Annotated in this window: 56 protein-coding genes, 1 tRNA gene and 2 pseudogenes (2 of these 59 only partly in view); 29 read left to right on the forward strand and 30 right to left on the reverse strand. The window is 64.0% G+C overall.

Annotated features, from left to right (window positions below; all coding sequences use genetic code 11):
• Together QFZ83_RS11170 and QFZ83_RS11175 are read left to right on the forward strand one after the other, a co-directional pair.
• Positions 1-299, forward strand: the end of a protein-coding gene (locus QFZ83_RS11170) for a branched-chain amino acid ABC transporter substrate-binding protein (RefSeq protein WP_307506140.1). Its footprint begins 910 nt before the window's first position; only the last 299 of its 1,209 coding nucleotides appear in the window; its start codon lies beyond the left edge, outside the window; its stop codon occupies positions 297-299.
• A gap of 132 nt (positions 300-431) precedes the next feature.
• Positions 432-1,657 (forward strand): IS3 family transposase gene (locus QFZ83_RS11175; RefSeq protein ID WP_373457494.1). Its coding sequence is split into 2 segments (ribosomal slippage): positions 432-774 and positions 774-1,657, totalling 1,227 coding nucleotides; the frame shifts between segments, so codons are not numbered across the junction.
• Positions 1,658-1,717: 60 nt separating this feature from the next.
• Here the strand turns inward: QFZ83_RS11175 and QFZ83_RS11180 are convergent.
• The 5 genes from QFZ83_RS11180 to QFZ83_RS11200 form a co-directional block, all read right to left on the reverse strand.
• The gene (locus QFZ83_RS11180) at positions 1,718-2,107 is read right to left on the reverse strand and encodes a response regulator (RefSeq protein ID WP_307506142.1); all 390 of its coding nucleotides are present in this window, start codon (positions 2,105-2,107) and stop codon (positions 1,718-1,720) included.
• 101 nt (positions 2,108-2,208) lie between these two features.
• Positions 2,209-2,565 (reverse strand): hypothetical protein, encoded by a 357-nt coding sequence (locus QFZ83_RS11185; RefSeq protein WP_307506143.1) that lies wholly within the window; start codon positions 2,563-2,565, stop codon positions 2,209-2,211.
• 203 nt (positions 2,566-2,768) lie between these two features.
• Positions 2,769-2,859 (reverse strand) — tRNA-Ser (locus QFZ83_RS11190).
• Between the two features lie 24 nt (positions 2,860-2,883).
• Positions 2,884-3,813: an SPFH domain-containing protein gene (locus tag QFZ83_RS11195; RefSeq protein WP_013541257.1), complete on the reverse strand. Its 930-nt coding sequence runs from the start codon at positions 3,811-3,813 to the stop codon at positions 2,884-2,886.
• 39 nt (positions 3,814-3,852) lie between these two features.
• Positions 3,853-4,278: an NfeD family protein gene (locus QFZ83_RS11200; RefSeq protein WP_306879250.1), complete on the reverse strand. Its 426-nt coding sequence runs from the start codon at positions 4,276-4,278 to the stop codon at positions 3,853-3,855.
• A 196-nt stretch (positions 4,279-4,474) separates the two neighbouring features.
• Between QFZ83_RS11200 and QFZ83_RS11205 the strand changes: the two genes are divergently transcribed.
• Positions 4,475-6,772, forward strand: coding sequence for an arginine/lysine/ornithine decarboxylase (locus QFZ83_RS11205; RefSeq protein WP_013541259.1), 2,298 nt, complete (start codon positions 4,475-4,477; stop codon positions 6,770-6,772).
• Between the two features lie 10 nt (positions 6,773-6,782).
• On the opposite strand, the gene QFZ83_RS11210 is transcribed toward QFZ83_RS11205, so the two are convergent.
• A complete protein-coding gene (locus QFZ83_RS11210; protein WP_307506147.1) occupies positions 6,783-7,637 on the reverse strand; it encodes a DNA ligase in 855 nt (284 codons plus the stop codon).
• Between the two features lie 71 nt (positions 7,638-7,708).
• On the reverse strand, positions 7,709-8,491 hold the full coding sequence (gene fabI, locus QFZ83_RS11215; RefSeq protein ID WP_013541261.1) for an enoyl-ACP reductase FabI: 783 nt from the start codon (positions 8,489-8,491) through the stop codon (positions 7,709-7,711).
• A 37-nt stretch (positions 8,492-8,528) separates the two neighbouring features.
• Here fabI and QFZ83_RS11220 point away from each other — a divergent pair, with 37 nt between their 5' ends.
• The 12 genes from QFZ83_RS11220 (at position 8,529) to QFZ83_RS11275 (ending at position 24,724) form a co-directional block, all read left to right on the forward strand.
• Entirely contained in the window at positions 8,529-10,328 is a 1,800-nt protein-coding gene (locus QFZ83_RS11220) for an extracellular solute-binding protein (protein ID WP_307512688.1), read from the forward strand.
• Between the two features lie 20 nt (positions 10,329-10,348).
• Positions 10,349-11,383, forward strand: a complete 1,035-nt coding sequence (locus tag QFZ83_RS11225) for a microcin C ABC transporter permease YejB (protein ID WP_307506149.1) — start codon at positions 10,349-10,351, stop codon at positions 11,381-11,383.
• Positions 11,384-11,390: 7 nt separating this feature from the next.
• Positions 11,391-12,416, forward strand: coding sequence for an ABC transporter permease (locus QFZ83_RS11230; RefSeq protein WP_307506152.1), 1,026 nt, complete (start codon positions 11,391-11,393; stop codon positions 12,414-12,416).
• 17 nt (positions 12,417-12,433) lie between these two features.
• Positions 12,434-14,053, forward strand: a complete 1,620-nt coding sequence (locus QFZ83_RS11235) for an ABC transporter ATP-binding protein (RefSeq protein WP_307506155.1) — start codon at positions 12,434-12,436, stop codon at positions 14,051-14,053.
• Positions 14,054-14,072: 19 nt separating this feature from the next.
• Entirely contained in the window at positions 14,073-15,269 is a 1,197-nt protein-coding gene (locus QFZ83_RS11240) for a YbfB/YjiJ family MFS transporter (RefSeq protein WP_307506158.1), read from the forward strand.
• Between the two features lie 198 nt (positions 15,270-15,467).
• Positions 15,468-16,115 (forward strand): ribosome maturation factor RimP, encoded by a 648-nt coding sequence (rimP, locus tag QFZ83_RS11245; RefSeq protein ID WP_013541267.1) that lies wholly within the window; start codon positions 15,468-15,470, stop codon positions 16,113-16,115.
• A 16-nt stretch (positions 16,116-16,131) separates the two neighbouring features.
• Positions 16,132-17,625, forward strand: a complete 1,494-nt coding sequence (gene nusA, locus QFZ83_RS11250; protein ID WP_042576810.1) for a transcription termination factor NusA — start codon at positions 16,132-16,134, stop codon at positions 17,623-17,625.
• A gap of 24 nt (positions 17,626-17,649) precedes the next feature.
• Positions 17,650-20,604, forward strand: coding sequence for a translation initiation factor IF-2 (gene infB, locus QFZ83_RS11255; RefSeq protein WP_013541269.1), 2,955 nt, complete (start codon positions 17,650-17,652; stop codon positions 20,602-20,604).
• Between the two features lie 21 nt (positions 20,605-20,625).
• Complete coding sequence (gene rbfA / locus QFZ83_RS11260) at positions 20,626-20,997, forward strand: 30S ribosome-binding factor RbfA (protein WP_013541270.1); 372 nt, start codon at positions 20,626-20,628, stop codon at positions 20,995-20,997.
• A 2-nt stretch (positions 20,998-20,999) separates the two neighbouring features.
• A complete protein-coding gene (truB, locus tag QFZ83_RS11265; RefSeq protein ID WP_307506161.1) occupies positions 21,000-21,968 on the forward strand; it encodes a tRNA pseudouridine(55) synthase TruB in 969 nt (322 codons plus the stop codon).
• Positions 21,965-23,803: a translational GTPase TypA gene (gene typA, locus QFZ83_RS11270; RefSeq protein WP_307506164.1), complete on the forward strand. Its 1,839-nt coding sequence runs from the start codon at positions 21,965-21,967 to the stop codon at positions 23,801-23,803. The genes truB and typA overlap by 4 nt, the downstream gene beginning before the upstream one ends.
• Before the next feature lie 36 nt (positions 23,804-23,839).
• Positions 23,840-24,724, forward strand: a complete 885-nt coding sequence (locus QFZ83_RS11275) for a DMT family transporter (protein WP_307506167.1) — start codon at positions 23,840-23,842, stop codon at positions 24,722-24,724.
• 20 nt (positions 24,725-24,744) lie between these two features.
• Here QFZ83_RS11275 and QFZ83_RS11280 read toward each other — a convergent pair whose 3' ends face one another.
• From QFZ83_RS11280 to smpB, 7 genes are all read right to left on the reverse strand, one after another.
• Positions 24,745-26,187, reverse strand: a complete 1,443-nt coding sequence (locus QFZ83_RS11280; RefSeq protein ID WP_307506170.1) for a hypothetical protein — start codon at positions 26,185-26,187, stop codon at positions 24,745-24,747.
• Positions 26,188-26,253: 66 nt separating this feature from the next.
• A protein-coding gene (locus QFZ83_RS11285) for an IS3 family transposase (protein WP_373457494.1) occupies positions 26,254-27,479 on the reverse strand; the annotation gives its coding sequence in 2 pieces (ribosomal slippage) (positions 26,254-27,137 and positions 27,137-27,479; 1,227 coding nt in all).
• 116 nt (positions 27,480-27,595) lie between these two features.
• Positions 27,596-27,988 carry an ATP-binding protein gene (locus QFZ83_RS11290; protein ID WP_306879270.1) on the reverse strand — a complete coding sequence of 131 codons (393 nt, stop codon included), beginning with the start codon at positions 27,986-27,988 and terminating at the stop codon, positions 27,596-27,598.
• Positions 27,989-28,069: 81 nt separating this feature from the next.
• On the reverse strand, positions 28,070-28,906 hold the full coding sequence (locus tag QFZ83_RS11295; protein ID WP_307506173.1) for an anti-sigma factor: 837 nt from the start codon (positions 28,904-28,906) through the stop codon (positions 28,070-28,072).
• Between the two features lie 10 nt (positions 28,907-28,916).
• Positions 28,917-29,432: a sigma-70 family RNA polymerase sigma factor gene (locus QFZ83_RS11300; RefSeq protein ID WP_307506175.1), complete on the reverse strand. Its 516-nt coding sequence runs from the start codon at positions 29,430-29,432 to the stop codon at positions 28,917-28,919.
• Positions 29,433-29,459: 27 nt separating this feature from the next.
• Complete coding sequence (locus QFZ83_RS11305) at positions 29,460-29,840, reverse strand: hypothetical protein (RefSeq protein WP_307506178.1); 381 nt, start codon at positions 29,838-29,840, stop codon at positions 29,460-29,462.
• A gap of 98 nt (positions 29,841-29,938) precedes the next feature.
• Positions 29,939-30,415 (reverse strand): SsrA-binding protein SmpB, encoded by a 477-nt coding sequence (smpB, locus tag QFZ83_RS11310; protein WP_013541279.1) that lies wholly within the window; start codon positions 30,413-30,415, stop codon positions 29,939-29,941.
• A gap of 62 nt (positions 30,416-30,477) precedes the next feature.
• Here smpB and QFZ83_RS11315 point away from each other — a divergent pair, with 62 nt between their 5' ends.
• Together QFZ83_RS11315 and QFZ83_RS11320 are read left to right on the forward strand one after the other, a co-directional pair.
• Positions 30,478-30,924, forward strand: coding sequence for a type II toxin-antitoxin system RatA family toxin (locus tag QFZ83_RS11315; protein WP_307506182.1), 447 nt, complete (start codon positions 30,478-30,480; stop codon positions 30,922-30,924).
• Positions 30,925-31,260: an RnfH family protein gene (locus QFZ83_RS11320; protein ID WP_307506185.1), complete on the forward strand. Its 336-nt coding sequence runs from the start codon at positions 30,925-30,927 to the stop codon at positions 31,258-31,260.
• Between the two features lie 22 nt (positions 31,261-31,282).
• Here the strand turns inward: QFZ83_RS11320 and QFZ83_RS11325 are convergent, their stop codons facing one another.
• On the reverse strand, positions 31,283-31,807 hold the full coding sequence (locus QFZ83_RS11325; protein ID WP_307506188.1) for a DUF4124 domain-containing protein: 525 nt from the start codon (positions 31,805-31,807) through the stop codon (positions 31,283-31,285).
• A gap of 129 nt (positions 31,808-31,936) precedes the next feature.
• On the opposite strand from QFZ83_RS11325, the gene guaB reads away from it, so the two are divergent.
• From guaB to QFZ83_RS11355, 6 genes are all read left to right on the forward strand, one after another.
• A complete protein-coding gene (guaB, locus tag QFZ83_RS11330) occupies positions 31,937-33,406 on the forward strand; it encodes an IMP dehydrogenase (protein WP_013541283.1) in 1,470 nt (489 codons plus the stop codon).
• Between the two features lie 77 nt (positions 33,407-33,483).
• The gene (locus QFZ83_RS11335) at positions 33,484-33,732 is read left to right on the forward strand and encodes a type II toxin-antitoxin system Phd/YefM family antitoxin (protein ID WP_307506190.1); all 249 of its coding nucleotides are present in this window, start codon (positions 33,484-33,486) and stop codon (positions 33,730-33,732) included.
• 11 nt (positions 33,733-33,743) lie between these two features.
• Positions 33,744-34,163 (forward strand): type II toxin-antitoxin system VapC family toxin, encoded by a 420-nt coding sequence (locus QFZ83_RS11340; RefSeq protein ID WP_307512690.1) that lies wholly within the window; start codon positions 33,744-33,746, stop codon positions 34,161-34,163.
• Positions 34,164-34,174: 11 nt separating this feature from the next.
• Complete coding sequence (gene guaA, locus QFZ83_RS11345) at positions 34,175-35,791, forward strand: glutamine-hydrolyzing GMP synthase (RefSeq protein WP_307506195.1); 1,617 nt, start codon at positions 34,175-34,177, stop codon at positions 35,789-35,791.
• Positions 35,792-36,014: 223 nt separating this feature from the next.
• Entirely contained in the window at positions 36,015-37,367 is a 1,353-nt protein-coding gene (locus QFZ83_RS11350) for a site-specific integrase (RefSeq protein WP_307506197.1), read from the forward strand.
• A gap of 219 nt (positions 37,368-37,586) precedes the next feature.
• Complete coding sequence (locus QFZ83_RS11355) at positions 37,587-37,913, forward strand: NIPSNAP family protein (protein ID WP_307506200.1); 327 nt, start codon at positions 37,587-37,589, stop codon at positions 37,911-37,913.
• A gap of 167 nt (positions 37,914-38,080) precedes the next feature.
• On the opposite strand, the gene QFZ83_RS11360 is transcribed toward QFZ83_RS11355, so the two are convergent.
• Positions 38,081-38,302 (reverse strand): hypothetical protein, encoded by a 222-nt coding sequence (locus QFZ83_RS11360; protein WP_307506203.1) that lies wholly within the window; start codon positions 38,300-38,302, stop codon positions 38,081-38,083.
• A gap of 294 nt (positions 38,303-38,596) precedes the next feature.
• On the opposite strand from QFZ83_RS11360, the gene QFZ83_RS11365 reads away from it, so the two are divergent.
• The 3 genes from QFZ83_RS11365 to QFZ83_RS11375 are packed head-to-tail and all read left to right on the forward strand — an operon-like array spanning position 38,597 to position 40,912.
• A complete protein-coding gene (locus QFZ83_RS11365) occupies positions 38,597-39,766 on the forward strand; it encodes a tripartite tricarboxylate transporter substrate binding protein (protein WP_307506206.1) in 1,170 nt (389 codons plus the stop codon).
• Between the two features lie 10 nt (positions 39,767-39,776).
• Positions 39,777-40,163, forward strand: coding sequence for a chorismate mutase family protein (locus QFZ83_RS11370; protein WP_307506208.1), 387 nt, complete (start codon positions 39,777-39,779; stop codon positions 40,161-40,163).
• Entirely contained in the window at positions 40,160-40,912 is a 753-nt protein-coding gene (locus tag QFZ83_RS11375; protein WP_307506211.1) for a hypothetical protein, read from the forward strand. The genes QFZ83_RS11370 and QFZ83_RS11375 overlap by 4 nt, the downstream gene beginning before the upstream one ends.
• A 195-nt stretch (positions 40,913-41,107) precedes the next feature.
• Here QFZ83_RS11375 and QFZ83_RS11380 read toward each other — a convergent pair whose 3' ends face one another.
• Positions 41,108-42,511 carry an MFS transporter gene (locus tag QFZ83_RS11380; protein WP_307506214.1) on the reverse strand — a complete coding sequence of 468 codons (1,404 nt, stop codon included), beginning with the start codon at positions 42,509-42,511 and terminating at the stop codon, positions 41,108-41,110.
• Positions 42,512-42,609: 98 nt separating this feature from the next.
• Here QFZ83_RS11380 and QFZ83_RS11385 point away from each other — a divergent pair, with 98 nt between their 5' ends.
• Positions 42,610-43,482, forward strand: a complete 873-nt coding sequence (locus tag QFZ83_RS11385) for a LysR family transcriptional regulator (RefSeq protein ID WP_307506217.1) — start codon at positions 42,610-42,612, stop codon at positions 43,480-43,482.
• 183 nt (positions 43,483-43,665) lie between these two features.
• Here the strand turns inward: QFZ83_RS11385 and QFZ83_RS11390 are convergent.
• Positions 43,666-43,791 (reverse strand): annotated as a pseudogene (locus QFZ83_RS11390) (alpha/beta hydrolase); the annotation flags it as partial.
• On the opposite strand from QFZ83_RS11390, the pseudogene QFZ83_RS11395 reads away from it, so the two are divergent.
• Positions 43,790-44,383: pseudogene (locus tag QFZ83_RS11395) on the forward strand (arsenic resistance protein); the annotation flags it as partial. The pseudogenes QFZ83_RS11390 and QFZ83_RS11395 sit on opposite strands and share 2 nt — an antisense overlap.
• Before the next feature lie 78 nt (positions 44,384-44,461).
• On the opposite strand, the gene QFZ83_RS11400 reads toward QFZ83_RS11395, so the two are convergent.
• The 5 genes from QFZ83_RS11400 to QFZ83_RS11420 all read right to left on the reverse strand — a co-directional run bounded on the left by QFZ83_RS11400 (position 44,462) and on the right by QFZ83_RS11420 (position 48,703).
• Positions 44,462-44,848: a YkvA family protein gene (locus tag QFZ83_RS11400; RefSeq protein ID WP_307506220.1), complete on the reverse strand. Its 387-nt coding sequence runs from the start codon at positions 44,846-44,848 to the stop codon at positions 44,462-44,464.
• A gap of 68 nt (positions 44,849-44,916) precedes the next feature.
• Entirely contained in the window at positions 44,917-45,318 is a 402-nt protein-coding gene (locus QFZ83_RS11405) for a hypothetical protein (protein WP_307506222.1), read from the reverse strand.
• Between the two features lie 1,088 nt (positions 45,319-46,406).
• Positions 46,407-47,006, reverse strand: coding sequence for a hypothetical protein (locus tag QFZ83_RS11410; RefSeq protein WP_307506224.1), 600 nt, complete (start codon positions 47,004-47,006; stop codon positions 46,407-46,409).
• A gap of 702 nt (positions 47,007-47,708) precedes the next feature.
• Positions 47,709-48,350 (reverse strand): AAA family ATPase, encoded by a 642-nt coding sequence (locus QFZ83_RS11415; protein ID WP_307506226.1) that lies wholly within the window; start codon positions 48,348-48,350, stop codon positions 47,709-47,711.
• Between the two features lie 5 nt (positions 48,351-48,355).
• Positions 48,356-48,703: a type II toxin-antitoxin system prevent-host-death family antitoxin gene (locus tag QFZ83_RS11420; protein WP_307506228.1), complete on the reverse strand. Its 348-nt coding sequence runs from the start codon at positions 48,701-48,703 to the stop codon at positions 48,356-48,358.
• Here QFZ83_RS11420 and QFZ83_RS11425 point away from each other — a divergent pair.
• Complete coding sequence (locus QFZ83_RS11425; protein WP_307506229.1) at positions 48,702-48,911, forward strand: hypothetical protein; 210 nt, start codon at positions 48,702-48,704, stop codon at positions 48,909-48,911. The two genes, QFZ83_RS11420 and QFZ83_RS11425, sit on opposite strands and share 2 nt — an antisense overlap.
• Positions 48,912-49,208: 297 nt before the next feature.
• Here the strand turns inward: QFZ83_RS11425 and QFZ83_RS11430 are convergent, their stop codons facing one another.
• From QFZ83_RS11430 to QFZ83_RS11460, 7 genes are all read right to left on the reverse strand, one after another.
• Positions 49,209-49,613: a helix-turn-helix domain-containing protein gene (locus QFZ83_RS11430; protein WP_307506232.1), complete on the reverse strand. Its 405-nt coding sequence runs from the start codon at positions 49,611-49,613 to the stop codon at positions 49,209-49,211.
• A 749-nt stretch (positions 49,614-50,362) separates the two neighbouring features.
• Positions 50,363-51,622, reverse strand: coding sequence for a sensor histidine kinase KdpD (locus tag QFZ83_RS11435; protein WP_307506234.1), 1,260 nt, complete (start codon positions 51,620-51,622; stop codon positions 50,363-50,365).
• The gene (locus QFZ83_RS11440) at positions 51,619-53,184 is read right to left on the reverse strand and encodes an ATPase domain-containing protein (RefSeq protein ID WP_307506237.1); all 1,566 of its coding nucleotides are present in this window, start codon (positions 53,182-53,184) and stop codon (positions 51,619-51,621) included. The genes QFZ83_RS11435 and QFZ83_RS11440 overlap by 4 nt, the downstream gene beginning before the upstream one ends.
• A gap of 113 nt (positions 53,185-53,297) precedes the next feature.
• Positions 53,298-53,543 (reverse strand): hypothetical protein, encoded by a 246-nt coding sequence (locus tag QFZ83_RS11445; RefSeq protein WP_307506238.1) that lies wholly within the window; start codon positions 53,541-53,543, stop codon positions 53,298-53,300.
• A gap of 106 nt (positions 53,544-53,649) precedes the next feature.
• Positions 53,650-54,027 carry a response regulator gene (locus QFZ83_RS11450; protein ID WP_307506239.1) on the reverse strand — a complete coding sequence of 126 codons (378 nt, stop codon included), beginning with the start codon at positions 54,025-54,027 and terminating at the stop codon, positions 53,650-53,652.
• A gap of 539 nt (positions 54,028-54,566) precedes the next feature.
• Entirely contained in the window at positions 54,567-54,839 is a 273-nt protein-coding gene (locus QFZ83_RS11455; RefSeq protein ID WP_307506242.1) for a hypothetical protein, read from the reverse strand.
• Positions 54,840-55,270: 431 nt separating this feature from the next.
• Positions 55,271-55,512, reverse strand: partial view of a PHB depolymerase family esterase gene (locus QFZ83_RS11460; protein ID WP_307506243.1) — the end only. 832 nt of this gene lie beyond the right edge of the window; 242 of the gene's 1,074 nt are visible here — the last part of the coding sequence; its start codon lies off the right edge, out of view; its stop codon occupies positions 55,271-55,273.

The following is a 55,512-nucleotide window of genomic DNA, read 5'->3' on the forward strand; positions in this document are numbered from 1 at the left end:
TCGATGGCGACTTCAAGCAGCCGCTGGAGGACTTCAAGGCCAAGTTCAAGGCCAAGAACGGCGTCGAAGTGCAGATCTATGCACCGTACGTCTATGACGCGGTCAACGTGCTGGCCGAAGCCATGGTCAAGGCCGGTTCGTCGGATCCGGAAAAGTACCTGCCTGAAGTCGGCAAGCTGCAATACAAGGGCGTGACCGGCCCGATCGCCTTCGACGAAAAGGGCGACATCAAGAACGGCGCGCTGACCTTGTTCACGTACAAGGGTGGCGTGCGCACGCAGATCGCCGTGGTGCGCTGAGGCGCATTGGCAGCCGCGCAATTCGCGCGGCTTGTCTGCTGAAAAAGAAAAGGGCCTTCGGGCCCTTTTTTCATGTGCCTGACCCGTCCTGCCCAGCGTTGACACCTTTCATCAGTGAAAGGAAAAAGCGCAATGGGCACAGGCGTCAAGAGAACTCAGCGTGACTACACGATGGCCTTCAAATTGGCTGTCGTCGAGCAAGTGGAAAAAGGGGAGCTGACCTGGGGCCAAGCGCAGAGTCGCTATGGGATCCAGGGCAACTCGACAGTGTTGAACTGGCTGCGCAAGCACGGTCGCCAGGGGTGGGGTCGTGCGGCATCATCGGCGGCTATGCCGATCGACAAGACAGCCATTGCACGGACGCCAGAACAGCGGATCAAGGAATTGGAAACGCAACTGGCCATGGCGCAGGAGAAGGCCCGGTTGTTCGAAGCGGTGCTGGAGGTCCTGAAGAAGGATCACGGCGTGCGTGTCGTAAAAAAGCCTTCGGGCAAGTCCTCGCGCAAGGCCTCGTCCAAGGGCTGAGCGTGACGCGGGCCTGCCACCACATGGGCATCAGCCGTCAGGCGTACTACCAGGGCCAGCACAGGGCCACCCGGCGCCACGAACGCGCCGAAGCGGTGGTGCAGTTGGTCAAGGAACAGCGCATGCGCCAGCCGAGACTGGGTACGCGCAAGCTGCACTACCTGCTGCGTGAGCCGTTGCAGCGCCAAGGCATCGAATTGGGGCGTGATGCGATGTTCGACGTGCTGCGCAACGCGCGCCTGCTTGTGGCGAACCGCCGGGCGTACCACAAGACGACGGACAGCCATCATCGCTTTCGCCGCCACCCGAACCTGGTCAAAGCGGGGCCTACGCAGATTCGCGTCACGCGCAGCGAGCAGCTGTGGGTGGCCGACATCACGTACCTGCCCACGGTCGACAAGGTGGTCTACCTCAGCTTGGTCACCGACGCGCATTCCCGCAAGATCGTGGGCTGGCACGTCCATGCCAGCCTGCAGACGGAGGAGGTGGCGCGGGCCCTGAAGATGGCGCTGCGCGAGCGAAAGACGCGCGAGCAACTCGTGCATCACTCTGATCGCGGCATCCAATACTGCTCGAACTACTATCAGGCGCTGCATCGCCGCCATGGCCTGAAGTGCTCGATGACCGACGGCTACGACTGCTACCAGAACGCACTGGCCGAGCGCATCAATGGCATCCTCAAGACCGAATTCCTGCTGAGCCAGCCAGCTGACCTGGCTCAGGCCAGACGACTGGTGGCCGAGTCCGTGCATATCTACAACCACGAGCGGCCCCATCTGTCGCTCAAAATGCAAACGCCCGATGCTGTGCATCGGGCGTCCGTGGTCGGCTGAGGCCGGCTATTTGGGTGTCAACGCAATTCAGGACGGGTCAGACGGGCGATCGCGGCAGCGTCAGAGTTCGGCGAGGCCCGAGGGGCGGTCGGTGTTGCAGTACTCGATGAAGGCATCGAGATCCCGGGACTTGTCGAACACGGCGTCGGCACCCAGCGCCTCGCATCGGGCCCGGATGTCCGCAGTCACGTAGTTGCTCAGCACCACGACCCGTTGGGCCTCCGAACGGGTCTTGCAGCCGGCCAGGACGCCCAGGCCGGAGCCTTCTTTCAGGAACAGGTCGACGATCAGGAGTTGCCAGTCATCGGGATGGGCCGCAAGCCAGGCCAGCGCATCCGACTCGGTCTCGGCAAAGCCGACGACCCGGCCATTCACCAGGTCTTCCAGTGCCGGCACCAGGTTGTCTCTGATGGTCTTGTTGTCCTCGACGAGGAACGTGATGAGGGACATGCCTTGGTTTCGCTTTGAGAACCAATAGCGTAGCGTGGCGCACGTGGTCGCAGCGTAGGAGAAGGGAGACGACGGACCGAGGGGCGCAGTTCCTGGCTGATTCAGTCCGAGTCGTTGGTCCGGATCTTTGCCTTGAGCTTTTCGGCCAGTGCCAGGCTCTCGTCGCGCTCGGCGGTCGCCTCGAGGCGCTTCTCGATCTCTTCGCTCAGCGCGGCATTCACCTCGGCCAGTTTCTCTGCGGACTTGGCCAGCTTTTCTTCGAGCTGGTTTGTGTGCTCGATGGCCTGCGCCACCTCGCCGACCTGGATCTCGTCAGGCAGTTCCTGCTCGAGCACCGTGCTCACCACGGCCAGGTTGTCCGATGCCCGCTGCACGTCGGCAGCGACTTCTTCGCTCTTTTGAAGCGTCCTGTCGAGGGAGGTCTTGTCACGCGGCGTCGTTGAGGTCTGTCCGGCCATCGAGGCTCCTTGCGAAAATTTTCGCGCTTGAAAGTAAAACCTTTGGATCGTACCGCTGGACGGGAGCGTCGGTGGCTTGACCCTGGTAGTTATGAAGCAACGTGTCATATGACACTCTGGAACACAAAAAAGCCCAAGTGCTTGTGGCGACTTGGGCTTCTTGCTATCTGCATGTTCGCGAACGGTTACGAACAATCAATCTCTGGCGGAGCAGGCGGGATTCGAACCCGCGGAGGGCTATTAACCCTCACACGCTTTCCAGGCGTGCGACTTAAACCGCTCATCCACCGCTCCTGAGCCCACGATTGTAGCAGTCGCTCAGGCCGGATTCGATGGCTTGCCGGCCTGGACCATGCGCATGGCCGAAGCGATGAGTGCTGCCGTCTCGCTCATGTTGCTCGGCACGATCAGCGTGGTCTTGGAATCGGCCGCGACCTTGCCATAGGCATCGACCGCACGCTCCGCCACCTTGAGCTGCACGGCCTGCTCGCCGCCCGGCTTCTGGATGGCCGCTGCCACGCGTTCGATGGCATCCGCAGTCGCCGTGGCCACCGCAGTGATCGCGGCTGCCTCGCCCTGTGCGTTGTTGATCTGGGCCTGCTTCTCACCCTCGGAGCGGGCAATGAAGGCCTCGCGCTCGCCGGTGGCGATGTTGATCTGCTCCTGGCGACGGCCTTCCGAAGCTGCGATCAGCGCGCGCTTGCCGCGCTCGGCGGTGATCTGCGCTTGCATGGCCAAGAGGATTTCCTTCGGCGGCGTCAGGTCCTTGATTTCGTAGCGCAGCACCTTCACGCCCCAGTTGAGCGCAGCCTCGTCGATGGCGGCTACCACCTGGGCGTTGATGACGTCGCGCTCCTCGAAGGTCTTGTCGAGCTCGAGCTTGCCGATCACGCTGCGCAGCGACGTTTGCGCAAGTTGCGTCACAGCCACGATGTAGTTCGACGAGCCGTAGCTCGCGCGCATCGGGTCGGTCACCTGGAAGTACAGGATGCCGTCGACCTGCAGCTGTGTGTTGTCGCGCGTGATGCAGATCTGGCTCGGCACGTCGAGCGGAATTTCCTTCAGGCTGTGCTTGTAGGCCACCCGGTCGATGAACGGGATCAGGAAATTGGGGCCGGGCGTCATGGTGCCGTGGTACTTGCCCAGACGCTCGCGCACCCAGGCGTTCTGCTGCGGCACGAACTTGACCGACTGGCTGATGAAGATGATCGCGATGACCAGGATGATGAGGGGGACCGAAAATTCCATGGTGCTCTTCCTTGTTCCGAGTTCTTGAGTTCTGACTGACTAGATCTTGTCGACGACGAGGCGGCTGCCGACCACCTCGACCACGCGGTGCTCGCCCGTCGAAGGCGCATGCCCTGCGCGCTGCACTACCGTCCATTGAGCGCCGCGGTAGCGCACGGTGGCGGTGCCGTCGGAGTTCCATGCATCGACCTGCACGCTCTCGCCAATGTCGAGATTCACGTCGCGGTTGGTGCCGGCGCCCGCTGCCCGCGGGCGCTTGCGCTGGATCGAGTACCAGACCAGTACGGCCCCCACGCCGATCACAGCCGCGACGATCAATTGGGTGATGGTGCCGAAGCCCAGGTGCGCCGCGATGGCGGCTGCCGCGAAGCCGGCCGCCAGCAGAAGCAGGTAGACCGTGCCCGAGAGCAGCTCGACCACGATGGCGGCGCCCGCGATCAGCCACCAAATGGTGGAATTCGCCATGACAACTCCTCTTTTTGCTTGTTCGATGCGCGCCATTCTGAGGCATACGGCGCCATGCGCTTGCCTCACGTAGGGGTACTGGCCCCAGGGGAGTGCCTCATGCCGTCATCGCTCGAATGTCTTGCATCAGGCTGACCGAATTCTTCATCTGAATTCCGTACACTTCGCGCCTCATTGCCTGTCCGGAGCCCCGCTCATGAAATTTCGCTTTCCCATTGTCATCATCGACGAGGACTTCCGCTCCGAAAACACTTCGGGCCTCGGCATTCGCGCGCTCGCGCAGGCCTTCGAAAGCGAGGGCTTCGAAGTGCTGGGCGTCACGAGCTACGGCGACCTGAGCCAATTCGCGCAGCAGCAAAGCCGAGCCAGTGCCTTCATCCTGTCGATCGACGACGAGGAATTCACGGTCGGCCCCGACCTCGATCCTGCCGTGCTGAACCTGCGCACCTTCATCGGCGAGGTGCGGCGCAAGAACGCGGACGTGCCCATCTACATCTACGGCGAGACGAAAACCGCGCGCCACATTCCGAACGACATCCTGCGGGAGCTGCACGGCTTCATCCACATGTTCGAGGACACGCCGGAGTTCGTGGCGCGCCACATCATCCGCGAGGCCAAGAGCTACCTGGAAGGGGTGCAGCCGCCGTTCTTCAGGGCGCTGATCGACTATGCGGAAGACGGCTCGTACTCCTGGCACTGCCCGGGCCACTCGGGCGGCGTGGCGTTCTTGAAGAGCCCGGTGGGCCGCATGTTCCATCAGTTCTTCGGCGAGAACATGCTGCGCGCCGACGTCTGCAACGCGGTAGAAGAACTGGGCCAACTGCTCGACCACACCGGCCCGGTGGCGGCCAGCGAGCGCAATGCGGCGCGGATCTTCAACGCCGACCACTGCTTCTTCGTGACCAACGGCACCAGCACCAGCAACAAGATGGTGTGGCACCACACGGTGGCGCCCGACGACGTCGTGGTGGTCGACCGCAACTGCCACAAGTCGATCCTGCATGCGATCATCATGACCGGCGCGATTCCGGTGTTCATGAAGCCCACGCGCAACCATTTCGGCATCATCGGCCCGATTCCCAAGAGCGAGTTCGAGCAAAGCGCCATCAAGGCCAAGATCAAGGCAAACCCGCTGCTGGCCGACGTGGACCACGAGAAGGTCAAGCCGCGCGTGATGACGCTCACCCAGTCGACCTACGACGGCGTGATTTACAACACCGAGACCATCAAGAATATGCTCGACGGCTACGTCGACACGCTGCACTTCGACGAGGCCTGGCTGCCGCACGCCGCTTTCCACCCGTTCTACGGCGCCTATCACGCGATGGGCAAGCGCCGCGTGCGTCCGAAGGAATCGTTGGTGTTCGCCACGCAGTCCACACACAAGCTGCTGGCCGGCATCAGCCAGGCGAGCCACGTGCTCGTGCAGGACTCGCAGAACCGCGCGCTCGACCGTGACCTCTTCAACGAGGCCTATCTGATGCACTCGTCCACCAGCCCGCAGTACGCGATCATCGCGAGCTGCGACGTGGCGGCCGCGATGATGGAGCCGCCCGGCGGCACCGCGCTGGTGGAGGAGAGCATTCTCGAAGCGCTCGACTTCCGCCGCGCCATGCGCAAGGTCGAGGAAGAGTTCGGCAAGGACGAGTGGTGGTTCAAGGTCTGGGGCCCCGAAAAGCTCGTCGACGAAGGCATCGGCCGCGCCGACGACTGGATCATGAAGGGCGAGAAGGACGGAAAGCCCAAGAACAAGAAGAGCCCGCGCAACTGGCACGGCTTCGGCGACCTGGCCGATGGCTTCAACATGCTCGACCCGATCAAGTCGACCATCGTGACGCCCGGCCTCGACCTCGAAGGCAACTTCGCCGAGACCGGCATTCCCGCGAGCGTGGTGACCAAGTTCCTCGCCGAGCACGGCGTGATTGTCGAGAAGACGGGCCTGTACAGCTTCTTCATCATGTTCACCATCGGCATCACCAAGGGTCGCTGGAACACGCTGCTCACGGCGCTGCAGCAGTTCAAGGACGACTACGCGCGCAACCAGCCGATGTGGCGCATCCTTCCCGAGTTCTGCCAGCAGCACCCGGGCTACGAGCGCCTGGGCCTGCGCGACCTGTGCCAGCACATCCATCAACTCTATGCACGCTACGACGTGGCGCGCCTGACGACCGAGATGTACCTGAGCGACCTCACGCCGGCCATGAAGCCGAGCGACGCCTTCGCCCACATCGCGCACAGGAAGACCGAGCGCGTGGAAATCGACGAGCTCGAAGGCCGCATCACGACCAGCCTGATCACGCCGTACCCGCCGGGCATTCCGCTCCTGATTCCGGGCGAAGTGTTCAACAAGAAGATCGTCGACTACCTGAAGTTCTCGCGCGAATTCAACCTGCAGTGCCCGGGTTTCGAGACCGACATCCACGGCCTCGTGGCGCGCATCGACGAGACGGGCAAGAAGCGCTATTACGCCGACTGCGTGCGCAAGGCCGGCTGATCAATCAGGGTCAGGAGTGCGGGGCGTCGTCGCGCACCCGCATGAAGCGCGCAAACCGCGGCAGGCCGCTGGCATTCGTGCCATTGAAGCGGTAGGTGACCCAGGCGCCGATGGCGGGCGGGTTCTCGCGCTCGGCATCGGTCAAGCCGCTGCCGAGCTTGAAGCGCTTGCCCTCGGGCGTCTCGACGACCAGGGCGCCGAGCCGGTGGCTGTTGCGGCCCTTGCCGGTCACGTGGCCCACCACCCGGGCCTCGGCATCGTCGTAGGGCTTGACCTTGAGCAGGTCGTTGTTGCGCTCGCCACGGTAGAGGGAGCTGCCACGGTGCAGCATCAAGCCTTCGCCGCCCATCTTCACCGTCTTGTCGAGCAGGGCCTGCAGCTCGGCGTGCGTGGTGGCGCGTTCCTGCGGCACGAGGACGACCCACGGCGCGTCGGTGATCGGGAGCAGCTTGCGCAGTGCCGCCAAACGGGCGGTGAAGTCGCCGGGCTGCGCCGGCATGTCGAACACCATGAAGCGCATCTCGCGCCAGGCGACGTCGTTGGGCGTCTGGCTGCGCGCGGTGGAGACCGCATGCGAGAACCGACCGCGACCCGCCCACAACTCACCGTCGAGCGGTTGCTTGGGCAGCGACGCGATGAACCACGCGGGCGCCGCAACGGGCTCGCCACCGCGTGTCCAGAGCTGCTTGCCGTCCCAATAGCCGCGCACGCCGTCGTATTTCTCGCTGACCCAGTAATCTGCCAGCGACATGCCGGGGCGGTAGACGTCGGCCAGCATCAGCGAGGGCGCGGCGTTGCGCGCAAGCGCCGGTTGGACCAGGGCCAGGCCCAGGGTCGCGAGCAAAAGGGAGCGTCGGTTCAGCACGATGCTATGGAATGAATAGCGGGATAGCGAAGAACGGCCGCAGGGCGGCCGCTTGCCGGGTCCAACAGACCTTATTCGGCCATGCCCCCGACGACGTTGCTGAAGCCGCCGTCCACGTAGGTGATCTCGGCCGTCACGCCGCTCGCCAGGTCGCTCAGCAGGAAAGCGGCGACGTTGCCCACTTCCTCGATGGTCACGTTGCGGCGGATCGGCGATGCGTCGGCCACGGCAGCCAGCATTTTGCCGAAGCCCTTGATGCCGCTCGCGGCCAGCGTCTTGATCGGGCCCGCGCTGATGCCGTTCACGCGCATGCCCTTCGGGCCGAGCGACGAGGCGGTGTAGCGCACCGAGGCTTCGAGCGAGGCCTTGGCCAGGCCCATGGTGTTGTAGTTCGGCAGCGCCCGCTCGGCGCCCAGGTAGGTCAGCGTGAGCAGCGCCGACTTGTCGTTGAGGTAGGGCAGGGCCGCCTTGGCCATGGCCGGGAAGCTGTACGCGCTGATGTCGTGCGCGATCTTGAAGCCTTCGCGCGAGAGGCCGTCGAGGAAGTCGCCGGCGATGGACTCGCGGGGGGCGAAGCCGATGCTGTGCACGAAGCCGTCGAACTTCGGCCAGGTCTGGGCGAGGTCGGCGAAGAGCTTGTCGATCTGCGCGTCGTCGCTCACGTCGCAGTCGAAAATCAATTTCGAATCGAAGTCTGCGGCATATTCGGTGATACGGTCCTTGAATCGCTCGCCGACATAACTGAAGGCGAGTTCCGCGCCTTGTTCGTGGCACGCCTTGGCGATGCCGTAAGCGATCGAGCGATTGCTCAACACACCGGTGATCAACAGTTTTTTGCCGGAAAGAAAGCCCATGAAATTGCCTTGTGAAAATCTTGGGCAGAATTCTCGCATGCGAGGTTGGCTGCTTTGGATGACGTTGGCACTCTCGGCGGCTCCCTCGTGGGCTGCCCATGCCTATGCGCAGTTCGGGGACATCAAGTACCCCCCGGGGTTTACGCATTTCGACTATGTGAATCCTGATGCGCCCAAAGGAGGCGAGATCCGGATGGTGCCGCCCACCCGGCCCACCAACTTCGACAAGTTCAATCCGTTCACGCTCAAGGGAACGGCACCCTCGGATATCGGTCCGTTGATGTTCGAGAGCCTGCTCATGGGAAATCTCGAAGAGCCGACCACGGCGTATGGCCTGCTGGCCGAAGATGTGGACGTGGCCCCCGATCGCCTGTCGGCGACCTTTCGCCTCAATCCCAAGGCGAAGTTCAACAACGGCTCGCCGGTGCTGGCGGCCGATGTGGTGTATTCATTCAATACGCTCACCGGCAAGCTGGCTGCGCCGCAGTACCGCACGATCTACGCCGAGGTCAAGAAGGTCGTGGCGGTTGACGAGCGCACCGTACGTTTCGATTTCTCGAGCCCGAACCGCGAGCTGCCGCTGGTCGTGGGTGGCATGCCGGTCTTCAGCCGTGCATGGGGCGGCGGCAAGCCTTTTGACCAGATCACAACCGAGCTGCCCATCGCGTCGGGACTCTACAGGCCCGCCAGCGACCGCCTGGGTCGCGACATCACCTACGTGCGCGACCTGAAATACTGGGGCGCCGACTTGCCCGTTCGCAAGGGCCAGTTCAACTTCGATCGCATCACCTTCAAGGTCTATCTTGACGAGACCTCGCGATTCGAAGGGCTCAAGGCCGGCGAATTCGACTTCATGCGCGAATTCAGTTCGCGCAATTGGGCGCGTCAGTACACGGGAAAGCAGTTCGATACAGGTGAAATCGCCAAACGGGCCTTCGAGAACCACAACCCCGGCGACTTCCAGGGTTACGTGCTGAACATGCGCAAGGAGAAGTTCAAGGACATCCGGGTGCGCCAAGCCATCGGACTTGCCATGGACTTCGAGTGGCTCAATCGCCAACTGTTTTACGGGCTCTATACCCGGGTTCAGGGGTACTTTCCGAACAGTGAGTTCCATGCCGAAGGCTTGCCGAAGCCTGATGAGTTGGCATTGCTGGAGCCGCTGCGCTCGAAGCTGCGGCCCGAAGTCTTCGGCCCCGCCGTGATTTCGCCGAGCACGGCCCCGCCGGGGAGCCTGCGCGAGAACCTGCGCAAGGCGAGAGCATTGTTGGCCGAAGCGGGCTGGACTTATCGCGACGGCGCGCTGCGCAATGCAAAGGGTGAGGCGCTTACCGTCGAGTTCCTCAACGATCAGCCTTCATTGATTCGCGTAGCGACACCGATGCAGTCGGCATTGAGAAAGCTCGGCATCGAGATGACATTCCGTACGGTCGATTTTTCTCTCGCGCAGCAGCGCATGGACAACTTCGATTTCGAGATGACCTCGCGACGGATTCCCGGCAGCACGGCCCCGGGTGGCGAGCTGTTCGAATTGTTCGGTTCGAAGGCGGCGGCAACCCCGGGGTCGTCCAATGCCTGGGGCATTTCGGACCCGGCCGTCGATGCAATCCTGGGCAAGGTGGTGGCCGCCACCACACGACCGGAACTGGCGACGGCCATGCGCGCATTGGACCGGGTGCTTTCGCACGGCTACTACTCGATCCCGCACTACTACGGCAGTGCCTTCCTGATCGGCTACCGCCCGGCCCGCTTCGTGCTGCCATCGACAATTCCACGGTATTACCAGGCCGACGACTGGGCGTTGTCGACCTGGTCGGCTTCGCCCTCGAACAAATAAAGACGACTGGGCACATATCCATGGCGAGCTACATCCTCAAGCGCCTGCTGCTGATGATTCCCACGCTGCTTGGCGTGCTGATCGTCACTTTTGCAGTGATTCAGTTCGTTCCCGGCGGACCGGTGGAGCAATTGGTGTCCCAATTGCAAGGGCGTGATTCGGGCGGTGAGCGCGCTTCTACCGGCGGCGCCGGCTACCGCGGCCGCCAGGGTCTGGATCCGCAGCGTATCGAGGAAATCAAGCAGTTCTACGGCTTCGACAAACCAGCTCACGAGCGCCTCTGGATCATGCTCAAGTCGTATGCGCGTTTCGACCTGGGCACGAGCTTCTACCAGCGCAAGGCCGTGTGGGAACTGGTCAAGGAAAAGCTCCCGGTATCGATCAGCCTGGGCTTGTGGACCTTCTTCATCAGCTATCTCATCGCCGTTCCACTGGGAGTTGCCAAGGCTGTGCGCGCAGGGTCGCGCTTCGACTTCGGCACCACGCTGATCGTGCTGATCGGCTATGCGATCCCCAGTTTCGTGCTGGGCGTGGCACTGCTCGTGATCTTCGGCGGCAAGCTGCAGTGGTTTCCGCTGCGCGGGCTGACATCTCCCAATTGGGAGTCCATGGCTTGGGGCGCGCGCATCATCGACTACCTGTGGCACATTGCGCTGCCGGTGACTTCCATGGTGCTCGGTAGCTTCGCGGTCACCGCCATGCTGACCAAGAACTCCTTCCTTGAAGAAATTCGCAAACAGTACGTGACGACGGCGCGTGCCAAGGGGCTGGGCGAGCGCCAGGTGCTGTGGAAGCACGTCTTCCGCAACGCGCTGATCCCGATCATCACCGGCTTTCCCGCGGCCTTCATCGGTGCCTTTTTCACCGGTGCGCTCTTGATCGAAACGTTGTTCACGCTCGACGGGCTGGGCCTGCTGAGCTACGAGAGCGTGATCCGCCGCGACTACCCGGTGGTACTGGGCACGCTGTATCTCTTCACGTTGATCGGACTGGTGACCAAGCTCATCTCCGATCTTTGTTATGTCTGGGTCGATCCGAGGGTGAAGTTTGACTAGCGCACCTGTGTCCATCAGCCCCGGGCGCCGCGCATGGCGCCGCTTCCGCCGCAACCCGCTGGGTTTCTGGAGCTTGCTCATCTTCTCGGTGCTCGTGGTGCTGAGTCTTTTTGCCGAGTTCCTCTCCACCGACAAGCCGCTTGTTGTGCGCTACGAGGGGACGACGTATTTCCCCGTGTTGCGCGACTATTCCGAGAAAACCTTCGGCGGCGATTTTGAGACGCCGGCGGACTATCTCGACCCGTTCATCGAGGAGCGCATCACCAAGGGCGACAACTGGGCGATTTACGCGCCCAATCGCTACGGCCCTCGCACGCTCAACTATTTCGCGAAGCAGCCAAATCCCGCGGCCCCGTCCGGCGAGAACATCTTCGGAACCGACGACCGCGGCCGCGACCTGCTGGCGCAGTTGATCTACGGGTTTCGCGTGAGCGTGCTGTTCGGACTGGCGTTGACGGCAATCGGCGTTGTGCTCGGCATCGTCACCGGTGCCATCCAGGGCTTCTTCGGCGGCAAGACCGACCTCGCGTTCCAACGCTTCATCGAAATCTGGGGCTCGATGCCGGAGCTTTATCTGTTGATCATCTTCAGCGCCATCTTTGCGCCGAGCGTGACCCTGCTCCTGGTGCTCCTGAGCCTGTTCGGCTGGATGGGCCTTGCCGACTACGTACGCGCCGAGTTCCTGCGCAACCGCCAGATGGATTACGTGCGCGCCGCGCGTGCGCTCGGCGTGAGCAACCTGCAGATCATGTGGCGCCACATCCTGCCGAACAGCATGGTGCCTGTCGTCACTTTCCTGCCGTTTCGCATGAGCGCGGCGATTCTGGCGCTGACCTCGCTCGATTTCCTGGGCCTGGGCGTGCCGCCGGGGACCCCATCTCTCGGCGAGTTGCTGAGCCAGGGCAAGGCCAATATCGATGCTTGGTGGATCTCGCTGTCGACCTTCGGCGTGCTGGTCATCACGCTCATGCTGCTGACCTTCATGGGTGACGCGCTGCGCGATGCGCTCGATCCGCGGAAGGCCGACAAGTGAGCGACATGAATCTAACCATGAAGAAGCCCTTGCTTGACGCGAAGGGCCTGCAGGTCTCCTTCAGCGGCAAGGAGGTCGTGCACGGCATCGACTTCCAGATTGCCGCGGGCGAAAAACTCGCGCTGGTGGGTGAATCGGGCTCGGGCAAGACCGTCACAGCGCTGTCGCTGCTGCGGCTGGTGCAGAACGCTGACCTCGCGGGCGTCGCGCAACTCTTCGCTCCCGAACCCTCGCAGGGTGCACGCGACCTGCTGGCGATTCCCGAGCGCGAGCTGCGAGGCATCCGCGGCAAGGAGATCGCGATGATCTTCCAGGAGCCGATGACTGCGCTCAACGCGCTCTACAGCGTGGGCGACCAGATCGCCGAGGTGCTGGAGCTGCACGAAGGGCTGTCCGCCCGCGCGGCACAAGCGGCGGCAGTCCAGTTGCTGGCCGACACCGGCATTCCGGAGCCCGCGCGGCGGGCGAGGTCGTTGCCTCACCAGCTCTCAGGCGGCCAGCGCCAGCGCGCCATGATCGCGATGGCACTCGCCTGCAAGCCGCGCCTCCTGCTAGCCGACGAACCGACCACCGCGCTCGACGTCACGGTGCGCGCGCAGATCCTCGAGTTGCTCGCCGAGTTGCAGCGCAAGTACGGCATGGCCGTGCTGCTGATCACCCACGACCTGAACCTCGTGCGCCGTTTTGCCGACCGCGTGGCGGTGATGGAGAACGGCCACATCGTCGAGCACGGCACCGTGGCCACGGTCTTCGACGCCCCGCAGCACGCCTACACCCGCAAGCTGATCGACAGCCATCCGGAGCGCGACGTGGCGGCGGTGGCGGCGCGGGCAGACGCAGCCCCTCTGCTCGAAGCCAAGGCCCTGCGCGTGAGCTATCCGGTGCCGAGGCCCGGCTTCGCCGGGTGGTTCCGCAAGGGCGAATTCATTGCGGTGCAGGGCGCCGATTTCCGCATCGTGCCGGGCGAGACGCTGGGTGTGGTCGGCGAGTCGGGCTCGGGCAAGTCGACGCTGGCGCTCGCGGCGTTGGGGCTGCTGAAGCATCGGGGAGAGCTGAAAGTGGATGGCAAGGGGTGGGCTGTCGATCGCGCATCGGACCTGGCGCTTCGCCGCACGATGCAGGTGGTGTTCCAGGACCCGTTCTCTTCGCTCTCGCCGCGCATGACGGTCGAGCAGATCGTGGGGGAGGGCCTGCGCGTCCACGCACCGGAACTCGATACGAAGGCGCGCAGGGCTCGCTCGCTCACTGCGCTGGCGGACGTGGGGCTGACCGAGGCGCAGTTTCCCGCGCTGCTCGACCGCTATCCGCACGAGTTCTCGGGTGGGCAAAGACAACGCCTCGCGATTGCGCGTGCCTTGATCGTCGATCCGCAACTGCTGGTGCTCGACGAGCCGACCAGCGCGCTCGATGTGACGATCCAGAAGCAGGTGCTGGGCCTGTTGCAGCGCCTGCAGCGCGAGCGGGGACTGAGCTATTTGCTGATCACCCATGACGTCGAGGTCATCCGCGCCATGGCGCACCAGGTCATCGTGATGAAGGACGGGGCGATTCTCGAGACCGGGACTGTCGAGCGCGTGCTGGATGCGCCGGAGCATCCCTATACGCAAAAGCTGGTGGCCGCCGCGCTGCTGGAATAAAAAGAAAAGAGAAGAAGAAATGTCGGTAAACGGACAGGACCGCCGCGGCGCCTGGCGCGCAGCGCTGGCCTGCATGGTCACGCTGGCGGTGGCGATGGGTCTCGGGCGATTCGCCTTCACGCCGATGCTGCCCATCATGCTGGGCGAGGGGAAACTGGAACTGGCCGGGGGCGGGGTGCTGGCGTCGCTCAACTACCTGGGCTATTTCCTCGGGGCGGTGAGCTGCGCGGGCATCGGGATCAAGGCGTCGAGCATGGTCCGGGGCGGGCTGGCCGCGACGGCGGCCTTGCTGATCGGCATGGGCCTGCTCCACAGCTTCACGGGCTGGGGCATCCTGCGGGCGGCGGCGGGTGTGATGAGCGCCTGGGTCTTCGTGTTCGCCTCGGGCTGGGGCCTGCGGCGGCTGGCCGAAACGAATTCGCCGATGCTGGCCGGCGTGATCTATACGGGGCCGGGCATCGGGATCGCCATGACCGGTCTGCTCGGCGGCGCGCTGGGGCGCTGGGGTTCGGAGGTGGGCTGGATCGGGCTGGGCTTGCTGGCCGTGGTGCTCATCGCGATCATCTGGCGGGTGTTCGATGACGGTGAAGCCGCGCAGGGCAGCGGCACGAAGGCGCCTGTGGCCGCAAGCAGCGCCACGGCGTCAGGCGCGGATCGCAGCGACGCGATCTGGCTGGTGGCGCTCTATGGGCTGGCAGGCTTCGGCTACATCATCACGGCCACCTTCCTGCCCCTGATCGCGCGCCAGGCGCTGCCCGAATCGTCCTGGCCCGACTTCTTCTGGCCGCTGTTCGGCGCGGCCATCATTCCCGGCGCGTTGATCGGTGCCCGCGCGCCCACCCATTGGGACAACCGGCTGCTGCTGGCGGCCGCCTATGCGCTGCAGGCGCTCGGCGTGGTGCTCTCCGTGGCTTGGCCCACGATCGGCGGGTTCGCGCTGGGCAGCCTGCTGCTCGGGATGCCGTTCACCGCGATCACGCTTTTTGCCATGCGAGAGGCGCGCCGGCTGCGCGGCAATTCAGCGGCGGGGCTGATCGGCTACGCCACGGCGTCCTATGGAGTGGGGCAGATCATCGGGCCGCTGTTCGCGGCGCCGCTGGCCCAGCGCACGGGCTCCTTCGAGCAGCCATTACTGGTTGCGGCGGCTGCACTGGCGCTCGGCGCGGTGCTGTTTGCGGTGGTCTGGTCGAAATCTCGCCGTTTGAATGCTGGCTGAGCACCAAAGCCCCTTCATTTATCACACGAATAGCATATAATTCGAGGCTCACGACCAAACGGGCGGGTACCAACCGCCCGTTTTTTTTGGTCTATGCATTCTTGATCATTCGTTACGTTCGCTGAGAACGCGGCATTCGTGCATTGGCGGATATCGCGAATTCGGCGAATTGAGTATTTAAAAGGCACTTTCGAACACGTGGCATTGCAGCAAATAGTGGAACAAACCGTGGCCGGTCTTGGCTACGACCTGGTCGAGATCGAGCGCTCGGCCGGGGGATTGCTGCGCGTGACGATTGATTTGCCTTGGACGGCCCCCACCTCCGAGGCTGTGGCGGCCGGTGTGCCAGAGCCCTTCGTGACGGTCGAAGACTGCGAGAAGGTCACGCGGCAACTGCAGTTCGCGCTCGAGGTCGATGGTGTCGACTACAAGCGGCTCGAGGTGTCCTCGCCCGGTATCGACAGGCCGTTGCGCAACGAGCAGGATTTCGAGCGTTTCGTGGGTTCGGTGATCGACCTCACGCTCAAGGCGCCCATGGGCGCAGCGGCGGCGGGCCAGGTGTCCGCCACCCGCAAGAAATTTCGCGGCACGCTGGAGCGTGCTGAAAAGGCAGAAGGGGCTGACGCAGCCCCGGGCTGGCAAATCGTCTGGAGCGATGCGCCCAAGCCCAAGCCGGGTCAAAAAGTGAGCAAGAAGCGCGCGCCTGCACCGTTGCATGCGCTGGGCTTCGTATTGGACGAGCTGCGCGATGCGCGGCTCGCGCCGATTGTGGATTTCAAGGGCCGCAAGGCCAAAACCCAACCGGGTTTTTCGGACATTGACGACGGAACGAACGTTCCTGACTGACAAGAGGAGTGGTGGCATGAATCGCGAAATGTTGATGTTGGTGGATGCGATCTCGCGCGAGAAGAACGTCGAGCGTGACGTCGTCTTCGGCGCGGTCGAATCCGCACTGGCGCAAGCCACCAAGAAGCTCCATCAGGGCGATGTGGACATCCGCGTCGCCGTCGATCGCGACAGCGGCGACTACGAAACCTTCCGTCGCTGGCACGTCGTTCCCGACGAAGCCGGCCTGCAGCTGCCCGACCAGGAAATCCTCCTGTTCGAAGCCAAGGAAGAAATGTCGGACATCGAAGTCGGCGAGTACATCGAAGAAGCGGTGGACTCGGTGCCGATCGGCCGCATCGGCGCCATGGCCGCCAAGCAGGTCATCCTGCAGAAGATCCGCGACGCCGAGCGCGAGATGCTGCTCAACGACTTCATGTCGCGCGGCGACAAGATCTTCGTGGGCACTGTCAAGCGCCTGGACAAGGGCGACATCATCGTGGAGGCCGGCCGCGTCGAAGGGCGCCTGCGCCGCAGCGAGATGATCGCTAAGGAAAACCTGCGTAATGGCGACCGCGTGCGGGCCATGATCATGGAAGTCGACCTGACGCTGCGCGGCGCGCCGATCATCCTGTCGCGCTCGGCGCCCGAATTCATGATCGAGCTATTCCGTCAGGAAGTGCCCGAAATCGAACAGGGCCTGCTCGAAATCAAGAGCTGTGCCCGTGACCCGGGTTCGCGCGCCAAGATCGCCGTGCTTTCGCACGACAAGCGTGTCGACCCGATCGGCACCTGCGTCGGCGTGCGCGGCACCCGCGTCAACGCCGTGACCAACGAGCTCGCCGGCGAGCGCGTCGACATCGTGCTGTGGAGCGAAGATCCGGCCCAATTCGTGATCGGTGCCCTGGCCCCGGCCAATGTGTCCTCGATCGTGGTGGACGAAGAAAAGCACGCCATGGACGTGGTGGTCGACGAGGAAAACCTCGCCATCGCCATCGGCCGCGGCGGCCAGAACGTGCGCCTGGCTTCCGACCTCACCGGTTGGAAGATCAACATCATGGACGCCAACGAGTCGGCCCAGAAGCAGGCGACCGAAACGGATGCCAGCCGCAAGCTCTTCATGGAAAAGCTCGATGTCGATGAAGAAATCGCCGACATCCTGATCTCCGAAGGCTTCAACAGCCTGGAAGAAGTCGCCTATGTGCCGATTTCCGAAATGCTCGAGATCGAAGCGTTCGACGAAGACACCATCAATGAGCTGCGCTCGCGTGCCAAGGATGCGCTGCTGACCATGGAAATCGCCAAGGAAGAGGGCGTCGAGACCCAGTCGTCGGTATCGCAGAACCTGCGCGACCTCGAAGGCCTGGACCCCGAGCTGATTCCCAAGTTGGCCGAAGCGGGTGTGAACACCCGTGACGACCTCGCCGACCTCGCGGTCGATGAACTCACCGAGATCACCGGCCACAGCGCCGATGACGCCAAAGCCCTCATCTTGAAAGCCCGCGAACATTGGTTCGCCGGCCAAGAGTGATGGTCATGGAGGCACGAAACCAATATGTCCAGTACCACTGTCGCCGAGTTCGCGAACGAGCTCAAGAAGACTCCCGAAACCTTGCTTGACCAGCTCAAGAGCGCAGGCGTGCCCAAAGCGGCACCCACCGATGCACTCACCGAGGCTGACAAGCAGCGCCTGCTCGGCTTTCTCAAAGCCAGCCATGGCACCGCCGAGCCCGAGCGCAAGAAGATCACGCTGACCAAGAAGTCGACCAGCGAGATCAAGCAGGCCGATGCCACCGGCCGCGCCCGCACCATCCAGGTGGAAGTGCGCAAGAAGCGCACCTTCATCCAGCGCGACGAAGGCCACCCGGCCGAGCCCGTGCAGCAAACCGCCGAGGCGCCTGCCGCCGCGCCGGCCGCGCCCCACGTGGACGAGGCCGAACTGGCCCGCCGTGAGGAAGAAGCGCGCCGCCAGGCCGAGCTGATTCGCCGCCAGGAAGAAGAACTGGTCGAGAAGCGGCGCCTGCGCGAAGAAGCCGAAGCCCGCGAACGCGAGCAGGCCGAAAAGGCCGAGCGCGCTGAACAGGCCGAGCAGGAAGCTGCCCGCATCGCCGCCGAAAAGAAGGCTGCCGCCGAAGCCGCTGCTGCGCCCGCGAAGGAAGCCGCCAAGCCGGTCGAAGCGCCTGCTGCAGTTGCCGCGGCCGCCGCCGCGGAACAGCAAGCCGCGGACACCAAGCTGGCCGCCCAGACCGCCGCCACGCAAGCCAAGGAAGACGCGAAGGCCAAGGCCGCCGCCGAATCGAAGGCCCGTGCCGACGAGGAAGCCGCCCGCGCCAAGGACCTGGACGAGCGTCGCCGCAAGGCCCTCGCCGAGGCCGAAGCCATCCGCGCCATGATGAATGCACCGGCCCGCGTGCTGGTGCCGCACAAGGCACCCGAGAAGCCGCAGCCCGAAAAGGCCGCGGTCAAGGGCACGCTGCACAAGCCGGCCACGCCCGCAGCGCGTCCCGGCGCACCAGCCGCACCGGGTGCTGCTGCAGCCCCTGGCGCCGCAGCCGGCGCTGGCAAGGAAGTCAAGTCGGCCAAGCTCTCCTCGAGCTGGGCGGGCGATCCTGCCAAGAAGAAGGAAATCAAGACCCGCGGCGATGCCAGCGGTGGTGTCGGTCGCGGCAACTGGCGCGGAGGCCCACGCGGCCGTCGCGGCAACGACCGCGGCGGTCATGAAGAGCACACGCCGGCCGCACCGGTCGAGGCGCGCATCCTGGAAGTGCATGTGCCCGAAACCATCACGGTGGCCGAGCTCGCGCACAAGATGGCCGTGAAGGCCGGCGAAGTCATCAAGCAATTGATGAAGCTGGGCCAGATGGCGACCATCAACCAGTCGCTCGACCAAGATACCGCCATGATCCTGGTGGAGGAAATGGGCCACAACGCGGTGGTTGCCGCGCTGGACGATCCGGAAGCCTTCACCGACGAGGACGTGTCGGCGCAAACGGCGGAAGCCCTGCCGCGCGCACCGGTCGTGACCGTCATGGGTCACGTCGACCACGGCAAGACCTCGCTGCTGGACTACATCCGCCGCGCCAAGGTCGCAGCGGGCGAAGCCGGCGGCATCACGCAGCACATTGGCGCCTACCACGTCGAAACCGAACGCGGCATGGTGTCGTTCCTCGACACCCCGGGTCACGAGGCGTTCACCGCCATGCGTGCCCGCGGTGCGCAGGCCACCGACATTGTGATCCTGGTGGTGGCGGCCGACGACGGCGTCATGCCCCAGACCAAGGAAGCCATCAAGCACGCGAAAGCGGCTGGTGTGCCGATCGTGGTTGCCATCAACAAGGTGGACAAGCCCGATGCCAACCTGGACCGCGTGAAGCAGGAACTGGTGGCCGAAGAGGTCGTTCCCGAAGAGTACGGCGGCGACGTGCCGTTCGTGCCGGTGTCGGCCAAGACCGGCCAGGGCATCGACGACCTGCTCGAGCAGGTGCTGCTGCAGGCCGAAGTGCTGGAACTCAAGGCGCCGGTCGATGCCGCCGCCAAGGGCCTGGTCATCGAAGCGCAGCTCGACAAGGGCCGCGGTCCGGTTGCGACCGTGCTGATCCAGTCGGGCACGCTGAAGGCGGGTGACGTGGTGCTGGCCGGTTCGACCTATGGCCGCGTACGCGCCATGCTGGACGAGAACGGCAAGACCATCAAGACCGCGGGTCCGTCGATCCCGGTCGAGATCCAGGGCCTGACCGAAGTGCCGCAGGCGGGTGACGAGTTCATGGTGATGGCCGACGAGCGCCGTGCGCGCGAAATCGCCACCTACCGTGCCGGCAAGTTCCGCAACACGAAGCTGGCGAAGGCTCAGGCCGCGAACCTGCAGAACATGTTCACCGACCTGTCGGCGGGCGAAGTGCAGACGCTGCGGATCATCATCAAGGCCGACGTGCAGGGCTCGCAGGAAGCACTGGCCCAGTCGCTGCTCAAGCTGGCGACCGAGGAAGTCAAGGTGCAAATGGTGTACGCCGGCGTCGGCGGCATCAGCGAAAGCGACATCAACCTCGCCATCGCCTCCAAGGCCATCGTGATCGGCTTCAACGTGCGTGCCGATGCCGGTGCGCGCAAGCTGGCCGAGAGCAACGGCGTGCAACTGAACTACTACAGCATCATTTACGACGCCGTGGACGAGATCAAGGTTGCGATGTCGGGCATGCTGGCACCGGAGCGCCGCGAAGAGATCATCGGTTCGGCCGAAATCCGCACGGTGTTCGTCGCCTCGAAGATCGGTACGGTCGCGGGTTCCTACATCACCTCGGGCTCGGTCAACCGCAGTGCGCATTTCCGCCTGCTGCGCGACAACGTGGTGATCTACACCGGCGAAGTCGACTCGATCAAGCGCATGAAGGACGATGTCCGCGAAGTCCGCGAAGGTTTTGAGTGCGGTATCAAGCTCAAGAACTACAACGACATCAAAGAGGGCGATCAACTCGAATTCTTCGAGATCAAGGAAATCGCCCGGACGCTGTAAGCGTTCGAAGCGAGAGCGTTCATGCCCAAAAGAAAAGCCGCCGCCCCGAACCGCGCCTTCAAGGTCGCCGACCAGATCCAGCGCGATCTGACGGAACTGATCGCGCGCGAGTTGAAGGATCCGCGCGTGGGCATGGTCACGATCCAGGCGGTCGAGGTCACGCCCGACTATGCGCACGCGAAGGTCTACTTCAGCCTGCTCACGGGCGACGTGGCCGAGACCACCGAAGCGCTTAACCAGGCCGCGGGGTTCCTCCGCAATGGCCTGTTCAAGCGCCTCCATATCCACACTGTGCCCACGCTGCACTTCCTGTTCGACCGCACCACCGAGCGCGCGGCCGACATGAACGCGCTGATCGCGCAGGCTGTCGCTTCGCGCTCGAAAGACGAATAGCGATGAATGCGCCACGCACACGGGTGCAGCGGCGCCCTGTGCATGGGGTGTTGTTGCTCGACAAACCGCTGGGACTTTCCAGCAACCAGGCCTTGCAAAAGGCCAAGTGGTTGCTGCGTGCCGAAAAAGCGGGCCATACCGGCACGCTCGATCCATTGGCCACCGGCGTCCTGCCGCTGTGCTTTGGCGCGGCCACCAAGTTCAGCCAGCTGCACCTCGATGCCGACAAGACCTACGAAGCCACGGCGCGCCTTGGCATCAAGACCTCGACCGGCGACGCCGAGGGCGAGGTGATTGCCAAGCGCCCGGTGCACGTCACCGCCGAAGACCTGGCCCGCGCCGAGGCGCAGTTCACCGGCCCGATCCGCCAGGTTCCGCCGATGCACAGCGCCCTCAAGAAGGACGGCAAGGCGCTCTACGAATACGCCCGCGAAGGCATCGAGATCGAACGCGCCCCGCGCGACGTCGTGATCCATGCATTGAAGATCACGCAGGCCGCCTCGGAATCCGCGGGCAACGCGATCCGCATCGTGGCCTCCGTGAGCAAGGGCACCTACATCCGCACGTTGGGCGAAGACATCGGCGAAGCCTTGGGCTGCGGCGCGCATCTCACGTCGCTGCGCCGTACGGCCACCGGCGGTTTCGGCGTGGCGCAGTGCATCACGCTCGAAGCGCTCGAAGCCATGGACGAGGAAGAGCGGCTGGCCCAGTTGTTGCCTGCTGAATCCCTGGTCGAGGGCCACATGATCGTCACGCTCGGCAGCGAAGATGCGGGGCGTTTTTTGTCCGGTCTGCGCCGCCGTGGCGCCTGGGCTGATGCAGACCACGTGGCGGTATTTGGCGACACGCCTCCCGCCTTCCTGGGTACGGCGCATATCGCCGCCAACGAACTGATCCCGGGGCGCTTGCTGAACCCCATCGAAATTCAGCAAATTCTTTTGAACGCACAACAGACAGAAGCGACACCATGAGTACCAAGCAAATCCGCAATATCGCCATCATTGCCCACGTGGACCATGGCAAGACCACCATGGTCGACCAGCTGCTGCGCCAGTCCGGCACCTTCGCCGAGCACGAAAAAGTCGTCGACACGGTGATGGACAACAACGCCATCGAAAAGGAACGTGGCATCACGATCCTGGCCAAGAACTGCGCCGTGACCTGGGAAGGCACGCACATCAACATCGTCGACACCCCGGGCCACGCGGACTTCGGCGGTGAAGTGGAACGCGCGCTGTCGATGGTCGACGGCGTTGTGCTCCTGATCGACGCGCAGGAAGGCCCGATGCCGCAGACGCGCTTCGTGACCAAGAAGGCACTGGCCCTCGGCTTGAAGCCCATCCTGGTCGTGAACAAGGTCGACAAGCCTGGTGCGAACCCCGACAAGGTGGTCAACGCCGCCTTCGACCTGTTCGACAAGCTCGGCGCGACCGACGAGCAACTCGATTTCCCCGTGGTGTACGCCTCGGGCATCAACGGCTGGTCGTCGCTCGAAGAAGGCGCTGCCGGCGAGCAGTGGGGCCCCGACATGTCGGCCCTCTTCAACACCATCCTGAAACACGTGCCGTCGCAAAAGGGTGACCCGAATGCGCCGCTGCAACTGCAGATTTCCGCGCTCGACTTCTCGACCTTCGTCGGCCGCATTGGCGTGGGCCGCATCAGCCAAGGCACGCTGCGCCCGATGACCGACGTGCTGGTCATGGAAGGCCCGGACGGCAAGGCTATCAAGGGCCGCATCAACCAGGTGCTGACCTTCCAGGGCCTGGACCGCGTGCAGTCGACTGAAGCCGGCCCCGGCGAAATCGTGCTGATCAACGGCATTGCCGACATCGGCATCGGCGTCACCGTGACCGACAAGGACAAGCCCGCACCGCTGCCCATGCTCAAGGTCGACGAACCGACCCTGACCATGAACTTCTGCGTGAACACCAGCCCGCTGGCCGGCCGCGAAGGCAAGTTCGTGACCAGCCGCCAGATCTGGGACCGTCTGCAAAAGGAACTGCAGCACAACGTGGCCCTGCGCGTGAGCGAGACCGACGAAGAAGGCATCTTCGAAGTCATGGGCCGCGGCGAACTGCACCTGACCATCCTCTTGGAAAACATGCGCCGCGAAGGCTTCGAAATGGCCGTGTCCAAGCCGCGCGTGGTGTTCCGCACCGTGAACGGCGAGAAGCACGAGCCCATCGAAATGGTCACGGCCGACATCGAAGAAGGCCATCAGGGCGGCGTCATGCAGGCCCTCGGCGAGCGCAAGGGCGAGCTGGTCAACATGGAACCGGACGGCCGCGGCCGCGTGCGCCTGGAGTACCGCATTCCGGCGCGTGGCCTCATCGGCTTCACCAACGAATTCCTGAATCTGACGCGTGGCTCGGGCCTCATCAGCAACATCTTCGACAGCTACGAAGCGCACAAGGGCGACATCGGTGGCCGCAAGAACGGCGTGCTGATCTCGATGGACGACGGTGAAATCTTCACCTATGCCCTCGGCAAGCTGGACGACCGCGGCCGCATGTTCGTGAAGGCGAACGATCCGGTGTACGAAGGCATGATCGTGGGCATCCACAGCCGCGACAACGACCTGGTCGTGAACGCCACGCGCACCAAGCAGCTGACCAACTTCCGCGTGAGCGGCAAGGAAGACGCGATCAAGATCACGCCGCCGATCGACCTCACGCTGGAATACGGCGTCGAGTTCATCGAGGACGACGAGCTGGTCGAAATCACGCCAAAGAGCGTGCGCCTGCGCAAGCGTTTCCTGAAGGAAAGCGACCGCAAGCGCGCTGGCCGCGACACGTCGATGGGCTGATCGCCTCCTCGCGTACAACAGCTCTTTCGCAATCCCATGCGCCTGACGCACGGCGGGGCTGTGTGGCTGATGGTCGTCGTGACCCTGATGTGGGGCACGGCGGGCGTCGTCACACGGCACCTCACGCAGGCGCACAGCTTCGAGATCACCTTCTGGCGCAGCCTCTTCACGATGCTGGCGCTGCTGGTGATCTTGCCGCTTTGGCGGGGACGCGCCGTGTTCTCGCAGCTGCGCAGCGGCGGGCGCGAACTCTGGATCTCGGGCGTCTGCTGGGCCGTGATGTTCACGGCCTTCATGGTGGCGCTCACGATGGCTTCGACGGCGAGCGTGCTGGTCACGATGTCGCTCGGGCCGCTGCTCACCGCGCTCGCCGCGCGCATCTTCATCGGTCACCGCTTGCCCGCGCGCACCTGGGTGGCCATCGTGGTGGCCGGGCTGGGCATCGGCTGGATGTACGGCACGCAGCTGATGCAGGGCGGGGCGGGCGGTGCTTCGCTGCTCGGCACGCTGGTCGCGCTGTGCGTGCCGCTGGCCGGCGCCACCAACTGGACCGTGGTCCAGCACGCGCATGCCAAAGGGCATGACATCGACCTGGTGCCCGCCGTGCTGATCGGCGCCGTGCTCACCGCCTTGTTCACCTTGCCTTTCGCCTTGCCGCTCCAGGCGAGTGCGCACGACCTCGGCTTGCTGGCATTCCTGGGCGTGTTCCAGCTGGCGATTCCCTGTGTGCTGTCGGTTCTGTGCGCGCAAGTGCTGAAGGCGCCCGAGGTGGCTCTGCTGGCGCTGCTCGAAGTGATCTTCGGCATTGCGCTGGCTTGGCTCGGCGCGCTGGTCATCGGCGCACTGGTGTTCAACGAGTTCCTGGCGCTGCGCGGGCGCCGCACGACGGCGGCCGACACCGCCTTGCCGGGCGCGCACTAGGCGCACTAGGCGCGCAAGACTTACTCGGGCGCCGCAGCGGCGTCTGTCACGCCCATGCCGACCAGCCGGGCTTCCAGAACCGCCCGGGTGAAGCGCTTTGCGAAGTCGTCACTCATGCGCCAGTTGCCGTTGTCCTGCACGAAGGTGAAGTCGCCGGTCAGCGGTAGCGACTGCGCGCGGCCGATGGTGGCCAGCAGGCTGTCGTTGTATTCGACAACCAGCGGACAGACCCGGCTCACCCCGTCTTCGTGCGCGCGGCAGGGTCCGGTGGGCTCGAAGTCGGCGATCTCGCGTTCGCGGTCCGCGTCGGTGACCACGAGGCCGGTGGTGGAGCGCTGCCGCGCGCGCTGGCGTTCGAGCTGGCGCTGGAGCATTGCCGCGGCGGGCGAGCTCGCCTGAAGGGCGGTCACGCCGTCACGGAAGGCCTTCTCCGCCGCCACGCGCCCGATGGGCTCGGCGTTGTAGAGCGGCTTGCCTTTGGCATCCAGATTGCCGAACCGAGCCTCCACGATGACCGGGTCGGCGCCGCGCACCGTCATCTTGTCGTCGTCGGCAGAGGCCGGGCCGATCGTGTACGCGATGGCCTTGGTGTCGTCGCCCCGTGTCATCGTCGCCATGCAGCCGCGGATGCGTTCGTCCTTGCGATAGCCGATTTCGCGCAGGCCGCTCAGGCTCGGGATGCCGACTTCGCGCAGGCCCTGCGTTCGTGCGTCGATCGATACGCGGAGCATCAGGCCCTGCAGTGTCTTGCGCGTGGCCTCGGCGTTGCAGGCCGGCACGCCTGCCGGCGCGAAGAGGTACCAGCCCAGTCCGCCTGCGATCGCCAGCGTGACCAGCCCGGAGGTCCAGGCACTCCGGCGGCGCTTGCCTTGCGCGGTGGCGCGCCACGCGCCGACTGCCTTTTCGTCGGCCGCGATCTCGTCTTGCGCCTCGGCCACGATGCGGGCCCGGTCCGCCGCCATGGCAAAGGCCGGCTCGGCCGCGACCTCGGCACGCGTGGCCTCGAACAATTCCCTCTCGAGCGGGCCGTCGATCACCATCCAGGCCAGCGTCGCGGCCGGTGCGGCGGGCACGCTGCCGACCAGCGGCGTTTCCTCCAGTGCCATGTCGCGTGTCTCGGCATCGATGAGGCCGTCATTGAAGAGCGCGTTCACTGCCTCATGGGTGATGCCGCGGTCGCCGAGTTCCCCGAATTCCTCGACGTCGTAGGCGATATAGGACGCATCGTCGGCGGTGGCGATGGGCGGCGAGGCCTCTTCGAGCCGCTCGACGGCGTCGTCGATTTCTTCTTGGGTGACGATGCCCTTCAGGCACATCCAGGCCAGTGCGTGCGCGGGGCCGGGGATCGGCGGGAGCGCGGCGGTCTCGGGATGAGCGAGCACGGCGTCGTGCTGCGCATCGGTGATCAGGCCATGGGAGAGAAGGGCGAGGAACGCATCCGGATTCGCAGCTGCAGGATTCATGCGGCGATTCTGCCGTGGCGCACGCGTGACCCGTCCTGAATTGCGTTGACACCCAAATAGCCGGCCTCAGCCGACCACGGACGCCCGATGCACAGCATCGGGCGTTTGCATTTTGAGCGACAGATGGGGCCGCTCGTGGTTGTAGATATGCACGGACTCGGCCACCAGTCGTCTGGCCTGAGCCAGGTCAGCTGGCTGGCTCAGCAGGAATTCGGTCTTGAGGATGCCATTGATGCGCTCGGCCAGTGCGTTCTGGTAGCAGTCGTAGCCGTCGGTCATCGAGCACTTCAGGCCATGGCGGCGATGCAGCGCCTGATAGTAGTTCGAGCAGTATTGGATGCCGCGATCAGAGTGATGCACGAGTTGCTCGCGCGTCTTTCGCTCGCGCAGCGCCATCTTCAGGGCCCGCGCCACCTCCTCCGTCTGCAGGCTGGCATGGACGTGCCAGCCCACGATCTTGCGGGAATGCGCGTCGGTGACCAAGCTGAGGTAGACCACCTTGTCGACCGTGGGCAGGTACGTGATGTCGGCCACCCACAGCTGCTCGCTGCGCGTGACGCGAATCTGCGTAGGCCCCGCTTTGACCAGGTTCGGGTGGCGGCGAAAGCGATGATGGCTGTCCGTCGTCTTGTGGTACGCCCGGCGGTTCGCCACAAGCAGGCGCGCGTTGCGCAGCACGTCGAACATCGCATCACGCCCCAATTCGATGCCTTGGCGCTGCAACGGCTCACGCAGCAGGTAGTGCAGCTTGCGCGTACCCAGTCTCGGCTGGCGCATGCGCTGTTCCTTGACCAACTGCACCACCGCTTCGGCGCGTTCGTGGCGCCGGGTGGCCCTGTGCTGGCCCTGGTAGTACGCCTGACGGCTGATGCCCATGTGGTGGCAGGCCCGCGTCACGCTCAGCCCTTGGACGAGGCCTTGCGCGAGGACTTGCCCGAAGGCTTTTTTACGACACGCACGCCGTGATCCTTCTTCAGGACCTCCAGCACCGCTTCGAACAACCGGGCCTTCTCCTGCGCCATGGCCAGTTGCGTTTCCAATTCCTTGATCCGCTGTTCTGGCGTCCGTGCAATGGCTGTCTTGTCGATCGGCATAGCCGCCGATGATGCCGCACGACCCCACCCCTGGCGACCGTGCTTGCGCAGCCAGTTCAACACTGTCGAGTTGCCCTGGATCCCATAGCGACTCTGCGCTTGGCCCCAGGTCAGCTCCCCTTTTTCCACTTGCTCGACGACAGCCAATTTGAAGGCCATCGTGTAGTCACGCTGAGTTCTCTTGACGCCTGTGCCCATTGCGCTTTTTCCTTTCACTGATGAAAGGTGTCAACGCTGGGCAGGACGGGTCAGCGCCAACAAAAAAGGCCCCGGTGTGGGCCGGAGCCTTTGCGATCAGGTGACCACCGTGCCGCTCAGGGGCGCGCGATCTTCCAGTTGCCGCCCACGCCGTCGCCGGTCTTGTCGCCCGGCTTGGCGTCCTTGGCCCAGTAGTACAGCGGCCAGCCCTTGTAGGCCCATTGGCGCTTGCCGTCTTCGCGAATGATGATGGTGTAGCCGCCCATCGGCTTGGCAGCCTCGGCGACGGGGAGCGGCGGCCAGTTGGCGGCGCACTGGGCGTTGCAGGCGGAGGTGCCGGCGCCGGCCGTGTCCTTGGTGAAGGTGTAGAGCGACATGCCGTTCGGTCCGACCAGCACGCCGTCGGCGGTGCGGGTGGGGGTGTCGGGGGCGCTGGCGGTCTTGTTGGACATGCCGCCGCAGCCGGCGAGCAGGGCCGCCGCGAGGATCGAGGCGCTGAGCAATTTCATGCAGTTTCTCCTTCGGTTGAAAAATCGCGAAAACAAACAAGGCAAGCGGGTTGTTGCGCGAGCCGGCAGTTTATGCCGGGCTCACGACAAATCGCGGTAGGCGAGGGTCGCGAGTTTGAGCAAAACCTCGCGCGGTAGCTTGCCGGCAACGGCATAGCCGAAGCCCTGGTCGACCCAGTAGAAGCTCGGCACGGGGCCTTCGGAGGCGAAGCGGAAGGCGGTTTCCTTCAGCGCGTCCGGCGACGAGCCCGCGGCCCGGGCATCGAGGGTGCCGATGTAGAGCGTGACGCGCTCGCCCGCCGCGTCCTCGAACATGAACTGGGCGCGCGCGCCGGTTTCGCCGGGCAGCAGGCGGCCGCCGACGAGGGTGTAGCCCAGGGTGCTGAGGTCGGGCACCTTGAGCGGGCGGTCGAGCCGCTTGGAGAGCCACTGCACGAGGTGCTGCTGCTCGGAGGCGGCCACTTCGACCGGGTGCCTTTTTTCAGGTGCGTAGACGACGTGGGCAATCGACGCGTCGTGCACGAATTCGCGCATTGCGGGCGCTTTGGCCAGTTGCCTCGATGGGGCGTGCGATGCCGACCATTGCGCGTTCCCGAGCCAGCCCGCGGCAAACGCGACGAGCACGCCGGCGGCCATGCCGCCCCAGCGCATCCAGCTGCTGCGCCGGGCCTGCCGGGGCAGGTGGCGGTCGAGGGCGCTCATCAGCGGCGCGGGAATGGGGTCGTCCAGCAGCTCGCCGTGCAGGCGGCGCAGGGCATCGCGCTGCGTGTGCCAAGCCGCGACCTTCGCGATCATGGCGGGGTCGCGCGCCAGGGCTTCTTCGACCGTGGAGCGGCGATCCGGGGCGAGCTGGCCATCGACCAGTGCGTGCAGGTCGTCGTCGGTGATGTCGGTGGGAGGGGAGCCGGGGCGGGTCATGGGGCGGGCTTCATTTGAGGCGGCGCAAGCCGGGGCGATGCGGCGCGGCGGCGCCGTCCAGCAGCTCCTGCAGCCGCACGCGGGCGCGCGAGAGGCGCGACATCACGGTGCCGGCAGGAATGCCCAGCACCTTCGCCACCTCGGCATAGGACATGTCTTCGAGCGTCACCAGCAGCAGCACCGCGCGCTGCTCCTCGGGCAATTGCAGCAGGCAGCGTTGCAGGTCGAGGCCCGTGCCCTGGTCGCGGCCCGGGTCGATGCCGCCGTGCAGCTCATGCGTGGCGTCGTCCAGCGGCACCACGCTGTGCGGCGGTGGCGTGCGCCGCACCTGGCTTGCGAAGATGTTGTGCATGACGGTGAAGAGCCATGCGCGCAGGTCGCTCCCCACCACCCAGAGCCGCCACTTGCTGCAGGCCCGCTCCAGGGTGTCCTGCACAAGGTCGTCGGCCGCCCACGTGTTGCCCGTGAGCGCGCGCGCATAGCGGCGCAGGCTCGGGATGTGATCGACCAGCAGGCGGGCGTCCATGGGTGGGCCGGGAGCGCGAGTTCCGGATCAGGGCTTGGCGGTTTTCCAGTTGCCGCCCACGCCGTCGCCGGTCTTGTCGCCCGGCTTGGTGTCCTTCACCCAGTAGTAGAGCGGCCAACCCTTGGCGGCCCATTGCTTCTTGCCGTCGTCGCGCGTGACGATGGTGAAGTCGCCGCTCGGCTTGTCGCTGTCGGCGGCCATGAAGGGCGGCCAGTTGGTGGCGCAGCCGCCGTTGCAGACCGACTTGCCGTTGCCGGCCGTGTCCTTCTCGAAGGTGTAGAGCGTCATGCCGTTCGGCCCGACCAGGGCGCCGTCGGCCGCCTTGGGTTGAGCGAATGCGGGAAGGGCGAGCAGGCTGCCGAGCAGAGCGGCAGCGGCGCCGAGGGAAGAAGCGCGAAGTGGCGACATGGAATCTCCTGGTTGGGTGGCATCGGCAATCCGATGACACTGCACAAACGCCCGCAGAGCGCGTTTTATTCCATGCCGCGCAAAAAAAAGAATGGCTGCTAGCGGCTGCGGCTCTTCATTGCGCGCTCGACCTCGCGCTTGCCTTCGCGGTCCTTGATGGTGTCGCGCTTGTCGTGCTCGGCCTTGCCCTTGGCCAGCGCGATGTCGCATTTGACCTTGCCCGCCTTCCAGTGCAGGTTGAGCGGCACCAGCGTGTAGCCCTTCTGCTCGACCTTGCCGACGAGGCGGCGGATCTCTTCCTTGTGCAGCAGCAACTTCTTGGTGCGGATCGAATCAGGGTTGACGTGCGTCGAAGCGCTCTTGAGTGGGTTGATCTGCAGGCCCACGACGAACAGTTCGCCGTCGCGGATCACCACGTAGCCGTCGGTGAGTTGCACCTTGCCTTCGCGCAGCGACTTGACTTCCCAGCCCTCGAGCACGATGCCGGCCTCGAAGCGTTCTTCGAAGAAATAGTTGTACGCGGCCTTCTTGTTGTCGGCAATGCGGGAGGAGGTATCTTGTTTCTTTGTGGCCATGGCTCGGGAAGATGGGGACGCATGGCTTCAATACAATCCGTCGCGCACGCTGCACCGATTCTATGAAAACAGTCAACAAGTCCGTCCTCATCTGGTACAGCGCCGAAGAGATGTACGCGCTCGTCACCGATGTGGCGAAGTATCCGCAGTTCCTCCCATGGTGCGACAAGGCCCGGATCCTCGAAGAGGACGAGGCCGGCATGACCGCCGAAGTCGGCCTCGCTTTCGCCGGCCTGCGCCAGAGCTTCACCACCCGCAACACCCACATTCCCGGCCGGGAAGTGCAACTCAAACTGGTCGACGGCCCCTTCTCCAACCTCGACGGCAACTGGAAGTTCGTGCCGGTGGGCGAAGCGGGCGAACGCGCCTGCCGTGTCGAGCTGCACATGAGCTACGGCTTCAGCAACTTCGCCCTGCAAGCGCTCGTGGGGCCGGTGTTCGACACCGTTGCATCCAGCTTGGTCGAAGCGTTCGTCAAGCGCGCCGAGCAGGTCTACGGCAGCGCCTGAATGATCGAGGTCACGCTGACCTGCTCACCCGCGGCACGCGAGGTGTTCGAGCAGGTCCTGCAGCTTGAAGAAGGCATCGTCCTGAGCGACGCGGTGCAGGCGAGCGGGTTGTCGCAGCGCTTTCCCGATCTCGATTGGCGGCATGCCATGACACCGGGTGTCTGGGGCAGGGCGGTCGATTGGAGCCAGGTGCTGAAGGACGGCGATCGCATCGAACTGTGCCGGCCGCTCACGGTCGATCCGAAGGTGGCGCGCCGCGAGCGCTTCAAGCGCCAGGGTGCGCGGGGCACCGGCCTCTTCGCGAGCCAGCGCAAGGGCGGCAAGACCGGCTACTGAGCAGCCGGTTCCGCCGGATTTTTTACTTGCAGTCGCTGTCGATGACCGACTGGACCCGCTTCTGCTCGGCCACGCGCGCGGAGTCGTCCATGATCTCGCGCTCCCCCTTGGCATTCACCTTCGCGATGCGGATGCCGCTGTCCAGCGTGGACTTGCCTTCGCGGGCGCGGGCGCAGTTGTCGGCCTTGGCCTTGGCGACCTTGGCTTCTTCGGCGGCGCGCTTGGCCTTTTCTTCGGCCTCGGCTTTCTTCGTCTTTTCCTCGAGTTCCTTGTCGACGCCGCTCGGCTTCGGCGCTGCAGCGCTTTCCCGCGCCTTGGGCGCCACTCCAGCTTCGGCGCCCTCGGCCGCTGGAGCGTCAATGCCGGTGGCAGGCCGCGGCGGCGGCGTGCCCGAACGGCGCAGGATGTTCTTCTCGGGAACATCGGGCGGCGGCGCCTGGTCGCTGAAGACCTTCTTGCCATCCTTGTCGATCCATTGCCATTGCGCGCTCGCAGAGAGCGGCAGCGCCACGACACATCCCACCAGCAGCCAGTGCATGAATTTCATGCCCGAAGTTTAGCCGCGCCTTACTTCTTGCAACATCCTCGGTGGGTTGCTTTTGCAACGGTCTCGAAAAGCCCGGCCGGGCGGACGGCCCGGGAGCCTCGTTACAATCCGTCTTTTGGAGCTTCACCCATGCGCCTTCTCGGCAAAGCGCTCACCTTCGACGACGTGTTGTTGGTGCCAGCGTTCTCCCAGGTCCTGCCCAAGGACACCTCCCTCGCCACCAAACTCTCCCGCAACATCACGCTGAACCTGCCGCTCGTCTCGGCGGCCATGGACACCGTGACAGAAGCCCGCCTCGCGATCGCCATCGCGCAGGAGGGCGGTATCGGGATCGTTCACAAGAACCTCACCGCGCAACAGCAGGCAGCCGAAGTGGCCCGCGTGAAGCGCTACGAATCGGGCGTGCTGCGCGACCCGGTGGTGATCACGCCGACGCACTCTGTGCGCCAGGTGATGGCGCTGTCTGACCAGCTCGGCATCTCCGGCTTCCCGGTGGTGGACGCGGGCAAGGTGGTCGGCATCGTCACCGGCCGTGACCTGCGCTTCGAGAACCGCTACGACGTCCCCGTCAGCGAAATCATGACGCAGCGCGACAAGCTCATCACCGTGCCCGACGGCACGACGCTGGCCGAAGCCAAGGCGCTGCTGAACAAGTACAAGCTCGAGCGCCTGCTGGTCATCAACGGCGACTGGGAGCTCAAGGGCCTCATCACCGTCAAGGACATCACCAAGCAGACCAGCTTCCCGAATGCCGCACGAGATGCCAACGGCCGCCTGCGCGTGGGCGCCGCGGTAGGCGTGGGCGACGGCACCGAGGAGCGCGTCGAAGCGCTGGTGAAGGCCGGCGTCGATGCCATCGTGGTCGATACCGCGCACGGCCACAGCGCCGGTGTGATCGAGCGCGTGCGTTGGGTCAAGCGCAACTATCCGCAGGTCGACGTGATCGGCGGCAACATCGCCACCGGCGACGCGGCGCGTGCGCTGGCCGATGTCGGCGCCGACGCGGTCAAGGTCGGCATCGGCCCGGGCTCCATCTGCACCACCCGCATCGTGGCCGGCGTGGGCGTGCCGCAGATCATGGCGGTCGACAGCGTCGCCACCGCGCTGCAGGGCACGGGCATTCCGCTGATCTCCGACGGCGGCGTGCGCTACTCGGGCGACATCGCCAAGGCGATCGCCGCAGGCGCCAGCACCGTCATGATGGGCAGCATGTTCGCCGGCACCGAAGAGGCACCCGGTGAAATCGTGCTGTACCAGGGGCGCAGCTACAAGAGCTACCGCGGCATGGGCTCCATCGGCGCGATGCAGCAGGGCAGCGCCGACCGGTACTTCCAGGAATCGACCACCGGCAACCCCAACACCGACAAGCTCGTGCCCGAAGGCATCGAAGGCCGCGTGCCCTACAAGGGCTCGATCGTCTCGATCGTCTACCAGATGGCCGGCGGCGTGCGCGCCAGCATGGGCTACTGCGGCTGCGCGACCATCGCGGACATGCAGAACAAGGCCGAGTTCGTCGAGATCACCACAGCCGGCATCCGTGAGAGCCACGTGCACGACGTGCAGATCACCAAGGAAGCGCCGAACTACCGCGCCGAATAAGCCTGTTCTGGCCAGACCTTGAAACGCAGGCCAGACTCGGTTTAGAATTTGGGCCAGATTCAATTTTTCTGGCCCAAATGCAATCCATCGGCATCGCTGAAGCCAAGAACAACTTCTCTGCCCTCATCGACCTGGTCGAAAAGGGCGAGGAGGTTCGCATCACCCGCCACGGCAAGGAAGTCGTGCGCATGCTGCCGGTGCGCCGCAAGCCGGTCATCACCGACGAGCAGATCGCCCGCGAACTCGGCCAGATAGACGCGCTGCACGCCACCATCCAGCCCGGTCTCTCTCTGCGCGCATTGCTCGACGAAGGACGCCAATCGTGACAGCCTTCGTCATGGACGCCTCCGTCACTGCCGCTTGGCTCCTGCCCGATCAGGCCAGCGAACACACCCGCAAGCTCTACGCCGCCATCCGCCGCGATGAGGTCGAGCCGCAAGCGCCCAATGCCTGGCAATGGGAGTGCGCCAACATCCTTGCGAACGGCGTGCGCAGCGGCCGCATTCCGACGTCCGCCGTCGAAGGGCTGTGGAGCGTGCTCGACGCCATCCGCCACCGCGTCGAACTGCACGAACTCGCGCCGGCCCAGCACAAGGCCGTGCTCGCGGTCGCCATCGACGCCAGCATCTCGATTTATGACGCGGGCTATCTCTGGCTCGCCAAGTCGCTCAATCTCCCGCTCGCCACCTTCGACGAGCAACTCATCCAAGCAGCGCCCCATGCGGGCGTGAAGCTGTTCGACATTTCAACGCTCTGAGTCCTCTCGCCATGCAACACGACAAGATCCTCATCCTCGACTTCGGCTCGCAAGTTACCCAACTCATCGCACGCCGCGTGCGCGAGGCGCATGTGCTGAGCGAAGTGCATCCCTGCGACGTCACCGACGAATGGGTGCGCGAGTACGCGGCCGACGGCCACCTGAAGGGCGTGATCCTTTCGGGCAGCCACGCGAGCGTGTACGAAGAAACCACCGACAAGGCCCCGCAGGCCGTGTTCGACCTCGGCGTGCCCGTGCTGGGCATCTGCTACGGCATGCAGACCATGGCGCACCAGCTGGGCGGCAAGGTCGAAGGCGGCCACAAGCGCGAGTTCGGCTTTGCGGCCGTGCGCGCCCATGGCCACACGGCGCTCCTGAAGGACATCGCCGACTTCACCACGCCCGAAGGCCACGGCATGCTCAACGTGTGGATGAGCCACGGTGACAAGGTCACCGAGCTGCCCCCGGGCTTCAAGCTCATGGCCAGCACCGACAGCTGCCCCATCGCCGGCATGGCCGACGAGGCACGCCGCTACTACGCGCTGCAGTTCCACCCCGAAGTCACGCACACGGTGCAGGGCAAGGCGATCATCGAGCGCTTCGTGCTCGGCATCTGCGAAGCCAAGCCTGATTGGGTCATGCGCGACCACATCGCCGAAGCCGTCGAGAAGATCCGCGAGCAGGTGGGCGACGAAGAAGTCATCCTCGGCCTCTCGGGCGGTGTCGATTCGAGCGTGGCTGCCGCGCTCATCCACCGCGCCATCGGCGACCAGCTGACCTGCGTGTTCGTCGATCACGGCCTCTTGCGCTTGAACGAAGGCGACATGGTCATGGAGATGTTCGAAGGCAAGCTGCATGCGAAGGTGATTCGCGTCGATGCCAGCGACCTGTTCCTCGGCAAGCTCGCTGGCGTGAGCGACCCCGAAGCCAAGCGCAAGATCATCGGCGGCGAGTTCGTCACCGTGTTCAAGCAGGAAGCCGCCAAGCTCAAGGCCGGCGACGGCGGCCACAAGGGCGCGACCTTCCTGGCGCAAGGCACGATCTATCCGGACGTCATCGAATCGGGCGGCGCCAAGAGCAAGAAGGCCGTCACCATCAAGAGCCACCACAACGTCGGCGGCTTGCCCGAGCAGCTCGGTCTCAAGCTGCTCGAACCGCTGCGCGACCTGTTCAAGGACGAAGTGCGCGAACTCGGCGTGGCGCTCGGCCTGCCGCCCGAGATGGTGTACCGCCATCCGTTCCCCGGCCCGGGCCTGGGCGTGCGCATCCTCGGCGAAGTGAAGAAGGAATATGCCGACCTGCTGCGCCGCGCCGACGCGATCTTCATCGAGGAACTGCGCAACTTCAAGGACGAGACCGGCAAGAGCTGGTACGACCTCACGAGCCAGGCCTTCACCGTGTTCCTGCCGGTCAAGAGCGTGGGCGTGATGGGCGATGGCCGCACCTACGACTACGTGGTCGCGCTGCGCGCCGTGCAGACCAGCGACTTCATGACGGCCGACTGGGCGGAGCTGCCGTATGCGCTGCTCAAGAAAGTGTCGGGGCGGATCATCAACGAGGTCCGCGGGATCAACCGGGTGACCTACGACGTGTCGAGCAAGCCGCCGGCGACGATCGAGTGGGAATGATGCGGGGCTGTGTCACAGGGTTCCACTGATTATCGTGTTTTTCCAAAAAATCGATACGCGACAAGGGTTTAGTTGTTCCTTGCTGTATCAAGCGATATCTCTTGGTCATGGGCTTGTTGTCGGTACAGGTGACGGTATAGTTTGGAGCCGAGAAAATCGCGGCTGACGATACCGTCAGGCAAGGTTGACGGTATCAAATATCGAATCCGACCTGGAGGCTGCTTTGCCTGGTCTCACCGACAAAACGCTGGGGGCACTGAAGCCCAAGGACAAGCCCTACAAGGTGAGCGACCGCGATGGCATGTATGCCGCCGTCCTGCCCACCGGCACGATTTCCTTCCGCTACGACTACCGCATCAACGGCAGGCGCGAGACGCTGGCGATCGGGCGGTATGAAAGTTCGCCTGGGCACAGCAGGCAGACACGCGAGCCCGAGGCGCTGGAATTCGGGATGGAAGTCTCGCTGCGCGAGGCACGCACGCTGCTCGATCGCGCCAGACGCGATGTCGAGCGGGGCGAGTCGCCCTCACGTGCGAAGGTGGAGAAACGTACCCAAGTGGCCGAGGCGCCGAGTTTCGCGAGCTGGGCAGAGCGCTACTTCCAACACAAGGCTGATCCGAAGAGCGGAGCCGAGCAACTCGCGGACAGTACGCTGGCGTTTCGCCGCTCCACGTACCGCCGCGTCATCGAGCCGCAGCTAGGCCGGCTCAAGTTGGAGGAAGTGACACCACAACGCCTGATGAGGCTGTGCGACGACGTTAAGGCGAAGCGCGGCCCGGCCGTGGCCGTCCACGTCCGCGACGTGGTGCTGGCCGTCTTCAGGCACGCGCAGGGAAGGGGGCAGGCGGTCAGCAACCCGGCTGAAGCGGTGCGAGCAAGTGCCATTGCCACGTTCAAACCTCGCGACCGGGCATTGACGCCGGCCGAGATTCGCAAATTTCTGGCTGCACTGGAGCAGGTTGCCACCACACCCACGTTGCGCCTGGCGTTGAAGTTCATTTTGTTGAGCGGCGTTCGCAAGAGCGAATTCATCGATGCAACTTGGGGAGAGGTCGATTTCGACACCGAGCGTTGGACGATTCCAGCCGCAAGAATGAAAGTCGGGAACGCGCACGTTGTGCCATTGAGCGAACAAGCACTGGACATCCTGACGGCATTGCGTTCGTGTTTCGGGTCGAGCCTGTATCTGCACCCGGGCAGATACGACAGCGACAAGCCGATCTCCGATGCGACATTGAATCGGGTGATCGATGCTGCCGTGGAGCGAATCAAAAGAGACGACCCCGAGTTTCAGAGTTTCGGGGTGCATGATCTGCGCCGCACCTTTTCGACTGGACTGAATCGAGCGAAATTCGATGAGCGTTGGATTGAAATGTCGTTGGCGCACGCGCCGCGGAATCGAATTGCAGCGGTCTACAACGTCAATCGATATCTAACGGAACGAAAAATCATGCTCCAGTGCTGGGCAGACATGGTCGACGCCTGGGTACGGGGGGAGTCAGCGCGCGAGTTGATCGCAGACGCCAAACGGCGCGCGGCCGAGGTTCATGAAGATGACCTGGACGATGACTTGTAAAGTTGAACGAGATACCAAGAAAAACTCTTGGCTTTCAGCCGCCGGCTGAGATGTTCAGCCAGACCGTCGTATCGACCGGTTGAATCCGCCGCCGAGAGCGGCTTTCGTATGGCAGATCATGTCCTTTGACGGCCGCTGGACCTCTGGCAGCACAATGTGAGTCCGGCGCTCACGCCCGCTACCCGTCAACTCGCAATTAGCTTTTCAGGACTGATGTCGATGATCTACGAACTACGCGTCTATACCGCAATGCCTGGCCGGCTACCCGACGTTCTTGCCAGATTTCGCGATCACACCGTGGGCATCTGGAACCGGCTGGGAATTCGTCAACTCGGCTATTGGACGACCGCAGTCGGACCTGATAGCAACGTGCTCACCTACATGCTTGTCTGGGAGAGTCTGGCCGATCGTGAAGCCCTGTGGGGCAAGTTTGTCGTCGATCCCGAATGGGTTGAAGTTAGAAAGGCGAGCGAGGCAGCAGGACCAATCGTTGCGAAGATGGACAACTCGTTCTTGGCGCCGACCTCGTTCTCGCCTGCGAAATAGCCTGTTCGGTGGACAACAGTCGGCTGATAAGCGGTATCAACGTCCAATGCCTCTTCAGGAGAGCCTAGGGTCCTACTGACCTTCGTGGCATCCGGTTGCTAGTACCGACACGTGAAACTGTGGAGCGCCGCAGTACGTGATCGGGTAGCGCGCAAGGTGCAGTCGCTTTATCGAAGGCGTGATTTCTCGCGCTCTTCGGCAAGATGCTGCAGCGCCGCTTCGAGCATCGGCCAATTGGCGAAGAGATAGACGCGTTCTGCCTGATGCCATGTGCCGCCGAATTCTTCGAGGATCTTTGCGGATCCCGACAGGCTGCCCAGCAGCGCGGGCTTCGCGCGGCCGCCCGCTTCATCGAGTTCGCCGACGACGCAGCCGAGCTTGGCGGCCAAGGTCTGTGCGCGCTCGGTGCCTTTTGGCGGGTGAATGAACATGTCGTGGATTTTCTCCGAGAGCGCGCCGGCAACGAGTCACCCATTGGCTTGTTTGCCGGATTGACTCTTCGTGTGTCTCGCAGCTTCCACAGATTGCCAGATGACGCGACAGAGCCTGTGAGAGGTTGAGGGAGCGGGTCGCGCCGCAGCAATTCCTGCATGGATGAGATCAGTCGCGGTATCGCGCTGCCGACGTCGGACAACGATCTTGCATGACAGGCAAGCACGGCACGCCACGGATTCGCCCCGCGCGTGGGCAAGTCGGGCCTTCGCAGCCTCGATGCCACGCGGGGCTTTTTGCGCGCCATGCAGGAGTTGATTCAGCGCATTGTGGAAGCAAGACTTGGCTTCCAATTCTTATCCGGTGCTGCCATGTCCCTTCTGGTTTTTCGAACGCGTATCGCGCGTCTGCTGTGTCTTTTCGGGGTGCTCGCCTGTGTGGGTATCGCCAGCGCGCAATCGTCCGGCGCGAATCGCTCCGGTCCCGACGCGGCTGGCGCCACGAGCGCCCGCCCGACGGATCTGAACTGGCCGACGCGACCGCTGCGCCTGATCGTCGGCTTCGGAGGCGGCTCGTCGCCGGACTTCGTGGCACGCGTCCTGGCCGCTCCCATGGCGAAGGCGCTGGGCCAGCCTGTGATTGTCGAGAACCATCCAGGCGCCAGCGGCAACATCGCTGCGGAAATCGTCGCGAAGTCCACTGACAGGCACACGGTCGGCATCCTGATCAACGGCAACATGACGATCGCCAAGATCCTCAATCCGGCGAGCTCCTACGACCCGCAGAAGGATCTGGTGCCGCTGAGCATCATCTGCACGGCGCCGCTGGTGCTCGCCACGACGCCGGCGGTCTCGATGGCCGATCCCCGCGGCTTCCTCGAGGCGGCGCGCGGCGCCGGAAGCAAGTGGAGCTATGGCACACCGGGCATCGGCACGATCGGCCACCTCGGCATGGAGCTTCTGAAGGCCCGCACGGGCATCGGCGCCGTGCATGTGCCGTACCAAGGTAATCCGCAGGTCATCACCGGGCTGATCGGAGCGCAGCTGCAACTTGCGCTCCTTCCGCCGGGCCTCGCTCAGGAGCAGGTCAAAGCCGGAAAGCTGCGCGCGATCGGCGTGACCTCGGCGCGCCGCTCCGAACTCGTGCCGGACTACCCGACGCTGCAGGAAGCGGGCCTCAAGGATTTCGAACTCGAGATATGGACCGCCGCGGCGGCCCCCGCCAGCTTGCCTGCCCCCATCGTGCAGCGCCTGACCCAGGTTCTTTCGGAGGTCATTCGCCTGCCCGAGGTGCGGCAGAAACTCTTCCAGCATGGCTACGAGGCCGCCGGCATTTCGGGCGAGGCGCTGGTGCGCCGGATGAAGGCCGACACGGCCGCGCTCACCGAGATCATCGCCAGCCAGGGCATCAAGCTCGAATAAGGAGACATCCATGAATTCAGAACAAAGGCGCCCGAGCGGGCGCCAGGAAACCGGGGCCGCGGCCCGTGACGCAGCGTCGGTTGCTATCGGCAGCGGCGAGGATGCCCAACGGATCCTGCAGTCGCTGCGCGACGAACTCGATGGCTTGGACAGAACGCTGCTCGAGACCGTGAGGTGCAGGCTCGATTGCTGCTGCCGGATCGGACTGCACAAGCGCGATCATGCGATTCCGATGATGCAGCCCCATCGCATCGGCGTGGTGCAGGAGCGTGCCGCCGCTTTTGCCGCCGAGCACGGCGTGAGCCCGACGTTCCTGCGTGCTCTCTACGAACTGATCATCACGGAGACATGCCGGCTTGAGGATGAGATCATCGGTACGCCCTCGACGTCTGCATGAGTCGCTCGTTCTGCGCCGAGCCAGCGCCGGCCAAGGCTTCGCGGCGCTCGCGCAAGCCGCGAATCTCGCAGATGGCCGTCGAGGTCGACGCACTGTCACCCGTCATGTTCCACCGCCAAGGCGAACACATGCTGATCTTTTCAACGCTGGGCCATGAGGGCAGCAACCATCACTTCGTGCTCCAGCAGTACCTGGCCGCGCAGGGCATTGCGCAGGCCTGCCGCATCGTGTTGTTCGACGACTTCCACAGCGGTGCTCGCGCGCTGATCGCCGGGGAGGCGGACTACCTGCTTCAGTGCGCCGTGCATCCGGCTGCAGCCGAGATCACGGGCACCTATCGCACGGCCATGGTGGTGGTGGACGCCTTCATTTCTCCCAGCCAGCCCATGACGCTGGTGCGGTCTGTGGCAAGCGAGAAGGGCGCCGGCAAGGTGGGCGTGCAAACCGCCACGCAGAGCTATGCCGACCTTTCCGCCTGGCCGATCATCGTCCATGAGCCGACGGTGCTCGCGGTCCAATCCGGTCTGACAGAAGGGCGCTACAGCGCGGGTATCGTCTTCACTTCCTTCGCCATGGCGCATGCAGACCGATTCGAGGAGGTCGAGCCCATCGGCACCGTCTGCGATGCATGGATCGTCTACGGACGACAGGCCGTCGACGATGGCAGGGCCGTGGTTTGGGACGACAGTCCGGTTGCACGGCAGTTCCGGACGCAGATCGGGCGATCGTCGGCGCCAGGCGGCAGCTGAAGCCGTGGGCAACTGTCGTGCTGCGGCGTAGCTCCGATGCACGTGAGCATTTGGATTGACGCTGGCTTCGAGAGGGGGATGTGGACAAAAAGCTTGGACTCCACTCGGTGGCTCATGCATGCATACGCAGACAGGGTTCGAGCGGTCGAGTTGCGCGTCCAGCCCGGCAAACGCCTCCCTCGGTACGATCGTTCGTCAACTGGGTTGTCGCCTTTCATCGATGCCCCTCTCGTGACTCGGCATGCCGAAGTAGCAGAGCGCGAAACCCGCCAGCAGCAAGATGACCGCCGTGCCGATCGCGCGGTGCATGCCTTGCATGAAGACGACAGGCTCAGTGTCCCGGACCAGAAAGCCGCAGACGGCCACACCGAGCATGCCGCCGACTTGACGTGCGGTATTGAGCACGCCCGAGGCAATACCGGTCTGTGCTGGTAAGACCGCCGACATCGTCAGATTGGTCAACGTCGGGACCATCGTCGCAATGCCACTGGAGGCGATCAGCATGGGAGCGATCAGCCAGCCGTAGCCACCTTCAATGCTGACGCGCCACAGCAGGGCATAGCCGAGCGCTGCCCAGGACATGCCGAAGAGCATCAGGCCCCTTGCACGCAGCCGGCCGCTCAGCCGGCCGACGAGGATGTTCACCGCCATGAGCGCTACCGTCATGGGCAGAAAGGCCAGGCCTGTCTGCTGCGGCGAGAGGTGCTGCTCGAGCTGGAAGAACAGGCTGAAGACAAAGATCAGCCCGTAGTAAGCGAAGTTGATGATGGCGCCACACACCGAGGCCAGCGCGAAGCTTGGTAGCCGGAACAGTGTCAGCGGCAGCATCGGCGCGGCGCTTCGGGATTCGATGGCGATGAAGGCGGCCGCCGATGCAAGGGACAGCAGCAGGCTGCCATGGACCCTGGGGTGTGCCCAGCCCAATCCGCCGGCCGCGCTGAGGGCATAGGTCAGGGCTGCTAGGGCCAGGCAGCCGGCAGCCTGGCCGGGAAGATCGAGCCCTCGTTGAGGTCCGACTCTGTTGCGTCGGTCGGGCTCGGCGTGGCGCCAGCTTAGATACAGGCCGAGCAGACCGATGGGAAGATTGACCAAGAAGATACTGCGCCAGCCAGCATGGCTTACCAACATGCCACCCAGCACGGGGCCCGCGGCAAGGGCGATGCCGCCCGCTGCGCCCCACCAGCCCACGGCCCGGCTGCGCTGCGCGGGGTCCGGGAAGGCCTGCTGCAGCATGGACAGGGAATTGGGCACCAGCATTGCTGCGCCCATTCCCTGCGCAATGCGCGCGAAGATCAAGGCCGTCAGGCTGGGGGCCAGGCCGCAGCCTGCAGAGGCCAGAGTAAAGAGCGCGAAGCCCAACATGAAGACGCGCCTGGCGCCCAGGCGGTCGCCCAAGCCGCCGGCCGACAGCAGCAATGCGGCGAAGACCAGCGTATAGGCGTTGAGCACCCATTGCAGCCCGGCGATATCGGTGCCGAAGCCTTGGCGCAACGCGTCGAGGGCCACGTTGACGACACTGACATCAAGCAGGACGACCACGAAGCCGAGGGCTGCGGCGAACAGCGTGCCGCGTGAGCGCGTGAGGGGCATGGAGGACATGGCAAGCATTCAAGAGAGCTGGAATGCCTGGATGCTGGGCTTGCACGAGGCGTGCGTAAATTCCCTAAAATTGCACCCATCCTGGAGAAAACGCACCGATGACCGACTGGGAAAACTTGCGCCATTTCCTGGCGGTCGCACGGATCGGCACGCTCTCCGGCGCGGCGCGCGCGCTCCAGGTGGACCATGCCACGGTCAGCCGCCGCCTGGCATCTCTGGAGTCCGAACTGCAGGCCGCCCTGGTCGAACGTCTGCCACGCGCCTGTCGGCTGACACCGCTGGGCCATCAGGTGTTCGAGCAGGTGCAAACCATGGAAGAAGGGGCTTACGCCGTCGAGCGGCTGCTGCATGCGGCGCGTGCGCCGCTCGACGGCAAGGTCTCGCTCAGCGCGCCGCCGGTCCTGGTCACGCAGCTGCTGGCAGGGCGCATGGCGGAGTTCAGGCGCCGTCATCCGGGGCTACAGCTTGCGATGTCGGCACAGGGCCAACAGGTGTCGCTGACCCGGCGGGAAGCCGATGTGGCGCTGCGTCTCGTGCGTCCCAAGGATGCGAGCTATGTCGTGCGGCGGATCGGCCGCATGCATTTCGGGCTGTATGCCAGCCGCGACTATGTTCATTTGCAGCGGCCGGCCGAATGGGAGTTCATCGCTTTCGACACGCAGTTCGACGAGTTGCCGCAGCAGCAATGGCTGCTGGAGCTTGCTGAGGGTCGCCGCGTCGCCTTCAGGTTGAGCGACATTTCCGGTCACTTGGCGATGGTGCGGGCCGGAGCGGGGGTGGCCGGGCTGCCGTGCTTTCTCGGCGATGCCGATCTTGGCCTGCAACGGCTGGCACCGGACGGCAAGCCCTTCTTCCGCGACATCTGGCTGCTCGTGCACCGGGATCTGCGGCGCAGCGCGCCCGTGCGCGCGGTGATGGACTTCGTGGCTCAGATCGTGACAGAGCAGCCGGCGCTGCGGCTCACTCTTTAGATCAATAGTGCACTCCCTTCCTGCCTTGCCATCACGTGCGCGCTGGGCAAATGACGGCAGACGAGACACCCTGTCTCCTGATCGGTCAGGGCATGCACGGCGAGGACTTGGTCAATCAAGCGCAGCTTTTGTGTGCCGTGCAAAGTAACGAGCGGGAGGCGCAGCGCTCTGTGCTGCGCAAGCTTAGCGTGCGTGACGGTCTGCGCGAACAAGCTCGAGCACCGCGTCCGTGAACGCGCTGGGCGCCTCCTGCGGCAGGTTGTGTCCCGCGCCAGGTATCACGCGGTGTGTGCGTGGCCCCGTGCCGCTGCTGGCATCCACTCCCTTGCTGCTGGCCTTGCAAATGGTGCTGCTGCCCGTCTACTTGGGCGTGTTCATGGGTGATGCGGCAGCAGCACTGGTCCACTGGGGTCCGTTCTTGTACGCCTTCATATGGCTGATCGTCGTGCCGCTGTCGCTTGCAGCCGTCTGCCAAGCTTGGGCGGCCCGCTCGGCCGCAGGTGAGCGGGCCGTGGGATGGCTAGGCTTGCTGCCGGTGCCGGCTACTGCCGCCGTACTGTTCGTGGTTGTCGCCGCGGTCGCGCCGCAGTTGGGGTTGGCACTTGATGCTGTACGCAAGGTGGCCCCGTTCTATGTGGGGTTCGCCATCATTGCCCCGATGCTGGGGTGGTGTGCGGCGCGCATCTGTCGTCTACCCTCTGACCAAGGCCGAGCGGTCGCGTTCAGTGCGGCCACGCGCAATTCCTTGGTGGTCTTACCACTGGGCTTGGCAATCCCCGGCGCAGTCCCTTGGGTGCCGGCCGTGATCGTGACGCAGACACTGGTGGAGCTGATCAGCGAGCTGGTCTACGTCAAGGTTGCGCCCCGCTTGGGGTCTCGCACGGTCCGGCAGCCGTCGTAGCCCGCCCGAGCCATCAGATCAACGCCCCGTAGTCTGCGCCTGCTACCCCACGATGGCTGTCTCCGCTCGCTTCAGCAACTAACTGAGCCATCTCCAACAAGCGGCCCCCGTTGCTATCCAAACCAGCACGATGAACGCCGCACCGACTCGGCTTATCGGCTTCGATCCTCCGTGTGTCTTCATCCAAACAGTTGCCTGGTCGCGGCAGTCGGCGAGCACCTCTGACGGTAAAAGCCTGATGGTCAGCCAAATCAAGCCAGGAAGCAGCAGGATGTCGTCTACATAACCAAGTACCGGGATGAAGTCCGGAATGAGGTCGATCGGACTGAGCGCATAACCTACGACAAAGACACCCATGGCCTTTGCATACCAAGGCGTTGCAGGGTGTTTGCCAGCAAACCAAAGCGTCACGCCGTCGCGTTTAATGCGGCTAGCCCAGTTCTTGAGAGTGTCGCCCATGGTCATGGTGTAAGCATGCCACCATGTCCCGAGGCACTCCGCAACAGTTCGGTCAAGACGGGATCGCTGGACGCTTACCGATCAAGGAGTTCGCGGTTGAGGGAGGTGACGAATTCACGAGTGGCCCCGAGCACATCAAAGTCCAGCGCGTCCTCTATCGCCGGCGTGCGCTCCACTGTGACGCAGTAGTCCCAGGTTCCGAGGCCGCTGAAGTTGACTCGCCATCGAGAGTCGCGGTGGGTGCCGCCTGTGTAGTAACGATCCTCGTCGAACAAGTCAACGTAGCCCGCCGTGACGACGGGCTGGGCCACCACCTGGTTGCCGGTGAAGTGTTCCCACGCGCTGCAGAGCATTCGCACGTATTGCCCATTCGGAGTCGCGGCAAGCGCTGCGGCCAGGTCGGTGCCGGCGAGGTGCTTGGATGCGCCTGCGAGCACCTGCAGGCTCACTCCCTCATGCTTGAGGGCAAAGAGCAAGTGTGCGACAGGTCGCCGCGGCCAGTGCCATGGCGCCCGGCACGCCAAGTGCTCGCCGATGACATGATGCGCGTGACCGGTTTGACCAAAGCGGGCTGGCTCACTTCGAAGATGGGCAGGTCCAGACTCGACCGCACGTATCCGTCGCCCACGTAAGCCATTCCATTCTTTTCCTAAGTGTTACAAGACTTTTTGCAATTTAGGCCTTCCAATCCGGATTTTTGTCATTTCGTCGGCGCTTGGCCTATGGCACGTCTGCTGTTCGCTCTCCGCTGCACGGCCAGACGACTCCGTCCTCCTCAAGGTCGGGATGGCTGGGTGATTGCGGCTGCTGGCTGTGGGCGGGTTTTCGAACGCTGGTGGGAGCAGGACGGTGCATGCGTAGAAGCCCACGCGCTCGTACCGCAGTCGAGAGCCGCTTCGGATCGTCGGCGAACTGCAGACCCGGGAGCATCTTCGATGCGGAGTACGTCCGGCGCTCAAAGAGCGCGTACGGGCATAGGAGAGATCACTGACTGAATCCGGCCTGCATGCTCGCCAGATAGCTCGTTCACGCCTCGTGCCGCGGCCGCAGCAAGGCCTCGCTAAACTGGGACGACAACTGAGAAGGGTCAAAGCATGTCAACTTGCCGCGTTTTCACCGCCATTGCACTTGTTGCTGGAGTCGCATCCGGATGCGCCACGGTCCGCCAGCAAGATTTGGATGCATGGGTCGGTGTCCCTGTAGAGGCTCTGGATGCCCATCCTCTGTTTCTCACAATGCCCATGTATCGGGCTCAGACTGACAGAGGGGTTGAAACGCGGAACTATGTGAACAGCAAAGAGGTAGAGCAATGCTTTACCAGTGCAGGCGCTCGAAGAGGGGACAAAAGCTACGTGAGCCACACGGCGTTCACTACCTGCTCCCAGAGCAGCGTTGTCTGCAACAACATTTTCTATATTCAGGGCGGCAAGGTAATTCGCTACGCCCCGACCGGCGCCTGCTACACCGACAACACAGTTCTGCCAAACATCGGCTACAAACCGACGTCGGCAAGGTAGAACCTGCACAGTGCGCGCTTCACGTCGTTGTCGGTTCTTATCGTGGCTCAGGCTCCATCGAGCCTGTAAAACAGTCGAAGAATCCACGACATCTGATACGCAAGCATGCCGACTACAAATATTTTGTGGAACAACCTGTTTGGCGTCACGGAACCTGCAATGCAGAGCGCGACGAGGATCGGCGTACGGATCAAGTATTCAAACGCGAACTTCTGGAAGTGAGCGTCTCCCTTGATGAAGGTATCGACGACGTCCAGCAGGAAGGTCGCCGCCAAAAAGCCGAAGAACCACGCGCGACGTGCATAGAAATAGTCTTCGTAGCTTTCGTAGTCCCGCAAGCTATCCGGGAACAGCAACGCGCACAGCAGAAAGAGCGTTACGGCGTAGCTGACGATGAAGGCATAGGTTCCGAACGTCCAAGCTTGGATCTGAAAGAGACCGAATTCCCACCACCAAAAGTGCACGATCGCCAGCAAGACAGAGGCTACCCAGCCCAGGTGGACCACGTAGAGCCGGTATTGACTCGGGTGTTGCACGATACGTGCAACACCCAGAAGCAGCCGCGTGAGGCCAAGGCCGATCACCATGCCCATGACGACCCGGATGTGCGGGAAGATGTCATGAGCGGAGATAACTTGTTGCTGCATTCGGGATTTATTAGGCGGGTGACTACACGACCGACAGGTTCTGCGACCGCGGCGTCGGAGTGCGCTGAAGGATCCTGAGGGAGGCACGGGTCTCCGGTTGCGGAGCTAATACTTGAGTCTAGCTCGCCAACCAGGACCGGTCGGGTGCCCGAGATGAAGTGGCGGGCCCCTTGCCGGCCATGCCTAGCGCGGCGAAGGCCGCGAGCACGTACACCTTGAACTCTGCGCTCGGGAACGGCGCCGTGCTTCGGATGCGCCGGCTTCATTTGTGCGAGGAAGACTTCGACGCCGTCAAGTGCGATCCAAAGCGCTTGAACAGCGCCGCTGAAAACGTCGCGCACCCGCGGATTGAACAAGAAACTGCTCGAAATCCACTGCGATATGGCAACTTGTTTAGAGGGGAAAAACCTAGACTTGTTTCATCGCCATGCAGCAGGTCCACTGACGATCTTCAAACCCAAATCATCAGCTTCGATCGCTATGGCACGCTCATCAACTTCGAGACGGGAACGACGGCAAAGGTCTTGTTCAAGGACCGGGTTCCAGCCGACCGAATGCCGGCATTCCTGGACAGCTTGAGTGAATCCCAGAATCCGAGATCGAGCGAATTCGGTTGCACAAGGACCTCCATCACCAAGAACCCCGGCGCTGGATGTGCGGCTTCCACGGGACCGCCCGAGCAGTTGCCGGTCGTGGCGTTTGTCAGCCCAGCAACTCGAGGGCCGCCTGGACAATGGGACGAGCCCACGATGGTGTCGCAGCGAGCGCGGCCTGGTCATTGGGCTGAGGAAAAATGGGCTCGCCGGAGTTCAATTCAAGCACCAGCACCGGATCCGCGATGTCTTCTCCGGGCGCCGCTTCGGCGCTGTTGTCGAAGACCTGCAGTCGTGTCAGCTTCGGCAGCAGCTGAATGAGATTGGCGCGTGATGCGATCCAGCGCTCGCGGATCTTGGCTTCGGGAATGTGGTGGCCACCACGTTCCACCCGCGATTGAACCCGTGCCATGTGTTGCTCGGGTGAGGAAAGACCGCAATAGATCATGATCACGTCATGGCTTGCTGCGGCCTGCGCGAGCAAGGAGGGGATGGTTTTCGCGCCCATAGTGGTTTCGAACGCGTAGCTGGAACCTTGCGCAATCGCCGTCTCCAGTCGCTCGCGTCCGAGGTGCCATGCGCGGGCATTCGCTTCTTCTTGCGTCAGCCCGAGCTGCGTGACCAGCTCCCGCGCGCAGGTGTCCGGATTGAACCAGGTCAGCCCGTACTCTTCGAGCAAGGCGCCTGCGACAGAGCTTTTGCCGGCGCCATTGACGCCGGCCAGCACCAGGATGAACGGGCGCGCGGCCACCGCGGTCAGAACGTCTCGCCCGCCTTGGGACGTCGCGCCAGTTTGCCCTTGGCCCCGAACAGACCGTCCACCTTCGCCGAGGCATCCGGCTGCTGCAGCACGCCAAGACGTGCGTCGAAGCGTCGGCCGAGTTCATCGAGCACCGACTGCTCACGTGCCTTGAGCGCTTGTGCGTCTTCCACCAGTTGGTTGTATGTGGCTGCGGTCAGGAGCACCATTTCCACCGTCGAGTGGTTGGTGACCGCCACACTGCCCGACTGCTGGACTTGGCGCACCACGTCACCCCATCGGTTCTTGACGTGCGAGGCGTTCTGACGGGGCAGGTCGTTGAGGCTGGGAAGGACGGCGGCCATGAAGCTCCTTTTTGGCCATTATGGCAAAAAAGGCAAAAATAGACAATTCACCCCAACGACCACGCGCTTGAGTTGGAAGGTGAGGCGCGCATCACCGATCTGCGACGCCTGGCGCATGGCTTGCCGACGGCGCTGGCTGCCATCAATTGCCAATGCGTCCTCCGAACGTGTCACCCTGTCCAAAAAACTCCCATCGCTGGCATCGTGAAGGGCAGGGGATTCGCAGGCTTGAGCGGCGACCGTACCCCCCGTGAACGTGGCCTTCGTCCAAACGTGCTGCCAGTCCCTCTCACAGAGGTTCGACGCCAGTTGCGGGGCTCCACCTACGGGAATGTCGGTGGCCTATCGAACGAGCTCGAAGGGATCGTGAAAGTGGCCAGCCAACCAGCGTGTGCCGCAGGCAACTGACGGCACCCGCGGGCGCCGCTGGATTCTCGCCAGCGCCAAGGGCGGTGCTGTCAGGCTGAGGGCGCCCCCGGGGCGGGTCCACCGCCGTCCGCGGGTGTCAACCTGTGGCTTGCGAGGCGGCCGGTTCCTGAGGACTCGGTCTCTCGCCGGCCAGCCAGATGTAGAGCTCGATGCGCTCGGCCTCGCTCATTTGCTCTTGCCGGGCGACCACTTCCTCGAACTTGTGCAGCACCTCGCCCACCGTGGGATGCACATGCTTCGACAGGTCCATCGGAATCTCGGCCCACTTGGGGCCGGCACCGGTAGCCAGCCATCGCGGATTGACCCGGAAATAGTCGGCAATGGCGAACAGGTGCGTCGATTCGATGCCCTTGTTTCGACCCGAAAGCCAGTTGGTGATCGCGGCACGCGTCACCCCGCAGTGGCGGGCGAGGCTGGACTGCCAGCCGCGGCCGATGTCCGCCGTGAGTTCCTTCAGACGCTCGGTGAACGTATTGTTCATCGCGGGCACTTCGTGCCGTGCTCCCGAGGCAGCAGCGGAGCGAAGTTGCTCAAGAAGCGATGCGGCGCGATCCGGATCGTGAATGTCATGGGCCCCTTGCCCTTAGTGATTTTTGGTACTGAATTCGAGCGTGAGGGGCGCCAAGGTCTGACGCGCCCGATCTTCGGTGGACATCTCTCACCAAAGCATGGTGATGTTATCTTCGTAACCAAAGATTGCAATCGCCCAAAAGTTCCTTTTTTGGCCCGATGTGCTCGTGCCTGCGGCACCCTGGCAGCGGCTGAACCTGATCCGGTTGTTGAAGGCGCAGTTGGAACGCCCTAGAAGCGTCGAGCGTTCGGATCGGCCAGCCCCCAGGCGCTCGTCCATCTGGACCGTGGGATGCACATCGAGGCTGCATGGCGCGATAGGGCGTCGCGACGGTGCAGGGCGGTTCGTTTAATTGACGCGCAACGGTGTGCATTTCTCAAGCCGCTCATCCCGGGAGTGGCTGAAGTTGGTTTGCGTCGTACGTCATTGGTGCACCGCCGGGATTCAGGCAGTGGGCAGCGGCCCGCCGACCTCTCGCGATCACGGCGGAGGACGGGCTATCGTGAGGTTGCGCAACTCTTTCATGCGTGGGTTGCGGTGGCGGCGTGTGGGCGCCACCGGGAGATGCGCTATCGTGGATCAGACGCAGTCCGCCTTGCGCGGGAATTCGTCTCGTGGGTCACGCACATCCTCGCCATGCCGTCGCGCGCATCGCGCCGCTAGGCGGTCGTGTCGTGTGCGGGCGGCAAGTTCACAGGCAGCGTGACGTGGAAAGTCGCCCCGGCATGGCTCCCGGCACTTTCCACCCGGATGGTCCCGCCGTGGCGCTCGACGATATGGCGGGCGATGGACAGCCCCAACCCCAGACCTTGGGCGTTCGCCTTGAGCTGCTTCGTGAACGGCGTAAAGACATGCGGGAGCAGCGCTTCCTCGATGCCACTGCCCGTGTCGGTCACCGACACGGTGTACGCCTGCGCATCGGAATGCAACTGCAGTTCGATGCGTCCGGACCCCGGAGTGAACTTGACTGCGTTCGACAGAAGATTCCAGAACACCTGCTGCAGACGATGCGGATCGGCAACGAGTGGCAGCTGGCCGAGTTCGTCCAGCGCTGGAAGCACGACGGAAATCTGCTTGGCCTCGGCATGCGGCACCACGGCCGAGATCGCTGCCTTGAGGATGTTGCGAAGCGACGCAGGCTGCATGTCGATGCGCAGTTGGCCAGTGCGGGTTCGTGACGCCTCGATGAGATCCTCGATCAGCCGCGCCTCGGTGTTCACATGGTGCTTCATGTCGACAAGAGACGCCCTGATGGTCTCCGGATCGGCGAGCGTACCCCGCAGCAGGATCTCGATTCGCATGCCGAGCACGGACAAAGGCGTGCGAAGCTCGTGCGACACGCTGGCAAGAAAAACCTCCCGCAGTCGGCTGAGCTCCTGAAGCCGCTCGACTGCCTCGGCATGGCGGACCGTGGACTCGATCATGGTCTCGAGCAATTCGGTGTACACCTTCATGCGCGACTCGGGAACGGGTGACTCCAGCCGGACCTCCGCCCAAAGTCGTGCGCCATCGACGCCCAGCTGACGCGCGATGCGCTCGCATCCCAGCGGCGTGCCGAAGGTGGCGAACGCCCATCCGTAGACGATCACGCCTCTCACCTGGCCTCCGACCAGCAAAGGCACTGCCTGCAGGCGCAGCTCTTCGCCGACGCTGGCACCCGCAGGCACGCCCGTCCCGAGCACCTGCGCGGCGAGGTCCCGCTCGATCTTGTCGCCCAGGCGGCCCTCGTTCCACACGCCTGAAGTCGCCAGCATGCGCGCAACCTTCGACGAGGCAACGGGCCCGGCTTGCCTTTCGCAGTCCAGGTCGTAGGCGCTGACGCAGAGCTCGGTCGCCGCGGCGAAACGCGTCAGGGCATGACGCCAGCCTTCCCAGTCCAACCCCGTCGAACCATTCTTCGCGTCGGCGTAGTCGTTCACTGGTTCGTCTCGGGCGGCAATTCCGGCGAATCCGGCAGCGCCTTGCCATGCGCGACGGCGTCTTCGATCGCCGGACTCTTGCGCGACGGCGAGCGGGCCAAGAGACCGTAGTAGGAAGAGAAGGGCAACTGAGGCACGGGTGCGGCGTCCTCTCCCTCAGCGGCCGATTCGTCGAGCAGAGAGATGCCGCCTTCACCGATCACGTACTCGCGCGTCGTCTGGATGTTCTTGCTCCCACGCACCTTCGGCACCGCGATCGCGCGGCGCAGGCGTGTGGAGATTTCCACGTAGCTCAGCAGGATGATGTTGTCGACCAAGTGCGATCCCTTGAGTTCCTGGCTGATCTGCGAGACGCCCAGGAGCTCGGGACTCTCGTAGTTGAAGAACGCTGTCGCGAGTCGACCCTTGACGAAGTCGGCCAGCGCATAGAGAAAGTCGGAGGCCTGGTCGGGACTCGCCATCTCGTAGACGGCCGCCGAGTCGAACACGACGCAGTCGATGCCTTCCTTCTCCACGAGCTTGGTCACCCGGTCGAAATGCACGTCCAGTTCCAGCTCGAGGGGCGATTCGTAATGGATGAAGAGCGAACCCTGCCGCACGAGTCCCTCCAGGTCGAAGCCCAGGCTTGCCGCGTTGCGGATCAGCTGGCGCGGATGCTCATCCAGGGTCACCAGCAACGCCCGCCGCCCGGCTTGTACGGCCGCGGTGAGGAACTGCACGCCAAGGACCGTTTTGCCGGTCCCGGAGATACCCGTGACCATGGTGACCGAGCCCTCGTAGAGCCCGCCGGCCATCATCACGTCCAGCGCGGCGCATCCCACGGACACGCGTTGGCTCGAGGTGGGTTGGTCCTCGTCGACCTTGGGGCCTGACTGGGCACGCCGATACACGTGGATGCCCGCGCCTGCCTCGATGCGCATCGAATGGCTTCCGCTGATGAAGTCCTGGCCGCGCGACTTGACGACCGCCAGGGTCCTGTGGACCCGGCGACGCATTTCGCTGCGGGTCAGCGAGATGATGGTGTCGAAGACGAATCGCTCATGGGCATGCGCCTCCAGCTTCGTTTCCGCGCGTTCCGCGGTGACGAGCGTCGTGACGCCGAGCCGGGCGAGACCCTCGACGAGCAGGTGAACATCCTCGCGAAACGGCTTGTCGTTGGCCTCTGCATAGAGCCGAAGCGGCGTGAGGCCATCGATCATCAGCCTGCGCGCGCCGATGGAGGTCAGCTCTGCAGTGAACGCGCCGTCGGCGGAGCGGAATTCGTTGAGCAGAACCGCAGGCGAGGTCTGGATGATCTTGACCTTGCGCTCATCGATGAGCCGTTGCAAGTCCCAGTTGAACCCCTTGGCGTCCCGCAACAGTTTCTCGGGATCGAGCTCGAAGGAGACGATCACGCCCGGCTCGTCGTAGAGGGCCGCCCCGGCATGGATGAAAGCCAGTCCCAGGGTGGTCTTGCCGGCGCCGGGCGCGCCTTCGACCAGGATGTTGTTGTTCCGCTGAACGCCTCCCAGAAGCACCTCGTCCAACCCTGGAATCCCGGTGCGCACGGGGTCTTGCTTCATCTAGGTCCTCTGAATCGTCGTCTTTGGGAAGTCGAACTTTACCCGTAGCAGCCTCTTGTCGGGAGAAGACGGCTGGCTCGGCACGACGGCCATACCCGGCGACCGGGATGCGATCAAGAGGGGCGATGGCTACTGCTTTGCGAGAGAGAGAACCAACATGCCACTTTTCCGCGACCGGAAAGGAGGCGAATGCGCCAATCCGGCGTGGTTGATACCAAAGACAGGAAGACTTCAGAAGCCATGCCAATGGACTTTTTGCGCAAGATCGAGAAGGCTGATTTCCTCTCAGGGTGGATGCATTCGGCGACATCAACAACGTCCTGGTGCTTCAAGCGGCAGGCCTTGTCGAGGCTGAACATCCGGGAGGTCCCGGCGTCCCGGATGAGCGAGCCGAAGTCGTCTTGGTTCTTCGGATCACGCCAGTTGGGCGCGCGACCTTGGAGCGCCTGCGGGATGCCCGCCCGCCTACCGAGGGCCATTGAGGGCTTGCAGGTAGCTCACCAGGCCTTCGATCTCCGTCGACTTGTCGAAGACAGCGTCGGCGCCGAGGCTCAGCGCCTGGCGGCGCATTTCTTCGGTCGCGTAGTTGGAGAGCATCACCACCCTTTGATGCGGTTGGCGGTCCCGGCACCGGCCGACCACGCGAAGCCCGGAACCTTCCCGCAGAAAGAGATCGACCACTGCAACGTCCCAGTCGCCGTTGTGCGAGATCAGCCAGCTGATGGCATCCTCTTCGGTTTCCGCAGTGCCGTCGATGCGTGCGCCTGACAAGCTTTCGATCGTGGGAATGAGGTTGTCTCTGATGACCTTGTTGTCTTCGACAAGAAAAGCGGTGACGGGCATGGCAGGCGATCGGTGGAACCCCAATGGGTCTTCGCCTCCGAGGCTAGTCGGCATTCGTGTGCGATTTGTAGGAGCGCACAGGCCCTGCGAGTGAGACGGGCGGCAGCATCCAACAAGATAGGCGACGGCGGCTGGGGCTGGATGGCTCCGCCTGTAGCGCCTCTAGCGCCTTTTGCCCCCGGAGCCCAAGGCCGCTCTGCGCGACAGCAGATGGATCGGCCCGGCTTGCGTGCCGAAGCAATCGATGGGATGGTCGAGCCATCTGTCGCAGCCGTAAGGTCGCTTTCTCTTCACAGCCTTCACGGTCTTCGCGCGTGCAGTCTTGGTTCATGCCGGCGAGGATGGCGGCTCGGACCTGCTTGCGTGCCGAGTCCCGTTGGATGAGGTCACGCATGTGCTCGCTGGCGTTGCCGCGACGACGAGCTGCGACCCGTGCATCCACACATGTCTTCATCTCGTCAAATCGGATTACCGCTGCAGCCGCGGCCGATGCAAAGGCCGTCAGAGGCCCGCGTGACCCGCGACTGCAGGCCATGCAACTAAAACCCTGGCACCAGCTGTACGTCTTGCGCGGGGTCCCGATGGAGGATGAGCGCCCAAGTCAATTCGAAGCCCATCAATGCCTTGTCGGGGACGGGACTTGCTTCCAGGTGAGCCTGAGAAAACTGCCGCTGCTGCGCAAGCTCTTGTGCGAGCAGGCTGGGGTGGGGGTGAGTCTTGATGAGCGCTCTGAGGGCTGCGGCCAGCGCCATCTCTGTTCCAAGAACGTTTGCAGCCGAAGCGGTTGCGGTTGCCTCTTCCGGTGTGGTCATTTTGTCCTTCCCTTGCGGGTCCGTGTTGAGGACTTATGACTGTACTTCAAGCAAAGAGGGGGAACAGCAGACCGCCATGGATGTCGGGAGAGCCGCATGACTTTAGCTTTCGTACTGGCTCCTTTGCACAGGGAGCAACGCGGTTGCCGGCACGCGCCCGTGGAGCGCGAGCCGCGCAGCCATCTCGGCCGCAGCTTGCCGGTCTGCGGGCGGGCCGGAAGGAGGGTGTAGCAGCAAGGGGGTGGAGTTCGCGCCCGCAGGGCCTGCGATGGATGGCCGTGGCCGCGGCCGATCGCGGATTACAGGGCTATGCGCCGCGGCTGGCTTCTGTCTGCTTGGCTGCTTGGCTGCTTCGAGCTTCGTTGCGGTGGTTGAATGCATGCTGCCCATCCGCGGAGGGCGACGTCAAGGTCGTCGGCTTTCTGTCTCGGCTAGACAGACTGCTCGCCGCGGCGGTCGTCGTTCAATTGATGGGAAAGGAAGAATCGAAGCATCTCGCGGCTCGCGTCGGCACACTCGGGCTGTGTGTAGCTGCCTTGCGCGCTACCGCCCGACCATGCATGGCCCATCCCGTGAAGACGCCAATGCTCGGAATCTCCGCGGGCTTCGGAGGCGGGGTACAGCGTTCGCGTGAAGCGCCGCCCCGATGGCGATTGACCTTCCTTGACCTCGC

The sequence above is a fragment of the Variovorax sp. W1I1 genome (assembly GCF_030815625.1).
Lineage (GTDB): Bacteria > Pseudomonadota > Gammaproteobacteria > Burkholderiales > Burkholderiaceae_C > Variovorax > Variovorax paradoxus_C.

Excerpts from the sequence above, each read along its gene's own strand:
- QFZ83_RS11375 (WP_307506211.1), top strand. The coding sequence starts at position 40,160 with ATGAGTCGCTCGTTCTGCGCCGAGCCAGCGCCGGCCAAGGCTTCGCGG.
- QFZ83_RS11385 (WP_307506217.1), top strand. The coding sequence starts at position 42,610 with ATGACCGACTGGGAAAACTTGCGCCATTTCCTGGCGGTCGCACGGATC.
- QFZ83_RS11275 (WP_307506167.1), top strand. The coding sequence starts at position 23,840 with ATGCGCCTGACGCACGGCGGGGCTGTGTGGCTGATGGTCGTCGTGACC.
- QFZ83_RS11290 (WP_306879270.1), bottom strand. The coding sequence starts at position 27,988 with ATGAAATTGCTCAGCGCCTCGATCCTCGCGGCGGCCCTGCTCGCCGGC.
- QFZ83_RS11455 (WP_307506242.1), bottom strand. The coding sequence starts at position 54,839 with ATGACCACACCGGAAGAGGCAACCGCAACCGCTTCGGCTGCAAACGTT.
- QFZ83_RS11340 (WP_307512690.1), top strand. The coding sequence starts at position 33,744 with ATGGACGCCTCCGTCACTGCCGCTTGGCTCCTGCCCGATCAGGCCAGC.
- QFZ83_RS11450 (WP_307506239.1), bottom strand. The coding sequence starts at position 54,027 with ATGCCCGTCACCGCTTTTCTTGTCGAAGACAACAAGGTCATCAGAGAC.
- QFZ83_RS11445 (WP_307506238.1), bottom strand. The coding sequence starts at position 53,543 with ATGTTCAGCCTCGACAAGGCCTGCCGCTTGAAGCACCAGGACGTTGTT.
- QFZ83_RS11420 (WP_307506228.1), bottom strand. The coding sequence starts at position 48,703 with ATGGCCGCCGTCCTTCCCAGCCTCAACGACCTGCCCCGTCAGAACGCC.
- QFZ83_RS11295 (WP_307506173.1), bottom strand. The coding sequence starts at position 28,906 with ATGACCCGCCCCGGCTCCCCTCCCACCGACATCACCGACGACGACCTG.
- QFZ83_RS11195 (WP_013541257.1), bottom strand. The coding sequence starts at position 3,813 with ATGGAATTTTCGGTCCCCCTCATCATCCTGGTCATCGCGATCATCTTC.
- QFZ83_RS11440 (WP_307506237.1), bottom strand. The coding sequence starts at position 53,184 with ATGAAGCAAGACCCCGTGCGCACCGGGATTCCAGGGTTGGACGAGGTG.
- QFZ83_RS11320 (WP_307506185.1), top strand. The coding sequence starts at position 30,925 with ATGATCGAGGTCACGCTGACCTGCTCACCCGCGGCACGCGAGGTGTTC.
- typA (WP_307506164.1), top strand. The coding sequence starts at position 21,965 with ATGAGTACCAAGCAAATCCGCAATATCGCCATCATTGCCCACGTGGAC.
- QFZ83_RS11225 (WP_307506149.1), top strand. The coding sequence starts at position 10,349 with ATGGCGAGCTACATCCTCAAGCGCCTGCTGCTGATGATTCCCACGCTG.
- QFZ83_RS11205 (WP_013541259.1), top strand. The coding sequence starts at position 4,475 with ATGAAATTTCGCTTTCCCATTGTCATCATCGACGAGGACTTCCGCTCC.
- truB (WP_307506161.1), top strand. The coding sequence starts at position 21,000 with ATGAATGCGCCACGCACACGGGTGCAGCGGCGCCCTGTGCATGGGGTG.
- guaA (WP_307506195.1), top strand. The coding sequence starts at position 34,175 with ATGCAACACGACAAGATCCTCATCCTCGACTTCGGCTCGCAAGTTACC.
- QFZ83_RS11325 (WP_307506188.1), bottom strand. The coding sequence starts at position 31,807 with ATGAAATTCATGCACTGGCTGCTGGTGGGATGTGTCGTGGCGCTGCCG.
- QFZ83_RS11305 (WP_307506178.1), bottom strand. The coding sequence starts at position 29,840 with ATGTCGCCACTTCGCGCTTCTTCCCTCGGCGCCGCTGCCGCTCTGCTC.
- QFZ83_RS11200 (WP_306879250.1), bottom strand. The coding sequence starts at position 4,278 with ATGGCGAATTCCACCATTTGGTGGCTGATCGCGGGCGCCGCCATCGTG.
- QFZ83_RS11380 (WP_307506214.1), bottom strand. The coding sequence starts at position 42,511 with ATGTCCTCCATGCCCCTCACGCGCTCACGCGGCACGCTGTTCGCCGCA.
- QFZ83_RS11410 (WP_307506224.1), bottom strand. The coding sequence starts at position 47,006 with ATGCAGCAACAAGTTATCTCCGCTCATGACATCTTCCCGCACATCCGG.
- QFZ83_RS11185 (WP_307506143.1), bottom strand. The coding sequence starts at position 2,565 with ATGGCCGGACAGACCTCAACGACGCCGCGTGACAAGACCTCCCTCGAC.
- QFZ83_RS11220 (WP_307512688.1), top strand. The coding sequence starts at position 8,529 with ATGCGAGGTTGGCTGCTTTGGATGACGTTGGCACTCTCGGCGGCTCCC.
- QFZ83_RS11370 (WP_307506208.1), top strand. The coding sequence starts at position 39,777 with ATGAATTCAGAACAAAGGCGCCCGAGCGGGCGCCAGGAAACCGGGGCC.
- QFZ83_RS11355 (WP_307506200.1), top strand. The coding sequence starts at position 37,587 with ATGATCTACGAACTACGCGTCTATACCGCAATGCCTGGCCGGCTACCC.
- infB (WP_013541269.1), top strand. The coding sequence starts at position 17,650 with ATGTCCAGTACCACTGTCGCCGAGTTCGCGAACGAGCTCAAGAAGACT.
- QFZ83_RS11335 (WP_307506190.1), top strand. The coding sequence starts at position 33,484 with ATGCAATCCATCGGCATCGCTGAAGCCAAGAACAACTTCTCTGCCCTC.
- QFZ83_RS11300 (WP_307506175.1), bottom strand. The coding sequence starts at position 29,432 with ATGGACGCCCGCCTGCTGGTCGATCACATCCCGAGCCTGCGCCGCTAT.
- nusA (WP_042576810.1), top strand. The coding sequence starts at position 16,132 with ATGAATCGCGAAATGTTGATGTTGGTGGATGCGATCTCGCGCGAGAAG.
- QFZ83_RS11430 (WP_307506232.1), bottom strand. The coding sequence starts at position 49,613 with ATGAACAATACGTTCACCGAGCGTCTGAAGGAACTCACGGCGGACATC.
- rbfA (WP_013541270.1), top strand. The coding sequence starts at position 20,626 with ATGCCCAAAAGAAAAGCCGCCGCCCCGAACCGCGCCTTCAAGGTCGCC.
- QFZ83_RS11315 (WP_307506182.1), top strand. The coding sequence starts at position 30,478 with ATGAAAACAGTCAACAAGTCCGTCCTCATCTGGTACAGCGCCGAAGAG.
- QFZ83_RS11235 (WP_307506155.1), top strand. The coding sequence starts at position 12,434 with ATGAAGAAGCCCTTGCTTGACGCGAAGGGCCTGCAGGTCTCCTTCAGC.
- QFZ83_RS11280 (WP_307506170.1), bottom strand. The coding sequence starts at position 26,187 with ATGAATCCTGCAGCTGCGAATCCGGATGCGTTCCTCGCCCTTCTCTCC.
- QFZ83_RS11240 (WP_307506158.1), top strand. The coding sequence starts at position 14,073 with ATGTCGGTAAACGGACAGGACCGCCGCGGCGCCTGGCGCGCAGCGCTG.
- QFZ83_RS11180 (WP_307506142.1), bottom strand. The coding sequence starts at position 2,107 with ATGTCCCTCATCACGTTCCTCGTCGAGGACAACAAGACCATCAGAGAC.
- QFZ83_RS11400 (WP_307506220.1), bottom strand. The coding sequence starts at position 44,848 with ATGACCATGGGCGACACTCTCAAGAACTGGGCTAGCCGCATTAAACGC.
- smpB (WP_013541279.1), bottom strand. The coding sequence starts at position 30,415 with ATGGCCACAAAGAAACAAGATACCTCCTCCCGCATTGCCGACAACAAG.
- guaB (WP_013541283.1), top strand. The coding sequence starts at position 31,937 with ATGCGCCTTCTCGGCAAAGCGCTCACCTTCGACGACGTGTTGTTGGTG.
- fabI (WP_013541261.1), bottom strand. The coding sequence starts at position 8,491 with ATGGGCTTTCTTTCCGGCAAAAAACTGTTGATCACCGGTGTGTTGAGC.
- QFZ83_RS11425 (WP_307506229.1), top strand. The coding sequence starts at position 48,702 with ATGAAGCTCCTTTTTGGCCATTATGGCAAAAAAGGCAAAAATAGACAA.